Origin of the sequence: Lysobacter antibioticus, from assembly GCF_000731095.1 — a bacterium.
Taxonomy (GTDB): Bacteria; Pseudomonadota; Gammaproteobacteria; order Xanthomonadales; family Xanthomonadaceae; genus Lysobacter; species Lysobacter antibioticus_B.
Genome location: NZ_JMTZ01000036.1, coordinates 1 through 57,671 on the forward strand (window position 1 = coordinate 1; position 57,671 = coordinate 57,671).

The 57,671-nt window shown below is 67.0% G+C and carries 42 protein-coding genes (1 of these 42 running past the window's edge); 24 read left to right on the forward strand and 18 right to left on the reverse strand.

The features are described 5' to 3' along the window. Positions 1-144: 144 nt before the first annotated feature. The 9 genes from EX88_RS0112205 to EX88_RS0112250 all read left to right on the forward strand — a co-directional run bounded on the left by EX88_RS0112205 (position 145) and on the right by EX88_RS0112250 (position 21,357). Entirely contained in the window at positions 145-2,538 is a 2,394-nt protein-coding gene (locus EX88_RS0112205) for a GH92 family glycosyl hydrolase (RefSeq protein ID WP_235186259.1), read from the forward strand. Positions 2,539-2,831: 293 nt separating this feature from the next. Continuing rightward, the gene (locus tag EX88_RS0112210) at positions 2,832-5,255 is read left to right on the forward strand and encodes a family 20 glycosylhydrolase (protein WP_051885048.1); all 2,424 of its coding nucleotides are present in this window, start codon (positions 2,832-2,834) and stop codon (positions 5,253-5,255) included. A 171-nt stretch (positions 5,256-5,426) separates the two neighbouring features. Beyond that, positions 5,427-8,333 (forward strand): TonB-dependent receptor plug domain-containing protein, encoded by a 2,907-nt coding sequence (locus EX88_RS0112215; protein WP_051885049.1) that lies wholly within the window; start codon positions 5,427-5,429, stop codon positions 8,331-8,333. Positions 8,334-8,698: 365 nt separating this feature from the next. Continuing rightward, positions 8,699-11,308, forward strand: coding sequence for a beta-mannosidase (locus EX88_RS0112220; protein WP_031372275.1), 2,610 nt, complete (start codon positions 8,699-8,701; stop codon positions 11,306-11,308). 387 nt (positions 11,309-11,695) lie between these two features. Beyond that, complete coding sequence (locus tag EX88_RS0112225) at positions 11,696-14,599, forward strand: VIT domain-containing protein (protein ID WP_081930923.1); 2,904 nt, start codon at positions 11,696-11,698, stop codon at positions 14,597-14,599. A gap of 224 nt (positions 14,600-14,823) precedes the next feature. After that, a protein-coding gene (gene prfB / locus EX88_RS0112230; protein WP_144436410.1) for a peptide chain release factor 2 occupies positions 14,824-15,952 on the forward strand; the annotation gives its coding sequence in 2 pieces (ribosomal slippage) (positions 14,824-14,898 and positions 14,900-15,952; 1,128 coding nt in all). 337 nt (positions 15,953-16,289) lie between these two features. Further along, on the forward strand, positions 16,290-17,807 hold the full coding sequence (gene lysS, locus EX88_RS0112240) for a lysine--tRNA ligase (protein WP_031372279.1): 1,518 nt from the start codon (positions 16,290-16,292) through the stop codon (positions 17,805-17,807). Positions 17,808-18,063: 256 nt separating this feature from the next. Then, positions 18,064-19,185, forward strand: coding sequence for an HD domain-containing phosphohydrolase (locus EX88_RS0112245; RefSeq protein WP_425599977.1), 1,122 nt, complete (start codon positions 18,064-18,066; stop codon positions 19,183-19,185). A gap of 3 nt (positions 19,186-19,188) precedes the next feature. Further along, positions 19,189-21,357 (forward strand): response regulator, encoded by a 2,169-nt coding sequence (locus tag EX88_RS0112250; protein WP_051885051.1) that lies wholly within the window; start codon positions 19,189-19,191, stop codon positions 21,355-21,357. A 48-nt stretch (positions 21,358-21,405) separates the two neighbouring features. On the opposite strand, the gene EX88_RS0112255 is transcribed toward EX88_RS0112250, so the two are convergent. Continuing rightward, positions 21,406-22,317: a crotonase/enoyl-CoA hydratase family protein gene (locus EX88_RS0112255; protein ID WP_051885052.1), complete on the reverse strand. Its 912-nt coding sequence runs from the start codon at positions 22,315-22,317 to the stop codon at positions 21,406-21,408. A gap of 238 nt (positions 22,318-22,555) precedes the next feature. Continuing rightward, the gene (locus tag EX88_RS0112260) at positions 22,556-24,229 is read right to left on the reverse strand and encodes a long-chain fatty acid--CoA ligase (protein ID WP_031372283.1); all 1,674 of its coding nucleotides are present in this window, start codon (positions 24,227-24,229) and stop codon (positions 22,556-22,558) included. 336 nt (positions 24,230-24,565) lie between these two features. On the opposite strand from EX88_RS0112260, the gene EX88_RS27130 reads away from it, so the two are divergent. Further along, positions 24,566-24,979: a nuclear transport factor 2 family protein gene (locus EX88_RS27130; protein WP_235186256.1), complete on the forward strand. Its 414-nt coding sequence runs from the start codon at positions 24,566-24,568 to the stop codon at positions 24,977-24,979. Positions 24,980-25,274: 295 nt separating this feature from the next. Here the strand turns inward: EX88_RS27130 and acnA are convergent, their stop codons facing one another. Further along, positions 25,275-28,073 (reverse strand): aconitate hydratase AcnA, encoded by a 2,799-nt coding sequence (acnA, locus tag EX88_RS0112270; protein WP_031372285.1) that lies wholly within the window; start codon positions 28,071-28,073, stop codon positions 25,275-25,277. 411 nt (positions 28,074-28,484) lie between these two features. Here acnA and acnB point away from each other — a divergent pair, with 411 nt between their 5' ends. After that, entirely contained in the window at positions 28,485-31,073 is a 2,589-nt protein-coding gene (gene acnB / locus EX88_RS0112275) for a bifunctional aconitate hydratase 2/2-methylisocitrate dehydratase (protein WP_031372286.1), read from the forward strand. Positions 31,074-31,560: 487 nt separating this feature from the next. Here the strand turns inward: acnB and hflD are convergent, their stop codons facing one another. Genes hflD through EX88_RS0112295 form a run of 4 tightly spaced genes read right to left on the reverse strand, consistent with a single transcriptional unit; the run spans position 31,561 to position 34,361 of the window. Beyond that, positions 31,561-32,169 carry a high frequency lysogenization protein HflD gene (gene hflD / locus EX88_RS0112280; RefSeq protein WP_031372287.1) on the reverse strand — a complete coding sequence of 203 codons (609 nt, stop codon included), beginning with the start codon at positions 32,167-32,169 and terminating at the stop codon, positions 31,561-31,563. Next, positions 32,169-33,299 carry a tRNA 2-thiouridine(34) synthase MnmA gene (gene mnmA, locus EX88_RS0112285; RefSeq protein WP_031372288.1) on the reverse strand — a complete coding sequence of 377 codons (1,131 nt, stop codon included), beginning with the start codon at positions 33,297-33,299 and terminating at the stop codon, positions 32,169-32,171. The genes hflD and mnmA overlap by 1 nt, the downstream gene beginning before the upstream one ends. A gap of 5 nt (positions 33,300-33,304) precedes the next feature. Further along, complete coding sequence (locus EX88_RS0112290; protein ID WP_031372289.1) at positions 33,305-33,799, reverse strand: NUDIX hydrolase; 495 nt, start codon at positions 33,797-33,799, stop codon at positions 33,305-33,307. 1 nt (position 33,800) lies between these two features. Continuing rightward, on the reverse strand, positions 33,801-34,361 hold the full coding sequence (locus tag EX88_RS0112295) for a YbjN domain-containing protein (protein WP_235186257.1): 561 nt from the start codon (positions 34,359-34,361) through the stop codon (positions 33,801-33,803). 156 nt (positions 34,362-34,517) lie between these two features. On the opposite strand from EX88_RS0112295, the gene clpS reads away from it, so the two are divergent. Beyond that, positions 34,518-34,838 carry an ATP-dependent Clp protease adapter ClpS gene (gene clpS, locus EX88_RS0112300; protein WP_031372291.1) on the forward strand — a complete coding sequence of 107 codons (321 nt, stop codon included), beginning with the start codon at positions 34,518-34,520 and terminating at the stop codon, positions 34,836-34,838. Between the two features lie 89 nt (positions 34,839-34,927). Further along, the gene (gene clpA, locus EX88_RS0112305) at positions 34,928-37,210 is read left to right on the forward strand and encodes an ATP-dependent Clp protease ATP-binding subunit ClpA (RefSeq protein WP_031372292.1); all 2,283 of its coding nucleotides are present in this window, start codon (positions 34,928-34,930) and stop codon (positions 37,208-37,210) included. A gap of 75 nt (positions 37,211-37,285) precedes the next feature. Here the strand turns inward: clpA and EX88_RS0112310 are convergent, their stop codons facing one another. Next, on the reverse strand, positions 37,286-37,636 hold the full coding sequence (locus EX88_RS0112310; RefSeq protein WP_031372293.1) for a DUF6491 family protein: 351 nt from the start codon (positions 37,634-37,636) through the stop codon (positions 37,286-37,288). A 442-nt stretch (positions 37,637-38,078) separates the two neighbouring features. On the opposite strand from EX88_RS0112310, the gene EX88_RS0112315 reads away from it, so the two are divergent. After that, positions 38,079-38,276, forward strand: a complete 198-nt coding sequence (locus EX88_RS0112315) for a hypothetical protein (RefSeq protein ID WP_031372294.1) — start codon at positions 38,079-38,081, stop codon at positions 38,274-38,276. Between the two features lie 121 nt (positions 38,277-38,397). Beyond that, the gene (locus EX88_RS0112320; protein ID WP_031372295.1) at positions 38,398-38,604 is read left to right on the forward strand and encodes a hypothetical protein; all 207 of its coding nucleotides are present in this window, start codon (positions 38,398-38,400) and stop codon (positions 38,602-38,604) included. A gap of 173 nt (positions 38,605-38,777) precedes the next feature. Here EX88_RS0112320 and infA read toward each other — a convergent pair whose 3' ends face one another. The 4 genes from infA to trxB form a co-directional block, all read right to left on the reverse strand. Further along, complete coding sequence (gene infA, locus EX88_RS0112325) at positions 38,778-38,996, reverse strand: translation initiation factor IF-1 (protein ID WP_031372296.1); 219 nt, start codon at positions 38,994-38,996, stop codon at positions 38,778-38,780. A 138-nt stretch (positions 38,997-39,134) separates the two neighbouring features. Beyond that, a complete protein-coding gene (gene aat, locus EX88_RS0112330; protein WP_031372297.1) occupies positions 39,135-39,872 on the reverse strand; it encodes a leucyl/phenylalanyl-tRNA--protein transferase in 738 nt (245 codons plus the stop codon). After that, positions 39,869-41,059: a GNAT family N-acetyltransferase gene (locus EX88_RS0112335; protein WP_152566247.1), complete on the reverse strand. Its 1,191-nt coding sequence runs from the start codon at positions 41,057-41,059 to the stop codon at positions 39,869-39,871. Before EX88_RS0112335 ends, aat begins: the two co-directional genes overlap by 4 nt. Positions 41,060-41,298: 239 nt before the next feature. Continuing rightward, positions 41,299-42,252 (reverse strand): thioredoxin-disulfide reductase, encoded by a 954-nt coding sequence (gene trxB / locus EX88_RS0112340; RefSeq protein WP_031372299.1) that lies wholly within the window; start codon positions 42,250-42,252, stop codon positions 41,299-41,301. A gap of 385 nt (positions 42,253-42,637) precedes the next feature. Between trxB and EX88_RS0112345 the strand changes: the two genes are divergently transcribed. The 6 genes from EX88_RS0112345 to EX88_RS0112370 all read left to right on the forward strand — a co-directional run bounded on the left by EX88_RS0112345 (position 42,638) and on the right by EX88_RS0112370 (position 49,620). Further along, a complete protein-coding gene (locus EX88_RS0112345) occupies positions 42,638-43,708 on the forward strand; it encodes an alanine dehydrogenase (RefSeq protein WP_031372300.1) in 1,071 nt (356 codons plus the stop codon). 328 nt (positions 43,709-44,036) lie between these two features. After that, entirely contained in the window at positions 44,037-46,400 is a 2,364-nt protein-coding gene (locus EX88_RS0112350) for a DNA translocase FtsK (protein ID WP_031372301.1), read from the forward strand. A gap of 97 nt (positions 46,401-46,497) precedes the next feature. Beyond that, on the forward strand, positions 46,498-47,343 hold the full coding sequence (locus tag EX88_RS0112355; RefSeq protein ID WP_031372302.1) for a class I SAM-dependent methyltransferase: 846 nt from the start codon (positions 46,498-46,500) through the stop codon (positions 47,341-47,343). Next, positions 47,343-47,486: a hypothetical protein gene (locus EX88_RS26535; RefSeq protein ID WP_161786118.1), complete on the forward strand. Its 144-nt coding sequence runs from the start codon at positions 47,343-47,345 to the stop codon at positions 47,484-47,486. Before EX88_RS0112355 ends, EX88_RS26535 begins: the two co-directional genes overlap by 1 nt. Before the next feature lie 89 nt (positions 47,487-47,575). Beyond that, on the forward strand, positions 47,576-48,208 hold the full coding sequence (gene lolA / locus EX88_RS0112365; RefSeq protein ID WP_036148737.1) for an outer membrane lipoprotein chaperone LolA: 633 nt from the start codon (positions 47,576-47,578) through the stop codon (positions 48,206-48,208). 413 nt (positions 48,209-48,621) lie between these two features. After that, the gene (locus tag EX88_RS0112370) at positions 48,622-49,620 is read left to right on the forward strand and encodes a hypothetical protein (RefSeq protein ID WP_152566245.1); all 999 of its coding nucleotides are present in this window, start codon (positions 48,622-48,624) and stop codon (positions 49,618-49,620) included. 148 nt (positions 49,621-49,768) lie between these two features. Here the strand turns inward: EX88_RS0112370 and EX88_RS0112375 are convergent, their stop codons facing one another. Beyond that, on the reverse strand, positions 49,769-50,245 hold the full coding sequence (locus tag EX88_RS0112375) for a GNAT family N-acetyltransferase (RefSeq protein WP_031372305.1): 477 nt from the start codon (positions 50,243-50,245) through the stop codon (positions 49,769-49,771). Positions 50,246-50,368: 123 nt separating this feature from the next. Further along, positions 50,369-50,905: a glycoside hydrolase family 108 protein gene (locus tag EX88_RS0112380; protein WP_031372306.1), complete on the reverse strand. Its 537-nt coding sequence runs from the start codon at positions 50,903-50,905 to the stop codon at positions 50,369-50,371. A 370-nt stretch (positions 50,906-51,275) separates the two neighbouring features. Here EX88_RS0112380 and EX88_RS0112385 point away from each other — a divergent pair, with 370 nt between their 5' ends. Then, positions 51,276-52,574: a replication-associated recombination protein A gene (locus EX88_RS0112385; RefSeq protein ID WP_152566248.1), complete on the forward strand. Its 1,299-nt coding sequence runs from the start codon at positions 51,276-51,278 to the stop codon at positions 52,572-52,574. A gap of 142 nt (positions 52,575-52,716) precedes the next feature. Next, entirely contained in the window at positions 52,717-53,103 is a 387-nt protein-coding gene (crcB, locus tag EX88_RS0112390) for a fluoride efflux transporter CrcB (RefSeq protein WP_200875831.1), read from the forward strand. A 42-nt stretch (positions 53,104-53,145) separates the two neighbouring features. On the opposite strand, the gene EX88_RS0112395 is transcribed toward crcB, so the two are convergent. Next, positions 53,146-53,358 carry a hypothetical protein gene (locus tag EX88_RS0112395; RefSeq protein WP_031372309.1) on the reverse strand — a complete coding sequence of 71 codons (213 nt, stop codon included), beginning with the start codon at positions 53,356-53,358 and terminating at the stop codon, positions 53,146-53,148. A 350-nt stretch (positions 53,359-53,708) separates the two neighbouring features. On the opposite strand from EX88_RS0112395, the gene EX88_RS0112400 reads away from it, so the two are divergent. Continuing rightward, positions 53,709-54,449: a SapC family protein gene (locus EX88_RS0112400; RefSeq protein ID WP_031372310.1), complete on the forward strand. Its 741-nt coding sequence runs from the start codon at positions 53,709-53,711 to the stop codon at positions 54,447-54,449. Between the two features lie 558 nt (positions 54,450-55,007). Here EX88_RS0112400 and EX88_RS0112405 read toward each other — a convergent pair. The 3 genes from EX88_RS0112405 to EX88_RS0112415 form a co-directional block, all read right to left on the reverse strand. Continuing rightward, complete coding sequence (locus EX88_RS0112405; RefSeq protein ID WP_031372311.1) at positions 55,008-55,793, reverse strand: ABC transporter permease subunit; 786 nt, start codon at positions 55,791-55,793, stop codon at positions 55,008-55,010. Between the two features lie 26 nt (positions 55,794-55,819). Further along, positions 55,820-56,677, reverse strand: a complete 858-nt coding sequence (locus EX88_RS0112410) for an ABC transporter permease subunit (RefSeq protein ID WP_223620238.1) — start codon at positions 56,675-56,677, stop codon at positions 55,820-55,822. A gap of 256 nt (positions 56,678-56,933) precedes the next feature. Beyond that, positions 56,934-57,671 carry the 3' portion of an ABC transporter ATP-binding protein gene (locus EX88_RS0112415; RefSeq protein ID WP_031372313.1) on the reverse strand. Its footprint extends 420 nt past the window's final position, so the window shows 738 of its 1,158 coding nt (coding positions 421-1,158); its start codon lies beyond the right edge, outside the window; it ends in the stop codon at positions 56,934-56,936.

Consider the following 57,671-nt stretch of genomic DNA (forward strand, 5'->3'; position numbering starts at 1 on the left):
GGCGGCGCAACCGCGCCGCCGCGACGGAATCTCCCACACCACAGGCAGGGCAAGGCAACGATGACTCGCAATCCGGTACGGCGCAGGCGCGGTTTGGTTTCGGTTTTCGACGGCAAGGCCTGGCCGATCGCCGCGGCACTGACCCTGGCGCTCGCCGGCGTGCTGAATGCCCATGCCGCCACGCCCAGCCGCGATCCGGCGAGCGAGGTCAACACCTTCATCGGCAGCAAGGACGACGGCAACACCTTTCCGGGCGCGAGCGCACCGTTCGGCCTGATCCAGATCAGCCCGATCGGCGATCACTACAGCGGCTGGCGTTACGACGATCCGAAGATCCGCGGCTTCGGCCACTCTTTCATTTCCGGCGCGGGTTGCTGGGAGCAGGGCGGTCAGTTGTCGGTGCTGCCGACCACCGGCGAAATCGGCCCGGGCAAGCGTTTCGACACCAAGGAATTCAAGTCCTTCGACCAGAAGGCCTACGCGTCGGCATATACCCACGACGGCGAAGTCGGCCAGGCCGGCTATTACAAGGTGCGCCTGACCGGCGAAGCTGCCGGCCCCATCGACGCCGAGGCGACCGCGCTGACGCGCGCAGCGGCCGAGCGTTACACCTTTCCGGCCGGCGCCAAGCAGGGCACGATCCTGGTCAACACCGGCCAGGCCAACGAGCGTCATCTCGTCGTCGGCAGCAGCGTGCAGGTGATCGGCGACCGCGTCGTCGAAGGCAAGATAGTCACCAAGAGCTTCTGCGGCGGCCAGCAGTACACGACCTGGTACCGCATGGAGTTCGACCGCCCCTTCGCCAGCTTCGGCACCTGGGACGAAACCGGCGGTCACGCCGGCGGCCGCGCCAGCATGCAGGGCGACACGCGTCCGCACGGCGCCTGGTTCACCTTCGATACCAAGGACGGCCGCGCGGTCAGCGCGGTCAGCGCGATCTCGCACGTCGATGCCGAAGGCGCGCGCCGCAACCTGCGCGACGAAGGCATGAAGAACGGCAAGCTGCTGAGCTTCGATGCGATGCGCAAGCAGGCGCAGGACGGCTGGCGCAAGGAACTGGACTCGGTGCGGGTCAGCGGCGGCAGCGCCGACGACCGCGTCGTGTTCTACACCGCGCTGTACCACTCGCTGCTGCAGCCGTTGACCGGCAGCGACAGCGACGGCCGCTACCGCGGCTACGACACCGAAATCCACAAAGCCGAAGGCTGGACCTATTACGAGTATTTCTCGCTGTGGGACACCTATCGCTCGCAGAACCAGCTTCTGGCCATGCTGCGTCCGCAGCGTGCACGCGACATCGCCAACTCCATGCTCAAGATCCACGAACAGAACGGCTGGCTGCCGCGCTGGGGCTACGCCAACTACGACAGCAACGTCATGACCGGCGACCCGGCGACGCCGTTCATGGTCGATCTGTGGCGTTTCGGCGCGCTCGAAGGCCGCGAGCAGCAGGCCTATAAGGCCTTGCGCGAGAACGCCTACGGCACGCCGCCGGCGCTGGTGCGCAGCAACGGCCGCGCCGGCAATCCGAGCTATCTGGAGCGCGGTTTCGTCCAGTACGACCGTGCCTTCCCGGCCAAGAGCATGGACGTCGATCCGCACCACGGCGGTTCCTCGACCCTGGAATACGCACTGGCCGATTGCTCCTTGTCGCAGATGGCCGACGCCCTCGGCCAAAGCGCCGACGCGGCGACCTTGCGCGAACGCGGCCGCAACTGGCGCAAGGTCTGGGACGCCGAGGCGGCCGATCCGGAGCTGGGTTTCCGCGGTTTCCCGCGTCCGCGCCTGGACGACGGCCAGTTCTACGTCGAGGCCGACGGCGGCTACAGCCCACGTTCGCACCACGGCTTCCACGAAGGCACCGCCTGGCAGTACCAGTGGCTGGTGCAGCAAGACATGCCCGGCCTGGTCGCGGCGATGGGCGGCAATGAGCAGACCGGCAAGCGCCTGGATGCGTTCTTCGCCTACGACCAACTCGTCGCCGACCCGCTCAATGCGGCGCGCAAGCAGTGGGTGGTCGGGCCCTACAGCTATTACAACCAATACCGTTACAACCCGAATAACGAGCCCGATCTGCACAGCCCGTGGATGTACACGCTGATCGGCCAGCCGTGGAAGACCACGGCGGTGCTGCGCTCGGCGCAGGCCTTGTTCACCAACGCGCCGAACGGCGTCACCGGCAACGACGACCTGGGCACGATGTCGGCCTGGTATCTGTTCAGCGCGATCGGCCTGTACCCGGCGGTGCCCGGCACCGGCGAACTGCTGCTGCACACGCCGCGTTTCGAAAAGATCGAGCTCGACCTGGGGCAGGGCAAGACCCTGACCATCGAAGCGCCCGGCGCGGACGGCCGCGGCCTGCAGTACGTGCAGTCGGCCAGCTTCGACGGCAAGCCGCAGGACCGGGTCTGGCTGGATTGGGCGAAGTTGCGCAACGGCGGCACTTTGCGTTTCGCGCTCGACAAGATGCCGCCGGCCGCAGGTTGGGGCACGAAGGCGGAGGCGCTGCCGAAGTCGGCCTGCGCGTCGCCGCAGTGATGGGTTCGATGCGGTGAAGTTTCGGTAATGACGTCATGGCGGCGAGGCCATGAGGGTGAAGTCGAGGCGCTGAAGTCCGGCCTGGGTTCGTCCGTTTCCAGACCGTCGTCCCCGCGAAGGCGGGGATCCAGGGCCTTACTGCGTTATAGCTCTGAAGTCTCTGGATCCCCGCCTTCGCGGGGATGACGAACTTCAGGGCGGCATGGCAGTGCAGATCCGCGATCCCAGCCTCGGCCGGGGGCGCGGAACTCAAAGCGGCAGTTGATTCGAAGCAGTTCGAGGAAACCGATTCGATGAAAGACGCATTGGCGAAGATGGGACGTTCGAAACTGCGCGTGGCGATGCTGAGCCTGGTCGGCGCGGCGATCGGCCTGGCGCCGTTGGCGCACGCCGACGAGGTTCCGCTGGCCGGTGCGAGCAAGGTCGCCGCCAATGCCGGCACGGCGCTGGCCGCGCCCGAACTGGTGCCGCTGCCGGCGAAGCTGCTGCGCGGCGAGGGCGAGTTCGTTCTCGACGCTACGACCACGCTCTATGCCAACAACGCCGAAGCGCGCGCCATTGCCCAGTTGCTGCGCGACGAACTGATCGCGACCCAGGACCTGACCCTGCCGTTGCGCAGCGGCGCGCCGCGCGTGCACAAGGGCGAGGCCGACCCCAGCCGCTATGTGCAGTTGGTCGCCGAGCCGGTCGCCGCCCATGCCGATGCGCGCTCGAAAGAGCGTTACACCCTGGAAATTACCGCGCGCGGCATTCGTCTGTCCGGCCCGCCTGCGGGTTTGTTCTACGGCTATCAATCGCTGCGCCAGTTGTTGCCGGCAGCGCGCAGCGCGCAAGCATTGCGCTTGCCCGCGTTGAGTATCGAGGACCAGCCGCGCTTCGTTTACCGCGGCATGCACCTCGACGTCGGCCGGCATATGTACCCGGTCGCCTTCATCAAGCGCTATGTCGACCTGATGGCGCAGTACAAGCTCAATACGTTTCACTGGCACCTGACCGAGGACCAGGGCTGGCGCATCGAGATCAAGCGCTATCCGAAGCTGACCAAGATCGGCGCGCAGCGCAAGGAAACCGTGCTCGGCCGCAACATCGATCCCTACGTCGGCGACGGCAAGCCTTACGGCGGTTTCTACACCCAGGACGAAGTGCGCGAGGTCGTGGCCTACGCCAAGGCCCGCCACATCATGGTGATCCCGGAAATCGAGATGCCGGGCCACTCGTTGGCCGCGCTGGCCGCATACCCGGAACTGGCCTGCACGCCGGGGCCGTTCGAGGTCGGCAGCAACTGGGGCGTGTACGACGACATTTATTGCCCGAAAGAGGAGACCTTCAAGTTCCTCGAGAACGTGCTCGACGAAGTGGTGGCGCTGTTCCCGGCGCCCTACCTGCACATCGGCGGCGACGAAGCGCCGAAGACGCGCTGGCAGAGCAGCGAAGTCGCGCAGGCGGTGATCCGCCGCGAAGGCCTGAAGGACGAACACGAGTTGCAGAGCTACTTCATCCAGCGCATGGAGAAGTTCCTGCATTCGCGCGGCAAGCGCATCATCGGCTGGGACGAGATCCTCGAAGGCGGCCTGGCCCCGGACGCGACGGTGATGTCCTGGCGCGGCGAAGCCGGCGGCATCGCCGCGGCGCGCCAGGGGCACGACGTCATCATGACCCCGACCCAGTGCTGCTATTTCGACTACGGCCAGGGGCCGGCGCGCCACGAGCAGTGGAACCTCGGCGGCGAGCTGAGCCTGGACAAGGTCTACGGTTACGACCCGGTGCCGAAGGAACTCGATGCCGCGCAGGCCAAGCACGTGCTCGGCGTGCAGGGTAACGTCTGGAGCGAGTACCTCAAGACCGAGGCGATGGTCGAGTACATGGTGTTCCCGCGCATGCTCGCCCTGGCCGAAGTCGCCTGGACGCCGCAGGGCGACCGCGATTTCGCCGATTTCCAACAGCGCTTGCGCGGGCAGTTTCCGCGTCTGGACCGCGAACAGGTCGGCTACCGCATCTCGGCGCCGGCCGGGCTGAAGGACGTGATGCAGGTACAGGGCCAGGGCGCGCCCGACGAATTCGTGCAGGTGTTCGAGCTGACCGCATCGGTGCCGGGCGCGACCATCCGCTACACCGTCGACGGCAGCGAGCCGAGCGATGCCTCGCCGGTTTACGCAGGCCCGATCGAAGTGCGCGTGCCGCTCGACCAGGTACGCAGCTTGCGCACCGTCACCGTGCTCGGCAACGGCCGTCGCAGCGGCGTGCACAGCGCGCAGGTGCAGTACCGCAGCTATCGCGCGGCGGTGGCGCCGCCCAAGCGCAAGAGCGCGGGCTTGAGCTATCGCCTGTACGAAGGCCAGTTCTCCACTCTCGACGAGTTCGAAGCCGCGGCCGCGCCGGTCGAGCAGGGCGTCGCGACCTCTCTGGACCTGGCGCCGTATGCGCGGCAAAGCCGCTACGGTCTGCAGTACGAAGGCCTGATCGAAGTGCCGGCCGACGGCGTGTATCGCTTCGCCTTGCAGGGCGACGACCGTTCGGCCTTGTACGTCGACGGCGAGCGGGTCATCCGCAACGACAGTTACGACCAGACTCTGGAAGGTTCGCTGCCGCTGCGCCGCGGCTGGCATCGTCTGCGCCTGGCCTGGTACCAGCGTGGCGGCGGGCAGAGCCTGCGCTTGCGTTGGGCCGCGCCGGGACAGACGCTGCAGGATCTCGATGCGAAGGGTGCGGTGCATTGATGCGCGCCGCGCCGTTCGCATCGCTAGTTCGACGAAGTACGGGTGGATTTTTTTTGCCCTTTTTTTAGATCGATCCAAATAGAGAACGCCACAAAAACGCCACAGCAGCTCGACACAGAGCACGAACGTAACCTTGGCCGAGGGTTCGGCCGCGATTGGGAGGGGTAGCAGGTGAACCACAATCAGCACCGCAACGAGCGCCAGCATCCGAGCCGCACGCCGACGGAACGCCGCCGCGCACACAGGAACGTCTTGACTGCGGCGATGCTCGCCGCCTTGTATCTGCCGCTGGCCGCGGCGGCGCAGGAAGCGAGCGCGCAGGACCCGGCGGCCGCGGCCGGCGAGGTCAAGTCGATCGACAAGATCACCGTCACCGGTTCGCGCATCAAGCGCGCCGAAGTCGAAGGCCCGGCGCCGGTCACGGTGATCAGCGCCGACCAGATCAAGCGCGAAGGCTTCTCGACCGTGTACGAAGCGTTGAGCACCCTGACCGAGGTCACCGGCTCGGTGCAGGCCGACGTCAACAAGGGCCCGACGCCGAACGCCAGCCCGCTCAACATGCGCAATCTCGGGCCGGGCCGCACCCTGCTGCTGATCGACGGGCGCCGCGTCGCCGATTACCCGCTGCCTTATGAGGGCCGCGGCAACTTCGCCAATTTCAACAACATCCCCATGGCCGCGGTCGAGCGCATCGAAGTGTTGGCCAGCGGCGGCTCGGCGATCTACGGTTCCGACGCGATGGCGGGCGTGATCAACGTCATCATGAAGAAGAACTTCAATGGCGACGAAGTGCGCATCAAGGGCGGTACCACCACCCGCGGCGGCGGCGACTCCTTCGACCTGTCGTGGACCGGCGGCCGCACCGGCGACAAGTGGAGCGCGACCTACGGCGTGCAGTGGAGCGGCCGCGAAACTTTGTTCGCCGGCGACCGCGAGTTCGTCGACTCCGACCTCGAGCCGGCCAACACGGTCAAGCCGCTGGTCAACGATCCCTGGCCGTGGGTCTGGGGCGTGGAACTGATCGACAGCGCCAGCAAGCGCCGCGTGACGCCGCCGACCGGCGCCTGCGACCGCTTCCAGGACTTGCCGCTGCACAACTTCATCGGCAACGAGGGCAATGCCCCCGAGTTCCCCGGCTACAGCTGCACCCAGGGCAAGGGCAACGCCTTGTGGAGCCTGCGCAACGGGTCCAACAACGTCTCGGCCTTCGGCAATTTCAGCTACGACTTCGACAACGGCATGCAGGCCTGGGTCAGCGCCTCGTTGTGGGACAGCGAAGGCGAGTCGCGCCAGGACGAGGCCCTGCGCTTCGAGTTGAACCGAGGCGGCGCCTTCTATGACCAGGGCACCGGCCGCAGCTACCAGGCGCGTCGCGCCTTCACCGTGCCCGAGGCCGGCGGCCGCGATCCGTTCCTGTTCTACACCAACGAACGCTCCTGGGACCTGGCCGGCGGTCTGCGCGGCCGCTTCGGCGAAAGGTTCAACTGGGACGCCACCGTCGGCCGCACCGAGTACAAGGTCGACTTCAGCTTCCCCTCGGTGGTGCAGAGCGCGGTCGACGAGTATTTCCTCGGGCCGCAGCTGGGCACGAATGGCGGCTTGCCGGCCTATCGCTTGAACCAGGATCGTTTCTGGAACCCGATGGACATGGCGACCTTCCAGCGCTTGACCACCCACGGCCATTCCAGTGCCAAGTCGTGGATGAACCAGGCCCAGTTCGCGGTCAACGGCGACTTGTTCGACTTGCCGGCCGGCCCGGTCGGTTTCGCCGCGGTGTTGGAAGCGGGCTCGCAAGGCTATCGTCTGAGCCCCGATCCGCTGACCTTCGGCCCCAACAAGCAGTACGACCAGCCCGGCGGTACCAACCAGGGCGGCGGCGACCGCAAGCGTTATGCGATCGGCGTCGAGTTCAAGTTGCCGCTGTTCGAATCGCTGGACCTGACCACCGCCGGCCGTTTCGATCGCTACGACGACGACAGCCGCAAGGAAGGCAACTTCACCTGGAACGCCGGCCTGGAATGGCGCCCGATCGAAAGCCTGCTGCTGCGCGGCGCCTACAACACCACCTTCCGCGCGCCGGACATGCATTACCTGTTCGCCACCAGCGGCACCGGCACCCAGGAAAGCGCCGACGTCGCTTCGTGCATCAAGCGCAACCAGGGCCCGAACTGCGGCTCGGCGTCGGTGTATTACCGTCACGCCACCAGCCGCACCGGTAACCTCAAGCTCGACAGCGAGACTGGCAAGTCCTGGAGTGCGGGTCTGGTCTGGGATGCGACCGACAATCTGTCGTTCAGTGCCGACTATTGGCGCATGACCATCGACAACCAGGTGCGCGATTTCGACATCGCCGACATCCTCGACCTGGAAAGCCAGTGCATCAACGGCGTTCCGCGCAGGTCGTCGGATCGGATGCAGGTCGCGCCGGGCTCGTCGACGTGTTCGAGCATCCTCTCGCGCGTGAGCCGCAGCAGCCCGGGCACCAACGCCTTCGGCGTCGCCGATCCCAACTATCCCTTGGGCCAGGTGACCTCGGTGCGCAGCGGCCCGATCAATATCGCCTATCGCGAAGTCGCGGGCGTCGACGTGTCGGCCCGCTACAAGCTGCCGGCGACGGCCTGGGGCGACTTCAGCTTCGCGCTCAACTACACCAACCAGTTGAAGAACAACGAGCAGCGCGACCCGGGCGCGCCGATGCAGGAAAACCGCGACAACGATGTGCGCACCTTCGCCCGCGCCAGCGCCAGCTGGTCGCGCGGGCCGTGGAACGCCACCCTGTTCGCCAATCGCATCGGCCACACCAACGGCGACAACTACAACCGTTGCGCACCGGTCATGCCGGGGCAAACCTCGACGGAATGCCGGATGGTCGGCAAGCTGAAGGCGCCGATCTACTTCAACCTGACCGCCGGCTACCAGCTGACCGAACAGGCCCGGGTCAACCTGTACATCGACAACCTGTTCGACGAAGCCGAGTACAAGGACCCCTACAAGATGTTCTTCATCTACGCCAACGAACGGGTGTTCTCGCGCGTGGGCCGCGAAATCTCGGCCGAGTTCGTTTACAAGTTCGATTGATGCAGGCTTGACCGATGCAGGTCCGACCGATGCGGTCGGTATCGATGCATCGATGCAATACCCGCGGCCGGCCGTTCGCGACCGGCCGCGGCAAACGCTCTCCAGTAAGCGGTGGTGGCCCGGCGATTCCGCGCTCTCCAGGCGGGACGCAGGGTTTTTTCCCGATTCTCGGGCAGGGGGCGCCTGGATGGGCGCTCCCGTTTTTCTCCCGGGCCTCGGGCACGACCGGTTTCGAATTCATGGCCGGCCGCCGCTGCTGCGGCCGCGCAACCACGGCAAGCGACTCCCTTGGGGCAAGCATGGCGACACTCCGGTCCAAGAACACCTTCGTTTCGGCACTGCGCACGGCCGCCGCGATCGGCCTGATGCTGGCCGCGGCCCTGAGCGCGGACTGGGCCCGGGCGGCCGAGGCGAGCGCGCAGCCCTTGCACGGCGATTGGCAGTTCCGGCTGGTGCCGGGCGACCCCGAAGCCGCCGCGCATGCCGCTGCCACCGATTGGCGCAAGGCGCAGGTGCCGGGGCATGTGCATACCGATCTGTTCGCCGCCGGCCTGATCGCCGACCCCTACGTCGGCGCGCGCGAGCGCAGCCTGCAATGGATCGGCCTGGCGCAGTGGGAATACCGCACCACCTTCGACGTCGATCGCGCCACCCTGAAGCGTGCGCACATCGAGCTGGTGTTCGAGGGTCTGGACACCTTCGCGACCGTGCAGCTCAACGGCGTCGAACTGCTCAAGGCCGACAACAGTTTCCGCACCTGGCGCGTGCCGACCCAGGGCCATCTGCGCGAACGCGGCAATGAGCTGCGGGTGGTGTTCGATTCGCCGATCCGGCGAACGCTGCCGCAGGTGCAGGCGATGCCGCACAAGATCGCCGGTAATTACCCGTCGCCCTACGGCGACGAGCCGCGCGATGCGATGACCGCCAACTTCGTGCGCAAGCCCGGCTACCACTACGGCTGGGACTGGGGCCCGCGCTACGTCAGTGCCGGCATCTGGCGCGCGGTGCGGCTGGAAAGCTGGGACCGCCTGCGCCTGGCCGACCTGCACGTGCAGCCGCGCCGCATCGCCCAGGACGCCGCCGAGGCCACGGTCGAGCTGGAGATCGACAGCGACCGCGCCGGCCAGGTCACGGTCGAGATCGACTACGCCGGTCCGCAAGGCAAGGGCGAGACCGTGCGTCACGAAACCGAACTGCGCAGCGGCCGCAACACCGTATCGGTGCCGCTGACGATCCCGCAGCCGCGGCTGTGGTACCCGGTCGGTTACGGCGAGCAAGCCTTGTACACCTTCAAGGCCCGCGTGCGCGACGCCGATGGCGTGCAGGCGGCGGCCCAGCGTCGCACCGGCTTGCGCAGCATCGAACTGCGCCGCGAGCGCGATGCCGGCGGCCAGGGCTTCGCTTTCGTCGTCAACGGCATCCCGGTGTTCGCCAAGGGCGCCAACGCGATTCCGTTCGACGCCTTCCCGGCGCGGGTGACCCGCGAGCGCCTGCGCCGCGACCTGCAGTCCGCACGCGACGCCAACATGAACATGCTGCGCAACTGGGGCGGCGGTTATTACGAGTCCGACGACTTCTTCGAGCTGGCCGACGAACTCGGGCTGATGGTCTGGCAGGACTTCATGTTCGGTGGTGGCATGCCGCCCGGCTATGACCCCGCTTTCCGCGCTAACGTCGTGGCCGAGGCGCGCGACAATGTGCGCCGCTTGCGCAACCACCCCAGCATCGTGCTGTGGTGCGGCAACAACGAAGAAGAAACCGCCTGGAAGGACTGGGGCCATCGGACCAAGCTGGCCGCGGCCGATCCGAAGTTCGCGCAGACGGTGTGGGAGGGCTATGTGGCCTTGTTCGGCAAGGACCTGCGTCGGGTCGTCGCCGAAGAGGGGGCCGGCGTGCCGTACTGGTCGAGTTCGCCGAGCAACGACCTGGCCGACAAGGCCAACGACTCCAACAACGGCGACAAGCATTACTGGGACGTGTGGGGCGGCCCGGCCTTGCCGGCCACGGCCTACCTCGACGAGACCCCGCGCTTCATGTCCGAGTACGGCCTGCAGGGTTGGCCGTCGCTGCGCACCATCGCCAGTTTCGCCCGCCCCGAAGAGCAGGGCATCAACGCGCCGGTGATCCGCGCGCACCAAAAGTTCCTGGCCGGCGACGGCAACTCGCGCTTGCTGCTGTACATCCGCCGCGAATACGGCGAGCCGCGCGACTTCGCCGATTTCGTCTATCTGAGCCAGCAGGTACAGGCCGAAGGCATCGAGCTGGCCGCCTTGCACCACCGCGCTTCGCGTCCGCGAACTATGGGTTCGCTGTATTGGCAGTTGAACGACGTCTGGCCGGGCGCGTCCTGGTCGAGCCTGGATTACTACGGGCGCTGGAAGCCGCTGCATTTCCACGCCAAGCGCTTCTTCGCCGACGTCGCCATCGCGCCCTTGCGTCGCCCGTCCGGCGAGCGCGGCGGACGCACCGAGCTGAGCCTGCTGTCGGACCGCACCACACCCTTGCAGGGCGAATGGCGTTTGCGGGTCATGGATTTCGACGGCCGCGTCCACCGCGACGAACGCAAGCCGGCGACCCTGTCGGCGTTGGCCTCGACCGCGGCCGGCGCCTGGAGCGACGCCGAACTGCTCGGCGATGCCGATCCCTTGCGCACCGCGGCGGTGTTCGACCTCATCGTCGACGGCAAGACGGTGTCGCGTCGCGCCGTCTACTTCGGCGAATCCAGGCGCCTGGCCTGGCAGGACCCCGAGCTGCACGGCGAACTGCGCCGCGATGGCGAGGGATACCGTTTGCAATTGAAGGCGAGCAAGCTCGCACGCGCGGTCTGGATCGATTTCGGCGATCACGACGTCGAGTTGGCCGACAACGCCCTGACTGTGCTGCCGGGCGAAACCGTGGAGATCGGGTTGAAGTCGAAGGCCGGCCTGGACAGCCTGCAACGCGCCTTGAGCCTGCGATCCTTGTATCGGCCTTGATGGCCAGGGGGCCGTCTCGGCTTTCGTTGGGCAGAGCAAATCCCCCACGCTGCAGTGATCGGGTTTCATCAGCCGTCGCGGTGCGTTCGCCCCCTTTTCCTAAGGGGGCGATGATTGACGTGTTCGGGCATCGGCACCGACATCGATACCGATACCAAACCCAGCCCCGGTGATGCTTGCTGCTCCCCCCTTTGGCAAAGGGGGGCAGGGGGGATTTGCTCTTTGGCCCCCGCAACAAGCCCAACTTGCATCCCACCCCAACGCCCCGCAGGCTGTGACGTTCGCGCCACCGCCGCGCCGCGTGCATGGAAGCGACGCCCTTCAACCCCGTTCGCGCAGTCGCCGCGTTAGAGGTTGCAGACCCCGTTCTTAAGGAAGAGGTGACCGGTGAAACCGTCCTTCGCAGTCGTTCGTTCCGTGTTTTGCCTGTTGCTCGCCCTCGCCACCGTCGCTAGTGCGCAGATCCGCGGGGATGTCACCGCGCCGCCCTTGCTCGAAGTGCGCGGCGTCGAAACGCCCATCGTGCTCGAATCGGCCCGCGTCGACGGCGAGATCGTCGGCGGGCTGGCCCGGACCTCGGTCGAGCTGGTGTTCCGCAACCCGAACCGACGCGTGCTCGAAGGGCAGTTGCAGTTCCCCTTGCGCGACGGCCAGCAGGTCGCCGGCTTCGCGCTCGACATCGACGGCAAGCTGCGCGCCGCGGTGCCGGTGCCGAAGGACAAGGGCCGGCAGGTGTTCGAGGCGATCGAACGCCGCGGCGTCGACCCGGCGCTGTTGGAGAAGACCGCCGGCAATCAGTTCAAATTGCGGGTCTACCCGATCCCGGCCCAGGGCACGCGGCGGGTGCGGCTGGAGTTGGTCGAGTCGCTCGCTCGCGAGGGCGGCGACTGGCGTTACGAGCTGCCGCTGGCGTTCGCCGCGCAGGCGCGCAGTTTCAGCCTCGAGCTGGTCTCGGCGCAGAAGCCGCGACTGGTCGGTCTGAGCCAGCAGACGGAGATCGCCTCGAGCGCCGGCCGCTACCGGCTGGCGCTGCGCGGCCGACCGCTCGGCGACGCCCTGAGCCTGCGGGTGCAGGCCGCCACCGCGCCGCGCGCCTACACCCAGGACTTGGATGGCGAACGTTTCTTCCTCGCCGAAGTGCCGCTGGCCGGTGCGCGCCAGCCGCGCGCGCTGCCGAAATCCATCGGCTTGCTGTGGGACAGCTCGGCCTCGGGCCGCAAGCGCGAGCGCGCCAGCGAACTCGCACTGCTGGATCGTTATTTCCGCGCCGCCGGCGAGGTCCGGGTCAGCCTGGTCCGGCTGCGCGATCGCGCCGAGCCCGCGCAGGCTTTCGCGGTCAAGGGCGGCGACTGGTCGGCGCTCAAGCGCGAACTCGAAAGCACGGTCTACGACGGCGCCACCGACCCGGGCGGTTGGCAGCCGCAGGCCGGCATCGAGGAATACCTGCTGGTCAGCGACGGCTTGTTCAACTACGGCCAACGCCGCTTCCCGGCCTTGCTCGCCGGTCAGCGCCTGTATGCCTTGAATTCGGCCGGTGCGGCCTCCGACCAGGACGGCCTGCGTGCCCTGGCGCAGGCGCACGGCGGCCGTCTGGTGGCGTGGCAGCGCGCCGGCGAACTCGATCGCGCCGCCGATGTCCTGCTCAACGAAGGGCCGCAATTGCTCGGCGTCGACGGCCTCGGCACGGCCGGGGTGGTCGCCGATTCGCCGTTCGCCGACGGCGGCCTGTTGCGTATCGCCGGCAAGCTGCGCGATCGCCCGGCCAAGCTGAGCCTGAAGGTGCGCGACGGCGGCCGGGTGCGCGAGCTCGTCGTGCCTATCGATGCGGATGCGCCGGCCAGCGTCTTCCCGGCTGCGCTGTGGGCGCAGTATTCGATCGGCGCGATGCAGGCCGACCCCGAACTCAACCGCGCCGCGATCGCGCGCCTCGGCCAGCGCTTCGGCATCGTCACTGCGGAAACCTCGCTGATCGTGCTCGACGATCTGGCCGACTACGTGCGTTACGACATCACCCCGCCGGACCGCCTCGACGAATTTCGCCGGCTCAAGGCCGAAGGCAGCGACGAGCGCGAGCGTACCCGCCGGCAGAGCCTGGACCGGGTCGCCGCGCTCTACGCCGAACGCATCGAATGGTGGCAGCGCAGTTGGCCGAAGGGCGCGCCGCCGCAAGTAGCCGATGAGGCCAAGCTGCGGCGTGCCCAGGCGGGGGCGCATGGCAACGTGCAGCGTTCGCTGGCTTATGCGCCGGCGCCTGCGGCCCCGGTCGCCGCAGTCGCGCCTATGCCGATGGAGGCAGAGGCGAGACTCGAGACGATCACGGTGACCGGCTCGCGCGTCGATGCCGCCTCGGACAAAGCCGGGCAGGACGCAGAAGCCGGCGCCGGCGCCCGCATCGTCCTGCAGCCGTGGCAGCCCGACTCGCCGTACGCACGACGCCTGCGCCAGGCCGGTGCCGACCGCGTGTATGCGATCTACCTCGACGAGCGCGATTCGCATGCGACCAGCACGGCGTTCTATCTCGACGTCGCCGACGTGCTGATCGAGAAAGGCCAGCGCGACCTGGCCCTGCGCGTGCTCTCCAACCTGGCCGAGATGGACCTGGAGAACCGCCACATCCTGCGTGTGCTCGGCTATCGCCTGATGCAGGCTGAACAGCCCGCGCTGGCGGTGCCGGTGTTCGAGCGCGTGCGCGGCCTGGCCGAGGAAGAGCCGCAAAGCTTCCGCGACCTGGGCCTGGCCTATGCCGCCAATGCCCAATACCCGCAGGCGGTGGAGGCCTTGTACGAGATCGCCCTGCGCGATTGGGACGGCCGCTTCCCGGGCGTGGAGGAAATCGCCATGGCCGAGCTCAACGCCATCGTCGCGGCCCACCCGCAAGGGCTGGATACCTCGCGCATCGACCGGCGCCTGCTGCGTAACCTGCCGCTGGACCTGCGCGTGGTGTTGAGTTGGGACAGCGACAACAGCGACATGGACCTGTGGGTGACCGACCCGAACGGCGAGAAGTGCTACTACCGCCACAAGCTGACCTATCAGGGCGGGCGCATCTCCAACGACTTCACCGGCGGCTACGGCCCTGAGGAATTCATCCTGCGCGACGCCAAGCCCGGCAAGTACAAGGTCGAGGCCAACTTCTACGGCGACCGCCAGCAACTGGTGACCGGGGCGACGACCCTGCACCTGTGGCTCAGCACCGGCTTCGGCGGCGCCCAGCCGACCGAGCAGAAGGTGACTCTGCGCCTGAAGGACCACGCCGAAGTGGTGATGGTGGGCGAGTTCGAGGTGAAGTGAGGCCGGCCGAAGCAAGCCGGGCTGAAGTAAGCCCGGCCGATGAGGTCGCGGGGCAGGGCGGCGCGTCGGAACGGGGCGCCGGCCTGGCCCGGTTCGCCGGAGCCGGGGTGGGGCGCGGTCGCGGCTTGCGCCGCTCCTACCCCGAGGCGCTGAGCCGGGCAGGCGTCCCGGCCCCTCGGGCTGCTAGAATCGGCGGTTCTCATCCGCATTCAAGACCATCGGACATGATCGAGCTCAATCCCGTCCGCCAGCGCATCGCCGACCTCCGGGGCCGGCTGGATTCGCTCAGGGGGTATCTTTGACTACGACAGCAAAGTCGAACGTCTCGAAGAAGTAAACCGGGAGCTCGAAAGCCCCGATATCTGGAACAACGCCGAACAGGCCCAGGGCCTGGGCCGTGAGCGCGCCAGCCTGGAAAAGGTGGTCGACGGTATCCGCCGTCTCACCGACGGGCTGGTCGGCGCCGACGAACTGCTCGAACTGGCCGAAATGGAAGACGACGAGTCGACCGCGCTGGCCGTGGTCGAGGACGTCGAGCGCTACGCCAAGCAGGTCGAGGAACTCGAGTTCCGGCGCATGTTCTCCGGCCCGATGGACGCGGCTTCGGCCTTCGTCGACATCCAGGCCGGCGCCGGCGGCACCGAGGCCCAGGACTGGGCCGAAATCCTGTTGCGCATGTACCTGCGCTGGGCCGAATCGCGCGGCTGGAAGGCCGAGCTGATGGAAGTCAGCGGCGGCGACGTGGCCGGCATCAAGTCGGCGACCTTCCGCGTCGAAGGCGATTTCGCCTACGGCTGGCTGAAGACCGAGACCGGCGTGCACCGCCTGGTGCGCAAGTCGCCGTTCGACTCCGACAACCGCCGCCACACCAGCTTCACCTCGGTGTTCGTGTCGCCGGAAGTCGACGACAAGATCGACATCGAGATCAACCCGGCCGACCTCAAGACCGACGTCTACCGCTCCTCGGGCGCCGGCGGCCAGCACGTCAACAAGACCGAATCGGCGGTGCGCATCACCCACGTCCCGAGCGGGATCGTGGTGGCCTGCCAGACCGAGCGCAGCCAGCACGCCAACCGCGACCGCGCCATGAAAATGTTGGCGGCGAAGTTGTACGAGCTGGAAATCCAGAAGCGCAACGCCGTGCGCGATGCGGTCGAGGCGACCAAGTCCGACATCGGCTGGGGCAGCCAGATCCGCAACTACGTGCTCGACCAGAGCCGCATCAAGGATCTGCGCACCGGCATCGAACGCAGCGACACCCAGAAGGTGCTCGACGGCGATCTCGACGAATTCGTCGAGGCCAGCCTGAAGTCGGGCCTGGAAGTGGGTTCGAAACGCATCGACGCGGTTTGAAAGCCGGGATTCGGGAATCGGGTCCTGTAGCCGTCGCGTCTGTCAGGTCGTCATCCCCGCGAAGGCGGGGATCCAACGACTTCAGAGTGCGCATCGGTGAAGCTCTGGATCCCCGCCTTCGCGGGGATGACGGGCTGAAGGGGGAGGGAGCAGAAATGCGTTGCCGTATACACGCCGACTGCTGCCGTCCCTCCATTGCCTTGCTCGCCCGCCAAGACCGTCCGCATCCGCCACGCCGTCTCCACGCCTGCCGCCGACCGCCACTCAAGCGCCCGCGCCGCGACTTCAGTAATCTGCATCCCTCCAGCTTTCCCAAGCCCTACCTGAAACCCAGACCATGACCGACGACACCAGCCTGCCGCCCATCGACGAGAACCATCTGATCGCGGAGCGTCGCGCCAAACTCACGGCCATGCGCGGCGAGGGCATCGCGTTCCCGAACGATTTCCGCCGCGGCGATTTCGTTGGCGACCTGCAGGCGCAGTACATCGACGCCGAGCATTGGACCCAGGAAGCGCTGGACAGCGAGGCGCGCCGGGTCGCGGTCGCCGGCCGCATCCTGCTCAAGCGGGTCATGGGCAAGGCCAGCTTCGTCCAGATCCAGGACGAGTCGGGGCGCATCCAGTTGTTCCTGCAGGCCAACGCGCTCGGCGAGACCTACGACAAGTTCAAGGGCTGGGACGTCGGCGATATCGTCGCCGCCGAAGGTCCGATCACCCGCACCAAGACCGGCGAGCTGTCGGTCAAGGCCGAGACCCTGCGCCTGTTGACCAAGGCCTTGCGTCCCTTGCCGGACAAGTTCCACGGCCTGGCCGACGTCGAGCAGCGCTACCGCCAGCGCTATGTCGACCTGATCGTGTCGCCGGACGCGCGCGACGTGTTCGTCAAGCGCTCCAAGATCATCCGCTCGATGCGCGCCTGGCTGGATACGCGGCGCTTCCTCGAAGTGGAAACGCCGATGATGCATTACATCCCCGGCGGCGCCGCGGCCAAGCCGTTCACCACCCATCACAATGCGCTCGACCTGCAGCTGTACCTGCGCGTCGCGCCGGAGCTGTACCTCAAGCGCCTGGTCGTCGGCGGCCTGGAACGCGTCTACGAGATCAACCGCAATTTCCGCAACGAGGGCGTGTCGACCCGGCATAACCCCGAGTTCACCATGCTCGAGTTGTACGAGGCCTACGCCACCTACACCGAGATCATGGACCTGACCGAGGCGGTGATCCGCCACGCCGCGACCGACGTGCTCAACACCACTCAGGTCGAATGGGACGGCAACCCGATCGACCTCGGGCCGAAGTTCCGCCGCTGGTCGATGATCGATGCGGTGCTCGAACACAACCCCGAGATCAAGCGCGAAGAACTGCGCGACCTCGACGCCATGCGTGCCCACGGCGCGCGCCTCAAGGTCGCGGTCAAGCCGGGCTACGGCTGGGGCAAGCTGCTGCTCGAAATCTTTGAAAAGACCGTCGAGCACACTTTGATCCAGCCGACCTTCATCACCGATCATCCGGTCGAAGTGAGCCCGCTCGCGCGCGCCAACGACCTCGATCCGGAGCTCACCGACCGTTTCGAGTTGTTCATCGGCGGCAAGGAATTGGCGAACGGTTTCTCCGAGCTCAACGACCCGGAAGACCAGGCCGCGCGTTTCCAGGCCCAGGTCGACCAGAAGGACGGCGGCGACGACGAGGCCATGCACTACGACGCCGACTACATCCGCGCGCTCGAAGTCGGCCTGCCGCCGACCGGCGGTCTGGGCATCGGCATCGACCGCCTGGTGATGATGCTGACCGGCTCCTCGTCGATCCGCGATGTGCTGTTGTTCCCCTATATGCGTCCCGAAGCCGGACTCTGAGCCGCCCCGGGCGGCGGCGCCCGGCGGCATCCGGTCCGCATGGGCCGCATGGCCGCTAGCGCCGGCCAAACCCATCGGCCAAACCCATCGACCGAGTCCAAACGCAGGCAAGCACAATGGACGGCCAACGCGGGTTGGCCGTTTCTTCAGTCGCCCCGCGTTGAACCGTGACGTACAGCGCTCATTCGCAAGCTTGGCCCGGACGAATACCGGGCGAAGTCGGATCGTCTAGGGACCTTCGGCGGCTGTCACGGGCATCCTGGCGGGGTATGCTCCCAGATCGGTCACCACAGGGGGTGACCCCATTACGGAAGCCGGTGTGAACGTCGTTATCGTCGATGACCAAACGTCCGCGCGGACCATGTTGCGCCACATCATCGAGGACATCGCGTCCGAGTTGTCGGTGCACGATTTCGGCGAGCCCGAGGCCGCGTTGGCGTGGTGCGAAACGCACCAGCCCGATCTGTTGCTGCTCGACTATCGTATGCCGGGCATCGACGGGCTGGAGTTCGCGCGCCGTTTCCGCCGCCTGCCGATGCACCGGGACATCCCGATCATCCTGGTGACGGTGGTCGGCGACGAACCGGTGCGCCAGGCCGCACTCGAAGCCGGTGTGATCGATTTCCTGGTCAAGCCGGTGCGCCCGCGCGAGCTGCGTGCGCGTTGCCGTAACCTGTTGCAGTTGCGCCAGCAGTCCGAGAACGTCAAACAGCGGGCCCTGTCGCTCGAACAGCGGCTGCTGTCGAGCATGCACGAGGTCGAGGAGCGCGAGCGCGAGACCTTGTCGCGACTGGCCCGCGCCATCGAATACCGCGATGCCGGCACCAGCGCCTACCTGGAGCGGATGTCGCACATCGCCGGCCTGATCGCCGAGCAGTTGGGCATGTTCGAGGACGAGATCCGGGTCATCGAGATGGCCGCGCCGCTGCACGACATCGGCAAGATCGCCATTCCCGACGCGGTCCTGATGAAGCCCGGCCCGCTGACCGAGGAGGAGACGGCGGTCATGCGCCGCCACCCCAAGATCGGCTACGAACTGCTCAGCGGCAGCCAAAACCGGTTCATCCAGGCTGGGGCCCTGATCGCCTTGCGCCACCACGAGCGCTACGATGGCAGCGGCTACCCGGACGGGCTGGTCGGGGACGATATTCCCCTGGAAGCCCGGATCGTGGCGGTCGCAGACGTGTTCGACGCCCTGATTTCGCCGCGTCCCTACAAAAAAGCCTGGGACGTGGAGGAGGCATTGGGGTATATGTACGCTCAGCGCGGTCGTTTGTTCGATCCACGTTGCGTGGACGCCCTGATCCGCAGCCGGGCCCGGCTCGACGAAATCTGCGATCGTTATTCGGCCAGCTTCCCCCGTCCCGGCTTGGAGTAGCCGATGGCTTCCACCCTGCGCGTGGTCAAGGAGCGCCTCTCGAACCGCCCGGACAGCGAGCATGGGCAGGCGTTGGTGCGGCTGGTCATCGCCTGCCTGATCGTCGCCTACCTGCTGGGCCTGCAGGCCTTCGACCAGGACAGCGTGGCCACCCAGACCATGCTGTGGGTGATGTCGGCCGAATCGGTGGTCGGCCTGGGCCTGATGGCGGCGATCGTGCGTTGGCCCGGGGTCTCGCACCTGCGCCGCTGGATCGGCATGCTCGCCGACTATTCGACCCTGGCGATGCTGATGTCGCTGGACGCGCCCTCGCTGGCGCCGCTGTACGTGATCGTGCTGTGGGTAACCATCGGCAACGGCCTGCGCTACGGCACCACCTACCTCTACACCGCCGCGTCCCTGGCCGGCGCCTCGTTCCTGGCGGTGATCCTCAAGAACGACTACTGGCGCGGCCAGCCCTATCTGTCGACGGGCCTGTGGCTGGGCCTGGTGGCGATCCCGGCCTACCTGTCCTCGTTGCTGCGCAGCCTGCAGAAGGCGACCGAGGACGCCCGCCGCGCCAACGAGGCCAAGAGCCGCTTCCTGGCCAACATGAGCCATGAGTTGCGCACGCCGCTCAACGGCATCATCGGCATGGCCGAACTCATGCACGGCACGCGGCTGGCGCCGGACCAGCGCGAATACGCCGACGTCATCCACGCCTCGGCGCAGTCGCTGCTGTTGCTGGTCAACGACGTGCTCGACATTTCGGCGATCGAGGCCGGCAAGCTGCAGCGCCGCGACATCGATTTCAACCTGCAGGAAGTGATGAAGCGGCTGCAGAAGATGCTGCAACCGCTGGCCGCGGCGAAGGGGCTGACGCTCAAGGTCGACGTCGAGCAGGACGTGCCGGTGCGTCTCAACGGCGACAGCGCGCTGCTGACCCAGGTGCTGTTGAACCTGCTGCACAACGCGATCAAGTTCACCGAGAAGGGCGGGGTGTCGCTGGTCACCCGGCTGGTCGGCGGCGCCACCGGTCCCGGCACGCCCGGGATCGAGCGCCAGGTGCGCTTGCGCTTCTCGGTGCGCGACACCGGCATCGGCGTGCCGAGCGAGGACGTCGACCGCATCTTCCAGGCCTTCGAGCAGGTCGACAACGGCCCGACCCGCCGTTTCGGCGGCACTGGCCTGGGCACCACGATCGCCAAGACCCTGACCCAGTTGCTCGGCGGCGAGATCGGCCTGGAAGCCAATCCCGGCGGCGGCAGCCATTTCTGGGTCGAGCTGCCGCTGCGCCTGGAAGAGGCCGCCCTGACCCAGCCCGATGCGCAGCAGGAGGGCAGCGGCAAGGTCATCTCGTTCGAGGACCCGTTCCTGCGCCACAAGACCCGGGTGCGCAGCCTGCGGGTGCTGATCGCCGACGACCAGTCGGCCAACCGCACTGTGCTGACCCGCATCCTGGAGCGCGCCGGTCACCGCGTGCAGGCCGCCAACGACGGCGAACAGGCCCTGGACCAGCTCGAGCTCGGCCAGTTCGACCTGGCCGTGCTCGACATGCACATGCCCGGCCTCAGCGGCCTGGACGTGATCCGGCAACTGCGTTTCATGCAGGCCGGCAACGGCCGCCGCACGCCGACCATCATCCTCAGCGCCGATGCGACCCTGCAGGCCTCGGAAGCGGCCAGCGAAGCCGGCGCGATGGCGTTCCTGACCAAGCCCATCGTGGTCGGGCGCCTGCTCGAAACCATCGCCGACGTGGTCGATTCGCAGCGCATGCCGGCGGTGCGCGCGATCAGCGACGTCAGCCGTCCGCTGACCAACCCGGCGGTGTTGGCCGAACTGGCCGAAATGGGTTTGGGCGATCAGTTCCTGCGCGATTTCGTCGAGCAGTGTTTGAAAGACGCGCAGTCCTGCCAGACCGACCTGGAAGCGGCGGCGGTGGTGGCGCGTTGGGACGAGTTCCGCGAGATCGCTCACGCCTACAAGGGCGTGGCGGAAAATCTCGGCGCGCACTCGATTGCGGAGCGCTGCTCGCAGGTCATGCGCGCAAGCGACGAAGTACTCGTTCGCGAGTGTCCGAAACTGGTCGTGGACCTCGCGACGCAATTGTCGGCGGTGGCCGACGTCAGCCGTCAGGAAGTGGCGCGCCTCAGTCGCGGCAACCGCGGCAAGGACGTCCCCGACGTTTCTTGACAGCATCCTGCCACGCGAGGCGCGTGGCAGGCCCCCCCCTGTAAGACATCAGGCCAGCGCCAGCGCCGGCGCGGTCGCGCCGGCCCGGCGCTGCTGCGCACGCACCAGGCGTTCCATGGTCTTGAGCCCGCGATCGTTGAGGCGCATCGCCGCATCGACCCATTCGGTGGTCACCGACAGCAGCTCGTCCAGACTGACCGGACGGCAGGCCTGACGGACCGTGTTCATCGCCCGCAGGGCATTGCCCATGCGCTGGTTGCGCTTGATCTGCTCGGACGCCGCCTGCAAGCCGTAACCGCGCGGCACGACCTGGTCGACCACGCCCATGCGCAGCAGTTCTTCGACCGGATAGACGCGGGCGTTGAGCATCATGCGTTCGGCCTGGACCGGGGTGACCCGGCGGGTCAGGAAGGTGTAGGCGCCCATGCCCGGGAACAGGTCGAACAGCACCTCCGGGAAGCCCATGCCGGTGCCGGCCTCGGCGATGATGGTGTGGCAGCACAGCGCGGCCTCGAAGCCGCCGCCGAGCGCATCGCCCTGGATCACCGCGATGCTGTGGACCCGGTCTTCGTGCAACTGATAAAGATTGAAGGCGACTTCGATGCACAGGCATGCGTACTCGAGCAGGCGCTGGCGGTTGCCGCTGCGGATCATGCGCGAGAACAGCGCCAGGTCGCCGCCCAGGTTGAACACGTCGGCGTCGGAAGCAAGCACGAAATGGCGGATGCCGGCGCGCGGATCGCAATCGGAAGCCAGTTCGCGGCGAATGCGTTCCTGCGCGCGCTTCATGTCGTGCAGCAGGTGCTCGGAGAAGCAAGGCGAGTAGGGCGCGTCCTGTCCATGGACGTGATTGGCGGGCTGGGCGTGCATATAGCCCCAGTCGGTACCGCTGGCCGGGTCGGCGACATGGCGGAACAGGGCGGGGACATTCGCGATTGGCAGACGGGCGGACATGGACATGGCGGACTCCTAAAGGACGGGTGGCGGGTCGGGATACCCGCGTTTCGATGCTACACCTCGCCCAGGCATCGTTCAGACAAGGTTCGGCCTTCGTCCTGGCGCATTCATTTCCGGCACAAAACCGGGGCTGGACCCAAACGCGAATCGGGGCTGGGGCCGGCCCGGGCGGACACGAAAAAGGCCCCTCGGGGAGGGGCCTTCGGGAGCGGCGCCAGGGCGCCGGTTCGTGCCGCGGGGCTTACTTGGGCGCGTCGCGCAGCTCGCGGCGCAGGATCTTGCCGACGTTGGTCTTGGGCAGCTCGGTGCGGAACTCGACGAACTTGGGGTGCTTGTAGCCGGTCAGGTTGATCCGGGCATGCGCCTTGACGTCCTCGGCGGTCAGCGCCTGATCCTTCTTCACGATCACGACCTTCACCGCTTCGCCGGACTTGTCGTCGGGCACGCCCACCGCGGCCACTTCGAGCACGCCCGGCATCATCGCGATCACGTCCTCGATCTCGTTCGGATACACGTTGAAGCCCGACACCAGGATCATGTCCTTCTTGCGGTCGACGATGTAGAAGAAACCCTGCTCGTCCATGCGCGCCATGTCGCCGGTGTGCAGCCAGCCGTCGTCGTCGATGACGTTGGCGGTTTCCTCGGGGCGCTGCCAATAGCCCTTCATGACCTGCGGGCCCTTGATGCACAGCTCGCCGACTTCGCCGATGCCGAGCTTGTTGTTGTTCTCGTCCTTGACGCAGGCGTCCGTCGAGGAGATCGGCAGGCCGATCGAGCCGTTGTACTCGGCCAGGTCCATCGGATTGATGCACGCCGCCGGCGAGGTCTCGGTGAGGCCGTAGGCTTCGACCAGGGTGATGCCGGTGACTTGCTTCCAGCGATCGGCGACCGCGCGCTGCACGGCCATGCCGCCGCCGAGGGTCAGGTGCAGATGCGAGAAATCGACCTCGTCGAAACCCGGCGTGTTGAGCAGGCCGTTGAACAAGGTGTTGACGCCGGTGATCGCGGTGAACGGCGTTTTCTTCAGTTCCTTGACGAAGGCCGGCATGTCGCGCGGATTGGTGATCATGTGGTTGAGGCCGCCGAACTTCATGAAGACCAGTCCGTTCGCCGTCAACGCGAAGATGTGGTACAGCGGCAGCGCGGTGATGATGATCTCGTGGCCGGGCTTGGCGTTGGCGCCGACCCAGGCCGCGGCCTGCTGCATGTTCGCGACCAGGTTGCGATGGGTCAGCATCGCGCCCTTGGCCACGCCGGTGGTGCCGCCGGTGTACTGCAGGAAGGCGATGTCGTCCGGCGAGATCTCGATCTCCGGCAGCTTGTGCATCTGCCCGAGGGTGAGGGTGTCGCGGAAACGCACCGCGCCGGGGATGTCGTAGTCCGGCACCATCTTCTTGACGTACTTCAGCACGAAGTTCATCACCGGGCCCTTGAGCCCGCCGATCATGTCGCCCAGGCCGGTGCTGATGACCTGCTTGACCTGGGTCTGGCCGACCACTTCCTGCACGGTCTTGCCGAAGTTGTCGAGCACGAAGATCACCGCCGCGCCGGAGTCGTCGAGCTGATGCTTGAGCTCGCGCGCGGTGTACATCGGATTGGTGTTGACCACGGTCAGGCCGGCGCGCAACACGCCGAAGGTCGCGATCGGATACTGCAGGCAGTTGGGCATCATGATCGCGACGCGATCGCCCTTCTTGAGCTTGAGTTCGCCGAGCAGATACGCGGCGAACTGCGCGCTGAGCCGGTCGATGTCGCCGTAGGTCAGTACCTTGCCGAAATTGGAGAAGGCGGGACGGTCGCGATAATTTTCGATGGCGTTTTCCAGCACCGATACGATGGACGGGAACTCGTCCACGTCGATCTGCGCCGGCACGCCTTCAGGATACTGAGCAAGCCACGGTCGTTCGAAACTCATCGCGATCCCCTCTCTAATCGCTCATCGATTCTGGCCGCCGGCCCGCTGTGTGCGCTGCCGTACGGTATTTTCTCGATTGGAGCATAGGCTCTACTGACTGGCAAGGCGATGCTGCGAAGGGCGGTGCGGACATTGTCCGCGGCCTTGCCGACCTGTCACGATGGCGCTACGAGGGGGCGCGCGAACGGTCGTGCGAAGCGGCCACCGCCGCCGGCGAAAGGACTGCGGCAAGGGGACTGCGGTAAAGGGAGGTTTCCGGTGAATAGTGCGAACAGTCGCGAGAATGGGATCGCCGTGCGGCGAAAATCGAGCCTCGGGCCGCCATGGCGCCGGTTCGTGCTGGCGGCGGTCCTGGCGTTGTCGTCGACGGCCTGCGGCCGCGACCCGCCCGAGCAGCGCCTGCGCGACTCGGTGACGCAATTCCAGGCCGCGATCGAGCAACGCGACGCACCGGCCCTGCAGGAGTGGCTGGCGACCGATTTCGTCGGCCCCGAAGGACTGGACCGCGAAGGCGCGCGCCGGCTCGCGGTCGGCAGTTTCCTGCGCTATCGGCAACTCGGCGTGACGGTCGGCCCGCTCGACATCGCCATGCAGCCCGACCACGCGACCGTACGTTTCAGCGCGGCATTGACCGGCGGCTCCGGCCAGCCCCTGCCCGAGGCGGCCCGGTTGTACGAAGTGGAGACCGGCTGGCGCGAGGACGACGGCGACTGGCGTATGACTTCGGCGCGCTGGAGCGCGAAGCTGTAGTCCGCGAGCGTTCCGCGGCGCCGGGGCGATGCCCCGGCAAGCGCAAGCAGGACCCCGGATACGACGAGAGCGGCCGAAGCCGCTCTCGCAGGTGCCGGTGGCCGTAAGGCCGGGCGTTTTTCGTTCGTGCCGGCGCCGATCAAGCCGCCTTGCGTGCCGCCAACTGGCGCAGCACGTAATGCAGGATGCCGCCGTGGCGGCTGAAGAGCGACGCTAACGCGCCACGGGCGCGTGTCGCTCTGAAGGCCGATAGCCGTGGGGCTATCGGCGGGTCTTCCGCTCGGTCAATTGCTGCTCAAGCCGCCTTGCGCGCAGCGAGTTGGCGCAACACGTAATGCAGGATGCCGCCGTGGCGGAAGTACTCGACTTCCTTCGGCGTCAGCAGCAGCACCTTGACCTCGATCGTCTTGTGGCTGCCGTCGGCCTTCTTGGCGACCAGAGTGGCGGTCTTGGCCGCGCCGTCGTCGAGACCGACCACGTCGATCACTTCCGAACCGTCCAGACCGTGGCTCTGCGCGTTCTCGCCGTCCTTGAACTGCAGCGGCAGCACGCCCATGCCGACCAGGTTGGAGCGGTGGATGCGCTCGAAGCTCTCGGCGATCACCGCCTTGACCCCGAGCAGGTTGGTGCCCTTGGCGGCCCAGTCGCGCGAGGAGCCGGTGCCGTATTCCTTGCCGGCGAACACCACCAGCGGCACGCCGTCGGCCTTGTACTTCATCGCCGCGTCGTAGATCGCCAGCTTCTCGCCCTGTGAAGGCCGGCCGTCACCGCCGTCCTTGGAGAAATACAGCGTGTTGCCGCCTTCCTCGCCGCCGAACATCAGGTTCTTGATGCGGATGTTGGCGAAGGTGCCGCGCACCATCACGTCGTCGTTGCCGCGACGCGAGCCGTAGCTGTTGAAGTCGGCCGGTTGCACGCCGCGCGCGATCAGGAAGCGGCCGGCGGGCGAGTCTTTCTTGATGTTGCCGGCGGGCGAGATGTGGTCGGTGGTGATCGAGTCGCCGAACAGGCCCATCACGCGCGCGCCGCGGACGTCGTCGATGTTGCCGACCTGCATGGTCATGCCGTCGAAGTAGGGCGGGTTCTTGATGTAGGTCGAGTCCTCGTCCCACTGGAAGGACTCGCCGTCGGGCGAGGCGATCTGGTTCCAACGCGTGTCGCCCTTGAACACGTCGGCGTAGTTTTGCGCGAACAGTTCCGGGCCGACGGTGGCGGCGATCATGTCGCCGATTTCCTTGTTGCTCGGCCAGATGTCGCGCAGGTAGACGTCCTGGCCGTCGGCGCCCTTGCCGATCGGCTCTTTGGTCAGGTCGATGTTGACCGTGCCGGCGATCGCATAGGCCACCACCAGCGGCGGCGAGGCCAGGTAGTTGGCTTTCACTTCCGGATGCACGCGGCCTTCGAAGTTGCGGTTGCCCGACAGCACCGAGGCGACCACGAGTTCGTTCTCGGCGATGCCCTTGGAGACTTCGTCCGGCAGCGGGCCGGAGTTGCCGATGCAGGTGGTGCAGCCGTAGCCGACCACGTAGAAACCGAGCTTTTCCAGGTCGGCGAGCACGCCGGCCTTGCGCAGGTAGTCGGTGACCACCAGCGAGCCCGGGCCGAGCGAGGTCTTGACCCAGGGCTTGGACTTCAGGCCCAGGCGAGCGGCGTTGCGCGCGAGCAGGCCGGCGCCGAGCATCACCGCCGGGTTGGAGGTGTTGGTGCAGGAGGTGATCGCGGCGATCACCACCGAGCCGTCGGACAGGTCGGCGTCCTGGTCGTGGATGCGGATCTTCGACACCGGCTTGGCGGCGAGGTGATCGGCCTGGGCCTGGGCGCCGCCTTCGCTCTTGAGCTCGTCGACCGCGCAGCCGAGCTTGGCGTTGCCGCCGTTGTTCGACTTGCGGTTGGCGATCAGCGGGCCGAGGTTGTCGTTGAAATTGGTGTGCACGTGTTCGAGCAGGACGCGGTCCTGAGGACGCTTCGGGCCGGCCATCGACGGACGCACCTCGCCGAGGTCGAGTTCGAGCGTGGCCGAATAGGTCGCATGCGGCTGGCCGGGTTCGTGCCACAGGCCCTGGGCCTTGGCATAGGCTTCGACCAGCGCGATCTGCTCTTCCGAGCGGCCGGACAGGCGCAGGTAGGTCACCGCTTCGGCGTCGATCGGGAAGATGCCGCAGGTCGCGCCGTACTCGGGCGCCATGTTGGCGATGGTCGCGCGGTCGGCCAGCGGCAGGTGTTGCAGGCCGTCGCCGAAGAACTCGACGAACTTGCCGACCACGCCGTGCTTGCGCAGCATCTGGGTCACGGTCAGGACCAGGTCGGTCGCGGTCGCGCCTTCCGGCAACTGGCCGGTCAGCTTGAAGCCGACCACCTGCGGAATCAGCATCGAGGAGGGCTGGCCGAGCATCGCCGCCTCGGCTTCGATGCCGCCGACGCCCCAGCCGAGCACGCCGATGCCGTTGATCATGGTGGTGTGGCTGTCGGTGCCGAACACGGTGTCTGGGAAGGCCTGCAGGTCGCCGTCGACCTCGCGGCCCATGACCACGCGGGCCAGGTTCTCCAGGTTGACCTGGTGGACGATGCCGGTGTTCGGCGGCACCACCTTGAAGTTCTCGAACGACTTCTGGCCCCAGCGCAGGAAGCTGTAGCGTTCCATGTTGCGCTGGAACTCGATCTTGCCGTTCAGGTCCAGCGCCTCGGGGCTGCCGAACACGTCGACCTGGACCGAGTGGTCGATGACCAGCTCGGAGGGGATCAGCGGGTTGATCTGGCGGGCGTTGCCGCCGAGCCGGCCGACCGCGTCGCGCATAGCCGCGAGGTCGACCACGCAGGGCACGCCGGTGAAGTCCTGCAGGACCACGCGCGCCGGCATGAAGGCGATCTCGGTGTCGGGCTCGCGGGTGGCGTCCCACTGCGCGACGGCCTCGATGTGGTCCTTGCCGACCGTGGCGCCGCCGTCTTCGTGGCGCAGCAGGTTTTCGAGCAGGATCTTCATCGAGTAGGGCAGGCGGCTGATGTCGTAGCGCTCGCCCAAGGCCGGCAGGCTGAAATAGGTGTAGTCGCGGCCGTTGACGGAAAGCTTGCGGCGGGTCGAATAGGAGTCGGGCATGTCGGTGGAGCTCCTTTGGTACGGCTGGCGTGCCGCTGGGGCGGCACGGAGGCTGGCGCGCCTGGGGGTATGGGCGCGGTGGCTGGCGATGGCGCCGATTATCGCTTTATCGGGTTCAGGAAGCGTGCAGACCATGGTCGCAAGCGCGCTACAGCGTTCCACCCCAAGCGTATGGACGGATCGCGCAAAGCCTTGCGCGGCGAGGGGCCGGCACACCCTCCGCGTTGCCGCGAAAGCCCTTTGAAGGCAAAATACGCGGTCGAGGCCGTGCCCTTCGTGGGCGCCCGCGGCCTTGCCTCCCAGCAACTCGCCACCAGCAACTCGCCACGTAAGTCCGAACGCGCCGGTCGCGGCGGCGGACCCACGCAGCCAGTGCCACGTCTTTACCGCTTCACTCCGACGGGAATCTCCATGCTCTCCAGCTATCGCCAACACGTTGCCGAGCGCGCCGCGCTGGGCATTCCGCCGCTGCCCCTGACCGCCCAGCAGACCGCCGAGGTCATCGAGCTGCTGAAAGCGCCGCCGGCGGGCGAGGGAGAGTTCCTGCTCGACCTGATCACCCAGCGCGTGCCGGCGGGCGTCGACGACGCCGCCAAGGTCAAGGCCTCGTACCTTGCCGCGGTCGCCTTCGGCACCGAGAAGAACGCGCTGATCAGCCGCGAACGCGCGACCGAACTGCTCGGCACCATGCTCGGCGGCTACAACATCCATCCGCTGGTCGAACTGCTCGACGACGCACAGGTCGGCACCATCGCCGCCGAAGCGTTGAAGAAGACCCTGCTGATGTTCGACGCTTTCCACGACGTCCAGGACAAGGCCGAGGCCGGCAATGCCAACGCCAAGTCGGTGCTGCAGAGCTGGGCCGACGCGGAATGGTTCACCAGCCGTCCGGAAGTGCCGGAAAGCCTGACCATCACCGTGTTCAAGGTGACCGGCGAGACCAATACCGACGACCTGTCGCCGGCGCCCGACGCGACCACGCGCCCGGACATCCCGATGCACGCCCTGGCGATGCTCAAGAACGCCCGCGACGGCATCGTGCCGGAAGAAGACGGCAAGCGCGGCCCGATCGCCTTCATCGAATCGCTGAAGGACAAGGGCCACCTGGTCGCCTACGTCGGCGACGTGGTCGGTACCGGTTCGAGCCGCAAGTCGGCCACCAACTCGGTGCTGTGGTTCACCGGCGAAGACATCCCCTTCATCCCGAACAAGCGCTTCGGCGGCGTGTGCCTGGGTTCGAAGATCGCGCCGATCTTCTACAACACCATGGAAGACGCCGGCGCGTTGCCGATCGAACTCGACGTGTCGCAGATGAACATGGGCGACGTGGTCGAGCTGCGTCCCTACGACGGCAAGGCCATCAAGGACGGCCAGGTCATCGCCGAGTTCGCGCTCAAGTCCGACGTGCTGCTCGATGAAGTGCGCGCCGGCGGCCGCATCCCGCTGATCGTCGGCCGCGGCCTCACCGCCAAGGCGCGCGAAGCGCTGGGCCTGCCTGCCTCGACCCTGTTCCGCCTGCCGCAGAACCCGGCCGACACCGGCAAGGGCTATTCGCTGGCGCAGAAGATGGTCGGCCGCGCCTGCGGCTTGCCGGAGGGCGAAGGCGTGCGTCCGGGCACCTATTGCGAGCCGAAGATGACCTCGGTGGGTTCGCAGGACACCACCGGCCCGATGACCCGCGACGAGCTCAAGGACCTGGCCTGCCTCGGCTTCTCGGCCGACCTGGTGATGCAGTCGTTCTGCCACACCGCGGCCTATCCGAAGCCGGTCGACGTCAAGACCCACCACACCCTGCCGGAGTTCATCTCCAACCGCGGCGGCATCTCGCTGCGCCCGGGCGACGGCGTGATCCACAGCTGGCTCAACCGCATGCTGATGCCCGACACCGTCGGCACCGGCGGCGACTCGCACACCCGCTTCCCGGTCGGCATCTCGTTCCCGGCCGGCTCCGGCCTGGTCGCGTTCGCCGCGGCCACCGGCGTCATGCCGCTGGACATGCCGGAATCGGTGCTGGTGCGCTTCAAGGGCGAAATGCAGCCCGGCGTGACCCTGCGTGACCTGGTCAACGCGATTCCGTTGGCTGCGATCAAGTCCGGCCTGCTGACCGTCGCCAAGCAGGGCAAGAAGAACATCTTCTCCGGCCGCATCCTCGAGATCGAAGGCCTGCCGCAGTTGAAGGTCGAGCAGGCGTTCGAGCTGTCCGACGCCTCGGCCGAACGTTCGGCCGCCGGCTGCACGGTCAAGCTCGACAAGGAACCGATCATCGAATACCTCACCAGCAACATCACGCTGCTGAAGTGGATGATCGCCGAGGGCTACGCCGATCCGCGTTCGCTCGCCCGCCGCATCAAGGCGATGGAAGGCTGGCTGGCCAACCCGCAACTGCTGGAAGGCGACGCCGATGCCGACTACGCCGCGGTGATCGAGATCGATCTGAACCAGATTGTCGAGCCGATCGTGGCGTGCCCGAACGACCCCGACGACGTCAAGACGCTGTCGGACGTGGCCGGCGCGGTCATCGACGAAGTCTTCATCGGTTCGTGCATGACGAATATTGGTCATTTCCGGGCTGCGGCCAAGCTGCTCGAAGGCAAGCGCGACATCCCGACCCGCCTGTGGGTCGCGCCGCCGACCAAGATGGACGCGTCCGAGCTGACCAAGGAAGGCCATTACGGCACCTTCGGCACCGCCGGCGCGCGCATGGAAATGCCGGGCTGCTCGCTGTGCATGGGCAACCAGGCGCAGGCGCGCGAAGGCGCGACCGTGTTCTCGACCAGCACCCGCAACTTCCCGAACCGTCTCGGCCGCAACACCAACGTCTACCTGGGCTCGGCGGAACTGGCGGCGATCTGCTCGCGCCTGGGTCGCATCCCGACCCGCGAGGAGTACATGGCGGACGTCGGCGTGCTCAAGGCCGACGGCGACAAGATCTACCGCTACATGAACTTCGATCAGATCGAAGACTACAAGACGGTCGCCGACACGGTGGCCGCGGCCTGATCGGCCGGCGGTAAACCGAGAAACGAAAAACCCCGGCTCAGGCCGGGGTTTTTTGTTGGGCGCGGCCGGCACGGTTCAAACCGCATGCGACGCATCTGCCCCTGCAGGAGCGGCGTAAGCCGCGACAAGCGAAGCGACGCAACCACCCGCACGACGCGGCAACCGGACCGAGCTCGCGGCTCGCGCCGCGGCTACAGGAGGTTTCGCCGCAGGGAAGCCGCGCTGCAAGGGGTAGGAGCGGCGCAAGCCGCGACTGGCGCAGCGACGCCAGCCACCCGTACGACACGGCAAGCGGACCGAGCTCGCGGCTCGCGCCGCGGCTACAGGAGGTTTTGCCGCAGGGAAGCCGCGCTGCAAGGGGTAGGAGCGGCGCAAGCCGCGAGAGGCGAAGCGATGTCACCCGCCCGCACGCCACGGCAACCGGACCGAGGTAGCGATTCGCGCCAAGCCTACAGGGAGGCCCCGCAACGACGCGCGGCCCGGCTCCTCAGCCCAAACGCGCCTCGATCGCGTCGACCATGGCGCGGCGGCGCAGCAGGAAATCCCAATAGCTGCCGCCGAGCTGGCGCCACAGCACCGCCGAACGCACCGCGGCCAGCAGGGCGGCGCGGACTTCGGCGACCACGCCGGGCTGGCCGAGGTAATGCGGGTTGCCCTGGACCAGCACCCGCGGGCGCAGGTGGCTCAGGGTCTCGGCGTACAGGCTGCCTAGGGCGGCGATGACGTCGGGATGGCTGCTGCCGAGGCGGCCGGCGGCGGTGGCCTGGCCGTGGATGCCGCGCAGGACCTTCTCGGTCATGGCGGCGTCGCGGACGAAGCGGCGCTCCAGTTGCAGCACGGCCAGGGCCAGCCGCGGCAGGTGCTCGTCGTTGGCGCGGTTGACGAAATAGTCCTGCAGCAGCACCAGACCCGGGCGCAGGTTCGCCAGGCCGCCGTAGACGGCCGCCGGGGTCGAGGCATCGATGCGGAACACCGAGTCCAGGGCGGTGTCGAGCACGGAGGCGTTGGCCTGGCCGGTGTCGGCGATGCGCCGCACCTGGCCCAAGGCCTGGGCCAGGCCGGCGAGTGCGAGTACGCGTTCGGAGAGGTCGGCCATTACGTAGTGGGTTCCTTGGGGGGCAGGGGGGCGGCGCAATCGGGTGCATCGGTGGCGGCGATCACCGCGCCACCCAGGCAAACCTCGCCGTCGTACAGCACCAGCGACTGGCCGGGCGTGACCGCGCGCTGGGATTGGGCGAAACGGACTTCCAAGCTGCCGTCATCGCGCACCGAGACTTCGCAGTCCTGGTCGGGTTGGCGGTAACGGGTCTGGGCGCTGCAGACGAAGCGGGCGGCCGGCGGCTGGCCGGCGATCCAATGGGCGGTTTCAGACCACAGGGTCTGCGAATGCAGCCAGGGGCTGTCGCTGCCCTGGTCGACGTACAGCACGTTGGTCGCGACGTCCTTGCCGACCACGTACCAGGGCGCCGGCTCGAAGCCGCGCACGCCGCCGATGTTGAGGCCTTCGCGCTGGCCGAGGGTGAAATAGAACACGCCCGGATGGCGGCCGACGACCTGGCCGGCCGGGGTGCGGATCTCGCCTTCGCGCGCCGGCAGGTAGCGCGACAGGAACTCGCGGAAATCGCGTTCGCCGATGAAGCAAATGCCGGTCGAGTCCTTCTTGGCCGCGGTCGGCAGTTGCGCCGCGCGCGCCATCTCGCGCACGTCGCGCTTGAGCAGGTCGCCGAGCGGGAAACGCGTGGCCGACAGCTGCGCCTGGCCGAGCTGGTGCAGGAAATAGCTCTGGTCCTTGCTGCGGTCGACCGCCCGCAGCAGGCGGAAGCCGGCCCCGGCCTTGTCGACGCGGGCGTAATGGCCGGTCGCTATGAACTCCGCGCCGAGCTCGCGCGCAGCGTCGAGGAAATGCTTGAACTTGATCTCGCGGTTGCACAGCACGTCCGGGTTCGGGGTGCGGCCGGCGGCGTATTCGGCGAGGAAGTGCTCGAACACCCCGGCCCAGTACTCGCCGGAGAAATCGCGGAAATGGATCGGCAGGCCGAGCCGGCCGGACACCGCGACCGCGTCGCGGCGGTCGTCCTCGGCGCGGCAGTCGCCGCTGCCGTCGTCGGCCCAGTTCTGCATGAAGAGGCCGGCGATCGGCTCGCCGGCGTCGCGCAGGCGCAGGGCGGCGACCGAGGAATCGACCCCGCCCGACATGCCCACGATGGTGCGTACCGATACGGCCATGAGGATCAGACCGGGTCGGGTGAGACCATTTGCTGCAGCAGATCCAGCGAATGGCGGCGTCCACCGAGGTAGTCGGCGACCACCCGCCAGACCAGCGGGCTGCGATGCTCGGGCGCGCGCGCCTGCAACTCGGCCGGGCTCATCCACAGGGCCTGGACGATGCCTTCGTCGAGGCTCCGGCCGGGGTCGTGGCGGACCGGTTCGGCGGCGAAGGCGAAGCGCAGGTAGTGGCGGCCGCCGGCGCCGTCCTCCTGCTGCGGCGCCTTCCACTGGTAGGCGCCGACGAAGGCAGTCAGGCGCACGTCCCAGCCGGTCTCCTCGCGGGTCTCGCGCAGGGCGGCGTCGATCAGGCTCTCGTCCGGCTCCAGGTGCCCGGCCGGCTGGTTGATCACCAGGCGCCCGCCGACCGATTCCTCGACCATCAGCAGGCGGCCGCCGTCGACCACGATGGTGGCGACGGTCACATCGGGTTGCCAGAAACGGCCTTCGCGGTAGCTCACGTCAGAATTCGTCCTGGCCGGGGGTAAGTTGCGATTCCATCTCGTCGGCCGCGCGGACGACATAGTCGATCGCATCGTCGAGGTCTTCCTGGCTCGCGTCGGCGTCCAGTTTGACCACGAACACGGCCACCGAGTCCTGTTTGACCCAGCCGCCCATCTTGCTGAGCTGGCTGTCCTCGAGCAGGCGGTTGGCGACCTCGGCCGGGAAGTCCTTGTCCGAGGTGCGGTAGCCCGGCGACCAGACCTCGCGGACCTGCAGCTTGCCGTAGCGCTCGGTGTGCGAGATCACGTAGGCCATCTGGCTGCGGTCCTCGTCGAGGCCGAAGGTCAGGGTGTAGTCGCCGTCCTTGTCGACTTCGTACTTGTAGCCCAGGGCGTCGAGCTGCTTGCCGATGCGCGGGTCGGCGGACTTGGCGGCGGCTTCGGCCTTGGCTGCGGCCGGCTCGGCCTTGGCCGGGGCGCTCTTGAGCGAGGCGGCGTCCGCCTTCGTCGTCGGCGCGGCCGTCGCCAGGACGGGCAGCAGCGAGAACAGCAGGGCAGGCAGGTAACGGGGCAGACGCATGAGGGTCCTTGAATTTCGCGGCGCCGGCGCAACCTTGACCGGCGGCTCCGACCAAGATGGCGGCGCTGCGGCATTTTGCAATGCGGCCGGGCATGCGTCCATGTCGCACGGCGGCCGCATCCACGGCGGGACAGGGCAGGGGTTTATAATCGCGCAATGGCAAAACAGACCGAACAAGAACACAGTCATGGCGTATTGGTGGAAACCGGCAAGCCCGAAGTCGCGCGGCCGCCGCTGTATTCCGTACTCCTGCTAAACGACGACTACACCCCGATGGACTTCGTGGTCGAGGTCCTGATGCGCTTTTTCCCGATGAACGTCGAAAAAGCCACCCAGATCATGCTCCATGTCCATACCCGCGGCCGCGGCGTATGCGGCGTCTTCACACGCGAGGTCGCCGAGTCCAAGGTTGCACAGGTGAACGAATTTTCAAGACTTCACCAACACCCCTTGCTGTGTACGATGGAAAAGGCCTAAAAGGTAGTTGTCGCACCCGTTGGGGCGGGGCATGGAAAAGCCGGCGAGCGCCCCCACGTAGCGTGCATACGTTCTGGAGGCTCCGCCCCATGTTCAGCAAGGATCTCGAATACAGCATCGGCCAGTGCTACAAGCGCGCCCGCGAGGCGCGCCACGAGTACATGACGGTCGAACACCTGCTGCTCGCACTACTCGACAACCCGTCCGCCGAGGCCGTCCTCAAGGCGACCAACGCCGACTTCGCGCGTCTGCGCAGCGACCTCGAACAGGCCATCGCGACCTCGGTCCAGGTGCTGCCCGACGACGTCGACCGCGATACCCAGCCCACTTTGGGTTTCCAGCGTGTGCTACAGCGCGCTGTCTATCACGTGCAGTCCTCCGGCAAGAAGGAGGTCACCGGCGCCAACGTGCTGGTCGCCATCTTCGGCGAGAAGGATTCGCACGCGGTCTACTTCCTCAATCAGCAGGACGTGGCCCGCCTCGACGTGGTCAATTACCTGTCGCACGGCATCGTCAAGCACAACGCCGAAGACAGCCACGGCCACCACGAGGAAAGCGAATCCAAGCCGGCCGAAGGCCCGGAGAGCGAAGGCAAGTCCGACGCCCTGGCCGAGTTCGCCAGCAACCTCAACCAGTTGGCCCGCGAGGGCAAGATCGACCCGCTGGTCGGTCGCGGCGACGAGGTCGAGCGCACCATCCAGGTGCTGTGCCGCCGGCGCAAGAACAACCCGCTCTACGTCGGCGAGGCCGGCGTCGGCAAGACCGCGATCGCCGAAGGCCTGGCCAAGCGCATCGTCGACGGCGACGTGCCCGAAGTGCTGCGCAACGCCACCATCTTCGCCCTCGACCTCGGCGCCCTGGTCGCCGGCACCAAGTACCGCGGCGACTTCGAGAAGCGCCTCAAGGCGGTACTGGCCCAGCTCAAGAAGCAGCCCGAGGCGATCCTGTTCGTCGACGAGATCCACACCATCATCGGCGCCGGCTCGGCCAGCGGCGGCACCATGGACGCCAGCAACCTGATCAAGCCGGCCTTGTCCTCGGGCGAGCTGCGCTGCATCGGTTCGACCACGTTCCAGGAATACCGCGGCATCTTCGAGAAGGACCGCGCGCTGGCGCGGCGCTTCCAGAAGATCGACATCGTCGAGCCGACCGTCGGCGAGACCTACGAGATCCTGCAGGGCCTCAAGCCCAAGTACGAATCTCATCACGGCGTGACCTATGCCGACGAAGCCTTGCAGGCCGCGGTCGACCTGTCGGTCAAGCACATCGGCGACCGCCTGCTGCCGGACAAGGCCATCGACGTCATCGACGAAGCCGGTGCGCGCCAGCGTCTGTTGCCGGAGAACGTGCGCAAGCAGCTGATCGACATCGAAGAGATCGAGATGATCGTGGCCAAGATGGCGCGCATCCCGACCAAGCAGGTCTCGGCCAGCGACAAGGACGTGCTGCGCAACCTCGAACGCAACCTCAAGATGGTCATCTTCGGCCAGGACGCGGCGATCGAGACCCTGGCGTCGGCGATCAAGCTGGCGCGCTCGGGGCTTGGCAACCCGGACAAGCCGATCGGCAACTTCCTGTTCGCCGGCCCGACCGGCGTCGGCAAGACCGAGGTCACCAAGCAGCTCGCCCTGCAGCTCGGCATCGAGCTGGTCCGCTTCGACATGTCCGAGTACATGGAGCCGCATTCGGTCAGCCGCCTGATCGGCGCGCCTCCGGGCTACGTCGGTTTCGACCAGGGCGGCCTGCTGACCGAGAAAATCGTCAAAACCCCGCACTGCGTGCTGTTGCTCGATGAGGTCGAGAAGGCGCATCCGGACATCTTCAACATCCTGTTGCAGGTCATGGACCGCGGCACGCTCACCGACACCAACGGTCGCGAGGCCAACTTCAAGAACGTGGTGCTGGTGATGACGACCAACGCCGGCGCGGCCCAGGCCTCGCGGCGCTCGATCGGCTTCACCAAGCAGGACCATTCGACCGATGCGATGGAAGTGATCCGCAAGGGCTTCAGCCCGGAATTCCGCAACCGCCTCGATGCGGTGGTGCAGTTCCAGGCGCTGGGCTTCGATCACATCCTGCGCGTGGTCGACAAGTTCCTGATCGAACTGGAAGCGCAGTTGCACGAGAAGAACGTGACCTTGACCGCGACGCCGACCGCACGCGATTGGCTGGCCCAGCACGGTTTCGACCCGCAGATGGGCGCACGTCCGATGGCGCGCGTGATCCAGGACAAGATCAAGCGTCCGCTCGCCGACGAGCTGTTGTTCGGCAAATTGGTCGGCGGCGGCCGGGTCACCATCGACGTGCGCGACGACGAGCTGATCGTCGACGCCCATGCCGAGCCGGAGCGTTTGCTGCCGGTCACGGTCTGACCGCGCAAGCGGTGAGGGCATAAAAAAGGCGGCCTTCGGGCCGCCTTTTCGTTTCTGCCTGTTGGCGAACGCCTGTCAGCGCACGCGGCGATAGCTCTGGTAGGCGGTCTCGTCGATCTTCTCGACCGACTCGATGTCGCAGAAATCGCGCTGGGTCTTGACCCGGGTGCCGCTAGGGCAGACACGGCCCTTGGTCTTTTCGGCGGTCACCACGAGCTTCGGCGTGAAGCTCAGGTCGTAGCAACCCTTGCGTACGTTCAAGCGGTAGTAATTGTCGGCATCCTTGACCAGGACGGCCTTCTCTCCGACACGCGACAACTGGGCCTCGGCGCCGAGATCGACGCAGGCGTCGATCGGATCCGCGAACGCGACGGTCGCGGAAAGGCAGAGCAGGATGGCCAGAGCGGTCCTTGATAGCGGCAACATGGGGGCGTCCTAATTGAGCGAGCTCGGATTGAGCTGAGGCAAAGTTAGTCGCGTGGCGCCGCGCGCGAATCTGGAAGAAGTCGCTGTGACCTTCGTCACGGCATGACGTTTGGCATAAACGTTTTCGCCGCTTCGTGCATCCACGTGTGTTTGTGCTTCCTTTTCGATGGGCCGACGCAGCCGGCAAGCGCTGCGTTGTTTCGCCATGCCCGTGTCGCGATCTGTGAGGCCGCATCGCACAATTGCCGCAGTGCAGCTCGATCGCACAACGGACCCGATGCTAGCGTCGCCAGGCAACATCGGCAGGTTGCACTACACGCGCCTCGTCGCATCGTCGTCCGCCATCGAAGTTCGCTAGCGGGTTTCGCTGGTGATTCGCAGCAAGCGCCCATGGACGGCGAGCGCCGACGAATCTTCGTCGACTCAAGGAAGGAGTACCCGCATGAAGCTTCGCAAGTTCTCTCTCGCGGCCGTCGCCGCTTTCGCCTTCGGTTTTTCGGCTTGGGCCGTGGCGGGCATCTGGCCGGGTCCGTGCCAGGTGTGCCGCAACGCTTACCAGGCTTGCCAACTCGATCCCGATGCCGAGTGCGAAGCCGAATTCAGCCGTTGCCTGATCCAGGCCGGCTGCCCGCTGGAGTAGTCGCTCCGCTGCCCGTTTTATTTCACGCCGGTCGCAGCGGCAGCGATAGCCATGCCCGCGAGGCTGCGAGCCGGCGCCAAGACCACCGTCGTCCCACCCCGCCAAGGAAAGGAGCTCACTCATGCAACTGCGTCGTTTTTCGCTGGCCGCGATGGCCGCCTTCGCGTTCGCCAGCGCCGCATCGCTGACCGCGACCGCGGCCGATCCCTGCGATGGCTGCTGGCGCACCTACAACAAGTGCATCGAGGTCGGCAGCGACCCGGGCTACTGCGAGTACAGGGTCACACAATGCCTGGCGCGCTACGGCTGCCCGGCACCGCCGTTCTAGGTTCCAAGGGTAGGCTTGCCGGTCTGGGCCAGGGCGCTCGCCATGGAGGCGGGCGGCGGCGTAGCCGGCCGCCATGGCCGCGTAAGCAAGCAGGGCCTCAGCGAGGCCTCGCCGGCAAATCCGAGGCATGAAAAAGGCGGCCAATGCCGCCTTTTTTCAATAACTTACCGCGATTATTTCATGCGGTAGGTGATGCGACCCTTGGTGAGATCGTAGGGCGTCATTTCGACCTTGACCTTGTCGCCGGTCAGGATGCGAATGTAGTTCTTGCGCATGCGACCCGAGATATGGGCAATGATCTCGTGCCCGTTTTCGAGACGCACGCGGAACATGGTGTTCGGAAGAGTTTCCGCCACCGTGCCCTCGAATTCGATCACGTCATCTTTTGCCATGTGTTTCCTAGGGAGTCGCGAAAAGCGGGCGTCGCGCGCCCGCGAAGCCGCACATTCTGCCACGCCGGCGGCCTGGTAGCAAAAATCCGTTAATCGCGCCGCCGGCTGGGACTGGCGCCGGCAGCAAGACCGCTCGCGCTAGCGTTCCGCCAGGCGCGAGGCCGGCCAGTCGCCGAAGCGCTCGGTCCAGGGCCCGGCCGGTTCGGCGATGGCGGTGAGCGCCGCGACCTCGGCCAGGAAGGCTGCGCGCGGCATCGATCCGGCGCCGAGGCTGAGCAGATGCGGGTTCTCGACCTGGCCGTCGAGCAGCGGCCAGCCCCATTCGTGCAGGCGATGGGCCAGCGCCGCGAGCGCGACCTTGGAGCCGCCGGAGCGGGCGCTGAACATGCTTTCGCCGAAGAACATGCGCCCGATCGCGACCCCGTAGATGCCGCCGGCCAGGCGTTCGCCGTCGTAGACCTCGACCGAATGGGCGTGGCCGAGCTCGTGCAGGCGCTGGTAGGCGGCGAGCATGTCCTCGGTGATCCAAGTGCCGTCCTGGTGCGGGCGCGGCGCCCGCGCGCAGGCGGCGATGACCTCGGCGAAGGCGGTGTCGGCGCGCACCGTCCAGTTGCAATGGCGCAGCCCGCGACGGAATTTCGACGGCAACCGCACGCCGTCGGTGCGGAACACGGTGCGCGGGTCCGGGCACCACCACAGCAGCGGATAGCCTTCCGACGGCCACGGGAACACGCCGTGGCGGTAGGCGTTGAGCAGCCGGCCCGGGCTCAGGTCGCCGCCCATCGCGAGCAGGCCGTCGGGTTGGCGCAGGGCGTGTTCGGGCGACGGGAACGGCGCGTCGGGGTCGGGCGAGAGCAGGATCGGCAGCTGGCTCATGGGCCCGGCTCCGTGGCAGTGGCCAAAGTCTGCGCTTCGACCGCCTTGAACGGTGTGTGCAGCGACAAGGTACGCGCGTACTGCCGCACCGAGGCCGCTTCGTCGCGGCACCAGGGCCGCAGGGCGTCGCGGAAGCCGGGGTCGGCGATCCAGTGGCGGCTGCGCACGACGCTCGGCAGGAAGCCGCGCGCGAGCTTGTGCTCGCCCTGGGCGCCGGGCTCGAAGCGGGTCAGGCCCTCGCGCAGGCAGTAGTCGATGCCCTGGTAGTAACAAGTCTCGAAATGCAGCCCGGGCAGGCTGACCTCGGTGCCCCAGTAGCGGCCGTACAAGGTGTCGCCGCCGCGCAGGCACAGCGCTCCGGCGATCGGCTCGCCCTCGCGTTCGGCCAGGAAGATCACCAGCGACTGCGGCATGGTCCGTGCCAGGTGGCGCAGGAAGCCCAGGGTCAGCGCCGGGTGGTTGCCGTACTCGGCGAAGGTGGTCAGGTAGAAGCGGTGCATCGTCGCCAGGTCGGCGTCGCTGGCGTCGCGGCCTTCGACGATGCGGAAGCTGACCCCGGCACGCGCGACCTTGGCGCGTTCCTGGCGGATGTTCTTGCGGTGCTTGTGGTCGAACGCGGCCAGGAACTGGTCGAAGTCCTGCCAGCGCCGGCCCTGCGCATCGGCCTCGTTGCGCCAGTGGTATTGCACGTCGATGCGTTGCAGCCAGTCGCCGCCGCAGGCTTCGTGCTCGAACGCGGCGTCTTCGCCGGCCTCGTGGAAGTTCACGTGCGCCGACGACAGGCCCTGGCGCTCGCACAACTGCGCCATCGCCGACAGCAACAACGGCCGCTGTGCGTCCTCGCTCGCGAGCAGGCGCGGCCCGGTCACCGGCGAGTAGGGCACCGCGGCCAGCCATTTCGGGAAGTAGTCGCGGCCGTGCTGGGCGTAGGCGTGCGCCCAGGCGTGATCGAACACGAACTCGCCGTGCGAGTTCTGCTTGAGGTAGGCCGGCATCGCTGCGATCAGTTCCTTGCCGTCCCACACGCTCAGGTGATGCGGGGCCCAGCCCCATTCTTCGCGTAGGCAGCCCTGCTGTTCGAGGCCGAGCAGGAAGGCGTGGGCGACGAAGGGATTGCGGCCGTCGTGCAGCGCATCCCATTGCGCGGGCGCGACCTCGGACAGCGAGGCGAGCAGCCGGATCGACAGGGCGTCGGTGCTTGCGGTCACGGGCGGCGCGAGTCGCTATCGAGGGGCACGCGCTCCGAGCGCAGCCGCGGGCGTGGGGGGCTTGCATGGGCGTCGCGGGGCGACGCCCGCAGGCGGGCGCCACACGCGCTCCGAGCGCAGCCGCGGGCGTGTGGGGCTTGCATGGGCGTCGCGGGGCGACGCCCGCAGGCGGGCGCCGGGTTCGCGGCCGATTCGCATCGATCCGCGATGCCCCGGCATCAGGCGTCCTTGTCGAGGAACTTCTCGGCGTCGAGGGCGGCCATGCAGCCGAAACCGGCCGAGGTGATGGCCTGGCGATAGACCTGGTCGGCGACGTCGCCGGCGGCGAACACGCCCGGCACCGAGGTCTGGGTGGCGTTGCCGTCGAGACCGGTCTGGATGGTCAGATAGCCGTTCTTCATCTCAAGCTGGCCTTCGAACAAGGTGGTGTTCGGGGTGTGGCCGATGGCGATGAAGAGGCCGTGGATGGTCAGGTCGCGGGTCGAGCCGTCGTGCACCGACTTCACCCGCAGGCCGGTCACGCCGACGTCGTTGCCGAGCACTTCGTCGACGGTGTGGTGCCAGACCGGTTCGATCTTGCCGGCCTGGATCTTGGCCTGCAGCTTGTCCTGCATGATCTTCTCGGCGCGCAGGGTGTCGCGGCGATGCACCAGATAGACCTTGCGCGCGATGTTGGACAGATACAGCGCTTCCTCGACCGCGGTGTTGCCGCCGCCGATCACCGCCACGTCCTGGTCCTTGTAGAAGAAGCCGTCGCAGGTCGCGCAGGCCGATACGCCGCGGCCCTTGAAGGCGTCTTCCGACGGCAGGCCGAGGTACTTCGCGGTCGCGCCGGTGGCGATGATCAGGGCATCGGCGGTGTAGTCGCCGTTGTCGCCCTTGAGGCGGAACGGGCGCTTGGACAGATCGGCGGTGTGGATGTGATCGAACACCACTTCGGTATCGAAGCGTTCAGCGTGCGCCTGCATGCGCGTCATCAAATCCGGGCCCATCAGGCCGTGCGCGTCGCCGGGCCAGTTGTCGACTTCGGTCGTGGTCATGAGCTGACCGCCCATTTGCAGGCCCGTGATCACCAGCGGCTTCAGGTTCGCGCGAGCAGCGTAGACGGCGGCAGTCCAGCCGGCCGGGCCGGAACCGAGAATGACGACACGGGAGTGCTTGGAAGGGGTCATGTATATAATCGCGGCAGTTGGGAGCGCGCTCTGCGCAGAATGAAACTCCACATTCCAGCCATACGCCGGCGTGTTGAAGTTTCAGGAGCAGGGCATAGCTTGGAGGCGGCGTCCCGGCAAAACAAGGCGTGTCGCAGGGACGCAATGTTGCGTGCCTCAAATCGCATCTTGCCGGCCAACGCGGCGCCCTATCTAATCGCGCACCGGTCAGTCGCGCACAAGAGCCGCCTCATTCGGCTCCGCGGCACCGTAACGCGCTTCACCGAATACCGCGACAGCCCCACGTTCCACCGCAACCGTTCCGACACCACACGACAAACTTTAGACAATCAGGCTTGGGGCGCCGCGCATGCGGCGTTTTTTCTGGGCCGCACTGGAGACAGCAATGCGTATCGGCGTACCGAAGGAAACCAAGACCCTCGAAGGGCGCGTCGCGCTCGTTCCCGCCGCGGCGGGCGATCTGGTCAAGCGCGGCCACGAGGTCTGGCTGGAACAGGACGCGGGCATCAAGAGCGGGTTCAAGGACGCCGACTACACCCGTCTGGGCGTGAAGATCGCCCCGGACGCGGCGGCGCTGTACGAAAAGGGCGAACTGATCGTCAAGGTCAAGGAGCCGATCGCCGGCGACCTGCAGCACCTGCGCAAGGATCACCTGCTGTTCTGCTATCTGCACCTGGCCGCCGAGCCGGTGTTGACCAAGCAGTTGCTCGACATCGGCCTGACCGGCGTCGCCTTCGAGACCGTCGAGCTGCCCAACGGCGACCTGCCGCTGCTGGCGCCGATGTCGATCATCGCCGGCAAGATCGGCGTCCAGGTCGGTACCCACCTGCTGCACCAGCCCATGAGCGGCAAGGGCAAGTTGCTCGGCGGCCTGCCGTCGACCGAGCGCGGCAAGGTCGTCGTGTTCGGCGCCGGCCAGGCCGGCGGCGCGTCGGCGGCGCTGGCCGCGGCCGGCGGCTCCAACGTGACCGTGTTCGAAATGCGCCAGGACCGCATGGACCAGATGATGCGCCTGGGCAACAACGTCACCGCGTTGTTCCCCTACGTCGACGTGGTCGCCCGCGAAGTGGCCTCGGCCGACCTGGTGATCGGTGCGGTGCTGGTGACCGGCGCGCGCGCGCCGCACGTGCTGACCCGCGACATGCTCAAGGGCATGGAAGACGGCAGCGTGGTGGTCGACATCTCGATCGACCAGGGCGGCTGCTTCGAGACCTCGCGCCCGACCACCTGGAAGGAGCCCACCTACGTCGAAGAGGGCGTGACCCACTTCTGCGTGACCAACATGCCGGGCGCCGTGCCGCAGACCTCCTCGCAGGCGATCTGCGCGGCGATCCTGCCCTGGGTCAACAAGCTGGCCGCCGGCGCCGAGTGGCGCAACAACCCGGCGCTGGTGCGCGGCATCAACGTCGAAGCGGGCCAGCTGATCCACCCGGCCCTGCAGGGCATGAAGCTGTAAGCGACTGACTGACACGGCCTGACCGGCCGGGCGCGAGGAGGCGAGATATCGCCGCCGCTCGCCCGGGACCGGTTTGCGCCGGCGAAGCGGGGCGGTAAGGTGGGGCGGTGGCCGATCTCGGCGCCAGCGTCTCGCCGCCGCCCCGTTTTTCTTGGGGCGGTTTCGTTGGGCGGGGCGCGATTCCCGGCCGGACGACGATGCCGCGGTGGGCGTCGGCAGGAAAGCGCGGGTCGGCCCTGGATGGGCGCCCAGCCGCTTTCTTTCCACTTCGCCCGATTCGGCTGTATATTCAACAACTAACAGTATCAACCTAAGGCAGCACATCACGGTGGCGCAAGCTCCCACAGCCAGTCGCAAGAAGGCCAAGCCGGCCGAGACCGAAAAGCGCCCGCCGTCGCCGCGACGTCAGCGGCTGATGCGCGACATCGTCCTGATCGTGATCGCGCCGCTGCTGCTGTATCTGCTGGCGAGCCTGGTGACGTTTTCGCCGGCCGATCCGGGTTGGTCGCATTCGGGCTCGATCACCGCGCCGCTGCACAACGTCGGCGGCCGCGTCGGCGCCTGGATCGCCGATGTGCTGCTGTACCTGTGCGGCTATGTCGCCTTCCTGCTGCCGATCATGCTCGGCGCCATCGCCTGGATCGCGCTGTTCGGCATGGACACCGACGGCGATGGCGAAGCCGACCTCGGTCCGGCGCTGCGCCTGATCGGCATCGTCGGTTTCCTGGTCTCGGCGACCGGCCTGCTGCAACTGCGTTTCGGCCCGGCCGAATATTTCTCCGCCGGCAGCGGCGGCATCCTCGGCCAGTTGGTCGGGCGTTCGCTGTATTCGGGTTTCGGCCCGGTCGGCGGCAATCTGTTCCTGCTCGCGCTGTTGCTGATTTCGGTGACCCTGGCCACCGGCATCTCCTGGTTCGCGGTCATGGACAAGCTCGGCCAGTGGACGATGGCGATGGGCCCGACCCTGAGCAAGCTGTTCCGCCGCGGCAGCCAGCAGGCGACCGAGTGGCGCCAGGCCCAGGTCATGCGCGAAGAGCGCGAGGAAGTGCGCAAGGTCGACACCGAGCTGCGCTCCAAGCGCGAGAAGGTGCGGATCGAGCCGCCGCCGGCACCGGTGGTGGAGAAGAGCGAACGCGCCAAGCGCGAAACCCAGATCCCGCTGTTCAACACCGGCGACGGCAGCGGCCTGCCGCCGCTGGCCCTGCTCGACGATCCCAAGCCGCAACCCAAGGGCTACAGCGAAGAGACCCTGGAAACCCTGTCGCGCCAGATCGAATTCAAGCTCAAGGATTTCCGCATCGACGCCCAGGTCATGGGCGCTTATCCCGGCCCTGTCATCACCCGCTTCGAGGTGCAGCCGGCGCCCGGCGTGAAGGTCAGCCAGATCAGTTCGCTCGACAAGGACATCGCCCGCGGCCTGTCGGTCAAGTCGGTGCGCGTGGTCGACGTGATCCCCGGCAAGTCGGTGATCGGCCTGGAAACGCCGAACACCAGCCGCGAGATGATCTATCTGTCCGAGCTGCTGCGCTCGAAGGAATACGACAAGTCCGGCAGCCCGCTGACCCTGGCGCTGGGCAAGGACATCGCCGGCCGCCCGACCGTGGCCGACCTGGCGCGCATGCCGCACTTGCTCGTCGCCGGCACCACCGGTTCGGGTAAGTCGGTGGCGGTCAACGCGATGGTGCTGAGCCTGCTCTACAAAGCCTCCGCGAAGGAACTGCGGATGCTGATGATCGACCCGAAGATGCTCGAACTCTCGGTCTACGAGGGCATTCCGCATCTGCTGGCGCCGGTCGTCACCGACATGAAGGAAGCCGCCAACGGCCTGCGCTGGTGCGTGGCCGAGATGGAGCGCCGCTACAAGCTGATGTCGATGGTCGGCGTGCGCAACCTGGCCGGCTTCAACAAGAAGGTCCGCGACGCCGAGGAAGCGGGCCAGCCGATGATGGACCCGCTGTTCAAGCCCAACCCCGAGTTGGACGAAGCGCCGCGCCAGCTCGAGACCTTGCCGTTCATCGTCATCTTCATCGACGAATTCGCCGACATGATGATGATCGTCGGCAAGAAGGTCGAAGAACTCATCGCCCGACTGGCGCAGAAAGCGCGCGCCGCCGGCATCCATCTGATCCTCGCCACCCAGCGTCCGTCGGTCGACGTCATCACCGGCCTGATCAAGGCCAACATCCCGACCCGCATCGCCTTCCAGGTGTCGAGCAAGATCGATTCGCGCACGATCCTGGATCAGTCCGGCGCCGAGACCCTGCTGGGTCACGGCGATATGCTGTACCTGCCGCCCGGCACCGCCATGCCCGAGCGCGTCCACGGCGCCTTCGTCTCCGACGAGGAAGTGCATCGCGTGGTCGAACACCTCAAACAGGTCGGCGGCCGCCCGGACTACATCGAAGGCGTGCTCGACGAAGTGCAGACGATGGGCGACGGCACCGTGGTCGGCGCGACCGGCCTGCCGGAAACCGCCAATGCCGGCGGCGACGAATCCGACCCGCTCTACGACGAGGCCGTGCGCATCGTCACCGAGACCCGCCGCGCCTCGATCTCGGGCGTGCAGCGCCGGCTCAAGATCGGCTACAACCGCGCCGCGCGCCTGATCGAGGCGATGGAAGCGGCCGGCATCGTCACCCCGCCAGAACACAACGGCGACCGCAGCGTGTTGGCGCCGCCGCCGCCGAAGTAAGATCGCGCCTTGTAACATCGCGCCTTACGAGGCACTCCCGCACTCCCGCGGCACGACGTCGTATCGGCCCTGGAAGATCACGGCTACGGAAATAGTGATGGCGCTCAAGACGAGATTGAAGCGGATCGGAAAACGCATCCCGCCGGTGTACTGGCTCGGCGGCTTGGTCAATTACCTCAAGTTCCGCCGCGAACTAGCGCGCGAGCAAGCGCTCTACGACGCGCAACTGCGGCATGGCAAGGCGGCGGTGCCGCCGCCGATGTTGCGTTATCGCGTGCACCGCGCCTTGGACGAGGCCAGCTTCGTGGCCACCGGCCCACTGGTGGCCACTGATTTGCTGAGCTGCCTGGACAGCCGAGGCGTGCGCCTGGATGGACTGACCGTGCTGGATTTCGCCTGCGGGCCGGGGCGGATCGTCGGCGAAATGAAAACGCGTTCGCGCAACTGCGAATTCCACGGTTCGGACATCGATCCGGAAGCCATCGAATGGGCGCAGCGGCACCTCTCGCAGGTCGCCCGTTTCCAGGTCAACGCGCCCGCGCCGCCGACGTCCTATGCAGACGCGTCGTTCGATGTGATCTACAACGTTTCGCTGTTCACCCATCTGGACGAGACCAATCAGAACGTCTGGCTGGAGGAACTGGCGCGCATCCTCAAGCCCGGAGGCGTGCTGCTGACAACGGTGCACGGCAAGTACACACTCAACAGTTGCACACCGGAAGAGCGGGCCGAACTGGACAGGTACGGCATCGCCTTCCGCGTCGATCACAAGGGGCGTTTCAAGCTCGACGGCCTGCCGGACTTCTATCAGACCACCTTCCACACCCGCGATTACATCGCGCGGACCTGGAGTCGGTATTTCGACGTTCTCGATCATGTCGAAGGCGGGCTGCAGCAACATCACGACGTGGTCCTGCTGGGGCGACGGGCGGAAGCGGCGTAATGATCGGCCCACGCAGCTTTACCGAGCGCCTGCCGGCGATGCTGTGGTGGCGGGGCGCGCTGCTGTTGGTGCTGGCGGTCGAGCCGGTGCTGCAGGAGGGTTTGATCGGTTTCATCGACGGCCTCGCCGAAGCGCCGCCTTAGCTGAACCGATTGCGCGCCGGGCCGGCTTTGGCGCGCGCCCGTTCAGTTTTTTGTTGTCAGACTCTGCGCAAGCGTTCTGGAGTATTCCGATGATTCGTACCGTCAAATTCGCCGCGGCCGGCGCGATCGCCGCCGTACTGTTCTCGGCCAGCGCCTTCGCCGGCGCGCGCGACGACCTGGGCGCCTTCACCCGCGGCCTCAAGGGCCTCGACGGCCAGTTCGCCCAGCAGGTCTACGACGCCAACGGCAAGCTCAAGGAAACCTCGCAGGGCCAGGTGGCGCTGTCGGCGCCGCGTCTGTTCCGTTGGGAATACGTCAAGCCGTATCCGCAGTTGATCGTCGCCGACGGCAAGAAGGTCTGGGTCTTTGAGCCCGACCTCAAGCAGGTCACGGTGCGTCCGCAAGGCGCCGAGGAACAGAACAGCCCGCTTGCCGCGCTGATCGACCCGACCCGCCTGGATGCGATGTTCGTGGTCAAGGACAACGGCAGCAACGGCGGCCTCAACTGGCTGTCGCTGCAACCCAAGACCGGGAACGACGCCAGCTTCCGCAGCGCCAAGCTCGGCTTCAACGCCGGCGGCCTGGCGAAGATGGAAATCGTCGACGCGCTGGGCCAGAAGACCGAGATCAGCTTTAGCGGCTGGAAGCGCAATCCGAGCTTCCCGGCGACCACGTTCAAGTACGCGCCGGCCAAGGGCGTGGACGTGATCGGCGAAGGCTGAGCGACACCGCGCGGCGACGCCGCGCTGGGTAACGAGGCACCGCGCAATCACCGAAACGCGAGCTCCGCCGGGGCTCGCGTTTTTCGTTTGTGCGCACGTCTGCGAACACCGATGTCGCAAAGCGCGACATCGATCAAAGCGTTTGCGCCGCAGGGGGCCGTGTTTGTGAGCCGGGTCGCAGCGCATCGTCGCGATGCGTCGCGTTATTCGCCGGGCCGGGCCGTACCGATCTGCGGCCGCGCCGCGTCGCATGCTGCGCGGCGTCACAGCACGAACCAAGGCGCCGGATGCCCCGACGCGGACACGGTGACATGCTCGCCGCGCTTCGCCAGACCGAGGCGAAGCCGGCGCAGGAGCGAAGCTGGCCGCATGCGCGCGTTGCCCCGCCAGCGACCCGACTGGAGCACGACCGCATGAAGCGTCTATCGTTATTGATCGCCTTGTTGCTGCCGACGATGGCGGCCGCCCAGGACCAGACCTTCGAGAAAGACAACGGCATCATCCGCATCCGGCTCAACGAAAAAGTTGCGCCGCACAATACTCGCTCGCCGATGATCACCGGCCTGTGGATCGCCGGCCGCCTGGCCGTACCGCACGACAACGTCGGCGCCGACTTCCAGATGACCACGCGCAGCAGGGAGGGCAACGAGTACAACCCCACCCAGGGCGGCGACTGCACCGGCCGCACCTCGCTGCTGACCGGTTCGATCCCGAACTGGAGCGGCGCCCAGCTCGGCACGCCGGCCAGCCACGGCATCCTGCTCGGCATCGACCCTTTGCTCTACGACGAGCCGAATCTCTCCGGTACCTGTCGGGGCCGTCCGGCGCAGGTCGCGCCTTACGACATGGCCTTCGGCGTCACGCTCGGCGACGGCTTCGCCATGCCGTGCGAAGCCATGATGCTGGACATGTCGATCCGCAAGGATTTCTCGGGCGCGCAGAACCCGGTCAAGGCCCTATCGGAACTGCCGGTCGCGTTCGTCGACGTCAATTTCCTGCGTTACGCCTATTACAGCCTCAACGGTTCCCAGTTCCAGCGCTTCCAGCCGTCGACCACGCCCGGCCTCAGCCACGACATCAAGCAATGGCCCTGGAACGAGAACTACTACCAGAGCGGCCACGCCATCGCCTTGTGCGATCGCCCCGACATGGTCGAGCAGCCGAACCAGGGCACCTGCATGGCGTTCTATTCGCACGAGCCGACCCTCGTCTACGCCAGCCGCCGCCAGGGCGCGCCCTACGAACTCGGGCTGATGTCGATGTTGGGCGACGACGATTTCTCGACCGAGATCGTCGGCACCGAGTGGCATACCGCGCGTCGGCTGGTGGCGGTGGGGCACCTGACGTCGGTGGCGGCGGTGATCGCGCACGCCGAGCAGCATGTCCCGGCCTCGTCGTGGGCACAGTGGTAAGCGCTCGGACGGGTTGATCCGATCTCGATGCGGGTCGTCCCGATGGCCGCAGTCGGCGGCCGTTGATGCGAGCCCTGCGGGGCTCGCGTTTTTTGTCGCGGCGACTAGAGCGAATGCGTCAAGCGTAACCTCGTCGCGCACGGCGCAGCTACAGCGTCTTTTCGTAACGGATCGTGGTCAGGCCGCTGTTCCATTCCTGGTCGGGATAACGCGCCGTTTCGCGATAGCCCAAGGCCAGGTACAAGGCCTGGCTGCCGGTGTTGAAGGTGTCGGTTTCCAGGCTCGCCGTCGCGATGCCGTCTTCGCGCATCGCTGTCTCCAGCGTGGCCATCAGTTGCCTGGCCACGCCGTGCCGGCGTGCCGGGGCGGTCACATGCAGAGCCCCGACGAAACCGCCGTCGCGGTGGGCGAAGCCGGCCAGGCGCCCATCGAGTTCGGCGACCACGAAGCGGCCCAGGTGCGCATCGACGAAGCGTTCGGTACCGCCGCCGTTGCGATAAGCGGCGATCGCCTCGGCGCTCAGTTGCGGGCGCCAGGTATCGACGAAGGTTTCCTCGAGCAGGGCCAGTACGGCGGCGCGGTCGTTCGAGCGTGCCGGGCGGATCCGAAGCAGGGCTTTGGTCATTGATGTGCGGCGACGCTGCCTGGCAGCGTCGGGTGCTTGATGCCGATGGATCGCTCATTGTGCTGTCGCGATGCATCGACAGGAATGGCGAGATCGGTCCTTAGCGCAGTGGTCCGAGCGGCCTCAGCTCGATGCCGGCGCCTGCTCCGGGAACCACTCCGCGCGTGCCAGCCAACCGGCCAGGAAGCGCTGCAGCACCGGATGCGCGGCGGCGAGGTTGCGGTAGTAGTCGATGCGGCCCTGGCGGTAGTGCGGGTACAGCGCCGCCTGATCGGCGGCCTGCAGTGCCGCGGCCGTGTCCGGGCCGAACCGGCCGTCGGCCACCACCGGCGGGCCGAGCAGGGTCTGCACCAACGACACCGCATGGAAGCCGGCGTTGACCTGGAAATCGAACAGGTCCTCGGCCAGGCATTGCAGGCCGATCGCGTCGCATTGGAGCGGGTCCCAGTACAAGGTCTTGTAGAGGATCGCCGCCTGGCCGTTGCTCAGTGCCTTGAGGTTGTCGAGGGTGGGCGCGATGCCGAGCAGTGCCTGCGCATGCGCCTGGAAGGTCGCCAGGGTGATGCCCTTGTTGGTCGCGCCGCCCGGGTCGGCCGGGTCGTCGACGTAGCCGCCCTCGAACTTCAGCAGTTGCGGGAAAAACGCGTTGAAATCCGCCATCGCGATGCTCGCTGTGTAGGTGGATGGAGTTCCGGCGTACCGGGTTCGTGAACAAGAACGTCGCCGGGACGGGGCTGTGAGCGGCCTGCGTACGCAGGCCCGGTCGCGGATCCTACTCACTCGCCGGCGTGCTTGCCGCTACCTTCGCTCCGGGGTTCGGTTCAGACCTGCCAAACGGTTTGCGTTATCCCGCTGGATCAAGGGCTTGCGCCCAGGCGCGGCTCGCCGCCGCCGCGATCTTGCTATCGTGTCGGACCGCCCGACACCGGAACCCGTTCGCCCCGTGGCCCGCCGCAACGCCTCTTCCTCCGCTAACGATCGCGACCTGTTGAGCGTGGATCGCGACGGCCTGCGCCCGCTCGCCGAACGCATGCGTCCGCGCGCGCTCGACGAGATGGTCGGCCAGCGCCGCCTGCTCGCGCCGGGGTCGGCGCTGCGCCGCGCGGTCGAGTCCGGGCGGGTGCACTCGATGATCCTGTGGGGGCCGCCGGGCTGCGGCAAGACCACCCTGGCGCTGCTGCTGGCGCGCTACGCCGATGCCGAGTTCAAGGCGATCTCGGCGGTGCTGTCGGGCTTGCCGGAAGTGCGCCAGGTGCTGGCCGAGGCCGCCCACCGGTTCGCCGACGGCCGCCGCACCGTGCTGTTCGTCGACGAGGTGCATCGCTTCAACAAGAACCAGCAGGATGCGTTCCTGCCGCACATCGAGCGCGGCACCATCCTGTTCGTCGGCGCCACCACCGAAAACCCGTCGTTCGAGCTCAACTCGGCCTTGTTGTCGCGCTGCCGCGTGCACGTGATGGAGTCGGTCTCGCCCGAGGACATCCGCCAGACCCTGCGCCGCGCGCTCGAGGACGAGGAGCGCGGCCTGGGCGGGCAGTCGATCCAGGTCGGCGACGAACTGCTGCTGCAGATCGCCACCGCCGCCGACGGCGACGTACGCCGCGCCCTGACCCTGCTGGAGATCGCCGCCGAGCTGTCGCAGGACGAAGACGGCCTGATCACCGAGGCGGCCCTGGCCCAGGTGCTGGCCGACCGCACGCGCCGCTTCGACAAGGGCGGCGACCAGTTCTACGACCAGATCTCGGCGCTGCACAAATCCGTGCGCAGCTCCAACCCGGATGCGGCGCTGTACTGGTTCGCGCGCATGCTCGACGGTGGCTGCGATCCGCATTATCTGGCGCGCCGGATCGTGCGCATGGCGGTCGAAGACATCGGCCTGGCCGATCCGCGCGCCCAGCAGATGGCGGTCGACGCCTGGGACACCTACGACCGGCTCGGCAGCCCGGAAGGCGACCTGGCCCTGGCCCAGGTGGTGATCTACCTGGCGAGCACGGCCAAATCGAATGCGGCCTATGCGGCCTTCAACGCGGCCAAGAGCGATGTCGGCCAGTACGGCACCCAGGACGTGCCGATGCACCTGCGCAATGCGCCGACCAAGCTGATGGAACGCCTGGGCTACGCCAAGGGCTATCAGTACGACCACGACGCGGACGGCGGCATCGCCCTCGACCAGACCGGCTTTCCCGAGGCGATGGGCGAACGGGTGTATTACGAGCCGGTCGCGCGCGGTCTGGAGATCAAGCTCGGCGAGAAACTCGCGCGCCTGCGCGCGCTGCGTTCGCAGGCGCGCGGCGAGGGCGACGGGCAGGGCGAAGGCGAGGGCGGCTGAGGCGAGGGCGGCTGGCGAGGACATACTCGAACGCGGCGGCCGTTCAGGCCGGCCGCGACGGGTCGGACGGTCAGACGGGCAGCGTGTCAGATGGCAGCGGGCAGGCCGCTACAGGCCGGCGCATAACGGGAGATCGCATACGGTGTTGGCTTCGTTCTTCGCAATCGGCCTCGGCGCCGCGATCGGTGCGTGGGTGCGCTGGGGCCTGGGCCTGTGGCTCAATCCGAGCCATGCCAGCCTGCCCTTGGGCACCCTGGCGGCGAACCTGATCGGCGGCTACGGCATCGGCCTGGCCGTGGCCTGGTTCTCGCAACACCCCGCGATCGCGCCGGAGTGGCGCTTGTTCGTCATCACCGGCCTGCTCGGCGGGCTGACCACCTTCTCGACCTTCTCGGCCGAAGTCGTGCACTTGCTGGGGCGCGAGCAGTTCGGCTGGGCCTTCGGCGTGGCTGCGTTGCACATGCTGGGCTCGTTCGCGATGACCGCGGCTGGCATCGCCAGCGTGCAGGCCTGGGGTCGTGCTGGCTGAGCGGCGCCGGCCGAGCCGCGTCGGCTGAGCGGCCGCCCGCAATTACTCGATGGACGGCGGGACCGGACGACGCGACATGCGCAGCACGTCGTCGCTCGGCGCGGCGACCTTGTTGGCCAGGACCTGCTGCAGGGATTCGACCTCGGCCCAGACCATGTGCTGCAGCGCCTGCAACAAGGTCATGCCGGCATTCGACAAGATCAGGCGGCCGTCGTGGCTCAGGGCCAGCCCATCCTCGATCAATGCATGCTTCATGTGACTGGTTTCCGGTTGCACCCCGCGTTGCAACCCCACTAGAACGCTCAGCAGAGCGTGTTCCCGCAATGACACCTTGAACAAAGCACTTCCCCTCTCAGCACCCGGCACGTATGGCTTGTATGTGCCGGCAGTCACGATATGGGATCGGACGTGATGACAGCTTTGACAGGCACTGGTGCACCTGAAAGTTGCTTTCGGCCGGTGCCGGGCGGCCCTGTGGCGAAGGCGGCAGCCGGTGGCCGGGAGGCGCCGTCGGGAGTGGCCGGCCCCGTTGTAACTGTCCTGGCGATGCGGCATCGTCGCCGCACCCGCCGGGTCGGCGGGCACACCACAGATTCGGGACTTCCATGCTGATCTACGACAAAGTCGTGCCGCTGAACCGCCACACCCATCGCCGCCTGCGTCTGCGTTCGTCCTCGCACAACGCCCGTTTCGCCGCAGGTCTCAACTCGGTGCCGTTGACCACGGTCGAGTTCCTGCAGGCCGCCTGCGAATACGCCATCGTGTTCGCCAAGCTCGAAAGCGGCGATTTCCTGCCGGCGATCATGGTCGGCCTGCGCAACGAAGAGAACCTCTACGTCGGCGAAGACGCGCGCTGGAAGCGCGGCTACGTGCCGGCGTTCCTGCGCCAGTATCCCTTCATCCTCACCGAAGACCGCGCCAACAATACGATGACGGTCTGCATCGACATGGGCTACGACGGTCTGTCGGAAGAAGAGGGCGAGCCGCTGTTCCAGGAGAACGGCGAGGACACCGAGAGCCTGGCGCGGGCGATGGGCTTCATGTCGAATTACCACGAAGAGTTCCGGCGCACCGCCGCGTTCACCGCCAAGCTCAAGGAACTCGACCTGCTGGAGCAGCGGGTGATCCGTTTCGGCGGCGAAGGCGAACCGCAGCGCGAACTCGGCGGCGTCTACGTCGTGTCGGAAGAGCGTTTGTTCAAGCTCGGCGACGCGCTGATCCCGGAACTGCTGCGTACCGGCGCGCTTGGGCTGATCTATACCCATCTGACTTCGATGCAGAACCTCGACCGGCTTTCGGCCTTGGCGCAAGAAGCGCAGAGCAAGGCCGCCCCGGCGACGAACTGAGCCGACCGCTTTAGTGGCGGAAGCTTTTGGCGTTTGATCTAGATCTGGACCTTGCTTGAGCGATACGCCGCGAGGCCGACACGGCGCGGTCGCGGCTCGCGCCGCTCCTACTCTTTAAACCGGCGGCCACGACGCTCTGATCTCGCGTCGCTTCCGACTGGAGTCCAGGGTAGGAGCGACGTAAGTCGCGACCACGTTTTCGCGGCCTCCGGCGTGTCCCTCAAGCAAGAGGGCAAATCCCTCGAGCAAGAGCAGAGCTTCCGTCCGCTACGCGGCCGGGTTACTTTCTTTTGCTGGCCCAAAAGAAAGGTAACCAAAGAAAAGGGCTTTCCTTGACGAAGCTCCCGTGCGAGTACGCAGCTTGCGCCGGGATTTTTCGATAAGACGTCCCTGTCTTATCGAAAAACGGCGCACGTCCTGTGCGCCGCCCTCCGGGTCTCCAAGTGTTCTCGCGAGTTCGGTACTGCGCCAAGCTCTTCATGGCAATGGCAACGGCAACGGCAACGGCAACGGCAACGGTCAGGACACACGACCTTGCCGAGCTGTCGCGCATGCGCCTCAATCGCGCAACCGTGCCAACTTGCGTTCGCGCCGATGCATCAACACACCCGCCACGCTGACCCCGATCGCCACCAACAGCACGATGATCGTGGTCAACGCATTGATCTCCGGGGTCACGCCGATCTTGACCTTGGAATAGACCAGCATCGGCAGGGTGGTCGAGCCCGGACCGGAGGTGAAGCTGGCGATGACCAGGTCGTCCAGCGACAGGGTGAAGGCGAGCAGCCAGCCGGCGAGCAGGGCCGGGGCGATCAGGGGCAGGGTGATGACGAAGAACACCCGCCACGGCTTCGCGCCCAGGTCCATCGCCGCTTCTTCCAGGCTCGCGTCCATCGAGGTCATGCGCGAGCGCACCACCACGGTGACGTAGCAGGCGGTCAGGGTAATGTGGGCGAGGGTGATCGTGGTCATGCCGCGTTCGGGCCAGCCGAACAACTGCTGCACGCCGACGAACAGCAGCAACGAGGACAGGCCGAGCATGACGTCGGGCATCACCATCGGCGCCGAGTTCATCAGGCTGAGGATGCCGCGGCCCGGGAAACGGCCGAAGCGCGACAGCGCCAGCCCGCTCGCGGTGCCGAGCGCGACCGCGGCGGTGGCCGAGATCGCGGCGATGGTCAGGCTGCGCTGCACCGCCTCCAGGATCTGCTCGTTGCGCATCAGCGCGCCGTACCACTGCAGCGAGAACCCGCCCCAGGTGGTGGCGCGTTCGGAGCCGCTGAAGGAGAACACGATCACCGAGACGATCGGCAGGTACAGGAAGGCGTAGCCCAGCGCCATCATCGTGTACAGAGTGAACGGGCGCCGCCTCACGAGCGGGCCTCGCGCGCCACGCGACGGTTCTCGACATACTCGAACAGCAGGGTCGGCAGCACGATCAGCAACAGCATGGCGATGGCGATCGCCGCCGACAGCGGCCAGTCGCGGTTGGTGAAGAACTCGGTCCACAGCACGCGGCCGATGGTCAGCGCGTCGGGGCCGCCGAGCACGTCGGGGATCACGAACTCGCCGACCGCCGGGATGAACACCAGCAAGGTGCCGGCGATGATGCCGGGGATCGACAGCGGCAGGGTCACGCGCGCGAAGGCCTGCCAGGGTTTCGCGCCGAGGTCGGCGGCGGCTTCGAGCAGGGTGAAGTCGAGCCGCACCAGGGTCGCGGCGAGCGGCAGGATCATGAAGGGCAGGTAGTTGTAGGTGATGCCGATATAGACCGCCAGGTCGGTGTGCAGCACCGCCTCGCCGGGCTCAATCAGGCCGGTCCAGGCCAGGGCCTGGCTGATCAGGCCGTTGGCGCGCAGCAGGCCGATCAGGGCATAGGTGCGCAGCAGCGAGCTGGTCCAGAACGGCAGGATCACCAGCACCAACAGCAACAGGCGCAGCACCCGCGGTGCGCGGGCGATGCCGTAGGCGATGGGATAGCCCAACAGCAGGCAGAACAGGGTCGACACCGAGGCGAACAGCAGCGATTTCAGATACGCGGCGATATACAGCGGGTCCGACAGCAACGCGGTGTAGTTGGAGGCATGCAGGCGCAGCGAAGTGGCGCCGTCGGCACCGGTCTCGATCAGCGGGGTGTACGGCGGCACCTGGCCGAACAGGCCCTGGGCGAAGCTGATCTTGAGCACGATCAGGAACGGCACCAGGAAGAACAGCGCCATCCACAGCATCGGCACAGCGGTCACCAGCAGGCGGCCGCGGCGGCTGCGAAACTCGTCGCCAACCGCGCGGAACCAACCGAAGAGGTTCTGAACGACATCCGCCCAGAAACCCCAGCCCCCCAAGTCCCGCTTTTGCTCCATCCCACTCATGGGCGCATCCCCAGCACGGCCGCGCAGACCGTTCCGGCACGCATGAGCCGGCGATGCACGAGTCCGCCGCTCACGAGGCCATGCTTCACGAGGTCAGCCTTCACGAGGTCAGCCTTCACGACGTCAGCACCACCGCGCTGCTCGCATCCCACGACAGCCACAGGCTGTCGTCCCAGTCGTAATGCGGCTCGGAGCTGCGGGCGACGTGGGTTTCCTGCACGCGCAAGGTCGCGCCGGCCTCGGTCTGGACGTGATAGATCGAGACGTCGCCGAGGTAGGCGATGTCGCGGACCTTGCCGACCACGGCGTTGTCCAGGCCTTCGGGGCGGGTTTCGTGGACGTCGATTTTCTCCGGGCGCACCGCGATGCCGACCGCGGTGCCTTCGGGCAGCGGATCGGGATGGCGTGCGAGCAGTTCGCCGCCGACCCCGTCGCAATGCACGCGCAGCAGACCGCCGTCGTCATGGCCGAGCACGCGTCCGTCGAGCAGATTGATGCCGCCGATGAACTCGGCGACGAAGCGGGTCGCCGGGTACTCGTACAACACCGCGGGCGTCGACACCTGGACGATGCGGCCGGTGTCCATGACCGCGATCCGCGACGACATCGTCATCGCCTCTTCCTGGTCGTGGGTGACCATGATGAAGGTGGTGCCGACCCGTTCCTGGATGCTGACCAGTTCGAACTGGGTGTGTTCGCGCAGCTTTTTGTCGAGCGCGCCCAGCGGTTCGTCGAGCAACAACAGCTTGGGTTGCTTGGCGAGCGCGCGGGCCAGGGCGACGCGCTGGCGCTGGCCGCCGGAGAGTTGGTCGGGCTTGCGGTTGCCGAGCTGCGGCATGCGCACCAGCTCCAG

Excerpts from the sequence above, each read along its gene's own strand:
- EX88_RS0112345 (WP_031372300.1), top strand. The coding sequence starts at position 42,638 with ATGCGTATCGGCGTACCGAAGGAAACCAAGACCCTCGAAGGGCGCGTC.
- EX88_RS26535 (WP_161786118.1), top strand. The coding sequence starts at position 47,343 with ATGATCGGCCCACGCAGCTTTACCGAGCGCCTGCCGGCGATGCTGTGG.
- EX88_RS0112380 (WP_031372306.1), bottom strand. The coding sequence starts at position 50,905 with ATGGCGGATTTCAACGCGTTTTTCCCGCAACTGCTGAAGTTCGAGGGC.
- EX88_RS0112355 (WP_031372302.1), top strand. The coding sequence starts at position 46,498 with ATGGCGCTCAAGACGAGATTGAAGCGGATCGGAAAACGCATCCCGCCG.
- EX88_RS0112370 (WP_152566245.1), top strand. The coding sequence starts at position 48,622 with ATGAAGCGTCTATCGTTATTGATCGCCTTGTTGCTGCCGACGATGGCG.
- EX88_RS0112315 (WP_031372294.1), top strand. The coding sequence starts at position 38,079 with ATGAAGCTTCGCAAGTTCTCTCTCGCGGCCGTCGCCGCTTTCGCCTTC.
- infA (WP_031372296.1), bottom strand. The coding sequence starts at position 38,996 with ATGGCAAAAGATGACGTGATCGAATTCGAGGGCACGGTGGCGGAAACT.
- mnmA (WP_031372288.1), bottom strand. The coding sequence starts at position 33,299 with ATGGCCGTATCGGTACGCACCATCGTGGGCATGTCGGGCGGGGTCGAT.
- EX88_RS0112400 (WP_031372310.1), top strand. The coding sequence starts at position 53,709 with ATGCTGATCTACGACAAAGTCGTGCCGCTGAACCGCCACACCCATCGC.
- lolA (WP_036148737.1), top strand. The coding sequence starts at position 47,576 with ATGATTCGTACCGTCAAATTCGCCGCGGCCGGCGCGATCGCCGCCGTA.
- acnB (WP_031372286.1), top strand. The coding sequence starts at position 28,485 with ATGCTCTCCAGCTATCGCCAACACGTTGCCGAGCGCGCCGCGCTGGGC.
- EX88_RS0112320 (WP_031372295.1), top strand. The coding sequence starts at position 38,398 with ATGCAACTGCGTCGTTTTTCGCTGGCCGCGATGGCCGCCTTCGCGTTC.
- EX88_RS0112295 (WP_235186257.1), bottom strand. The coding sequence starts at position 34,361 with ATGCGTCTGCCCCGTTACCTGCCTGCCCTGCTGTTCTCGCTGCTGCCC.
- EX88_RS0112220 (WP_031372275.1), top strand. The coding sequence starts at position 8,699 with ATGCTGGCCGCGGCCCTGAGCGCGGACTGGGCCCGGGCGGCCGAGGCG.
- EX88_RS0112405 (WP_031372311.1), bottom strand. The coding sequence starts at position 55,793 with ATGATGGCGCTGGGCTACGCCTTCCTGTACCTGCCGATCGTCTCGGTG.
- EX88_RS0112395 (WP_031372309.1), bottom strand. The coding sequence starts at position 53,358 with ATGAAGCATGCATTGATCGAGGATGGGCTGGCCCTGAGCCACGACGGC.
- EX88_RS0112310 (WP_031372293.1), bottom strand. The coding sequence starts at position 37,636 with ATGTTGCCGCTATCAAGGACCGCTCTGGCCATCCTGCTCTGCCTTTCC.
- lysS (WP_031372279.1), top strand. The coding sequence starts at position 16,290 with ATGACCGACGACACCAGCCTGCCGCCCATCGACGAGAACCATCTGATC.
- EX88_RS0112375 (WP_031372305.1), bottom strand. The coding sequence starts at position 50,245 with ATGACCAAAGCCCTGCTTCGGATCCGCCCGGCACGCTCGAACGACCGC.
- EX88_RS0112410 (WP_223620238.1), bottom strand. The coding sequence starts at position 56,677 with ATGCTGTGGATGGCGCTGTTCTTCCTGGTGCCGTTCCTGATCGTGCTC.
- EX88_RS0112260 (WP_031372283.1), bottom strand. The coding sequence starts at position 24,229 with ATGAGTTTCGAACGACCGTGGCTTGCTCAGTATCCTGAAGGCGTGCCG.
- hflD (WP_031372287.1), bottom strand. The coding sequence starts at position 32,169 with ATGGCCGACCTCTCCGAACGCGTACTCGCACTCGCCGGCCTGGCCCAG.
- EX88_RS0112385 (WP_152566248.1), top strand. The coding sequence starts at position 51,276 with ATGCGTCCGCGCGCGCTCGACGAGATGGTCGGCCAGCGCCGCCTGCTC.
- trxB (WP_031372299.1), bottom strand. The coding sequence starts at position 42,252 with ATGACCCCTTCCAAGCACTCCCGTGTCGTCATTCTCGGTTCCGGCCCG.
- clpS (WP_031372291.1), top strand. The coding sequence starts at position 34,518 with ATGGCAAAACAGACCGAACAAGAACACAGTCATGGCGTATTGGTGGAA.
- aat (WP_031372297.1), bottom strand. The coding sequence starts at position 39,872 with ATGAGCCAGCTGCCGATCCTGCTCTCGCCCGACCCCGACGCGCCGTTC.
- acnA (WP_031372285.1), bottom strand. The coding sequence starts at position 28,073 with ATGCCCGACTCCTATTCGACCCGCCGCAAGCTTTCCGTCAACGGCCGC.
- EX88_RS0112255 (WP_051885052.1), bottom strand. The coding sequence starts at position 22,317 with ATGTCCATGTCCGCCCGTCTGCCAATCGCGAATGTCCCCGCCCTGTTC.
- EX88_RS0112210 (WP_051885048.1), top strand. The coding sequence starts at position 2,832 with ATGAAAGACGCATTGGCGAAGATGGGACGTTCGAAACTGCGCGTGGCG.
- EX88_RS0112250 (WP_051885051.1), top strand. The coding sequence starts at position 19,189 with ATGGCTTCCACCCTGCGCGTGGTCAAGGAGCGCCTCTCGAACCGCCCG.
- clpA (WP_031372292.1), top strand. The coding sequence starts at position 34,928 with ATGTTCAGCAAGGATCTCGAATACAGCATCGGCCAGTGCTACAAGCGC.